The 55,403-nt window shown below is 70.9% G+C and carries 53 protein-coding genes (2 of these 53 only partly in view); 21 read left to right on the top strand and 32 right to left on the bottom strand.

The features are described 5' to 3' along the window. Window positions 1-331 carry the start of a homogentisate 1,2-dioxygenase domain-containing protein gene (locus ABGA98_RS39855; RefSeq protein WP_347623652.1) on the bottom strand. 839 nt of this gene lie to the left of the window's left edge, so 331 of the gene's 1,170 nt are visible here — the first part of the coding sequence; it begins with the start codon at window positions 329-331; its stop codon lies off the left edge, out of view. Between the two features lie 78 nt (window positions 332-409). After that, window positions 410-1,039, bottom strand: coding sequence for a helix-turn-helix domain-containing protein (locus ABGA98_RS39850; protein WP_347623651.1), 630 nt, complete (start codon window positions 1,037-1,039; stop codon window positions 410-412). A gap of 204 nt (window positions 1,040-1,243) precedes the next feature. Between ABGA98_RS39850 and ABGA98_RS39845 the strand changes: the two genes are divergently transcribed. Together ABGA98_RS39845 and ABGA98_RS39840 are read left to right on the top strand one after the other, a co-directional pair. Further along, window positions 1,244-2,422, top strand: a complete 1,179-nt coding sequence (locus ABGA98_RS39845; protein ID WP_347623650.1) for an FAD-dependent oxidoreductase — start codon at window positions 1,244-1,246, stop codon at window positions 2,420-2,422. Window positions 2,423-2,543: 121 nt separating this feature from the next. Next, window positions 2,544-3,029 (top strand): hypothetical protein, encoded by a 486-nt coding sequence (locus ABGA98_RS39840; RefSeq protein ID WP_347623649.1) that lies wholly within the window; start codon window positions 2,544-2,546, stop codon window positions 3,027-3,029. Here ABGA98_RS39840 and ABGA98_RS39835 read toward each other — a convergent pair. After that, the gene (locus ABGA98_RS39835) at window positions 3,021-4,265 is read right to left on the bottom strand and encodes an MFS transporter (protein ID WP_347623648.1); all 1,245 of its coding nucleotides are present in this window, start codon (window positions 4,263-4,265) and stop codon (window positions 3,021-3,023) included. The genes ABGA98_RS39840 and ABGA98_RS39835 overlap by 9 nt on opposite strands. 194 nt (window positions 4,266-4,459) lie before the next feature. Between ABGA98_RS39835 and ABGA98_RS39830 the strand changes: the two genes are divergently transcribed. The 4 genes from ABGA98_RS39830 to ABGA98_RS39815 all read left to right on the top strand — a co-directional run bounded on the left by ABGA98_RS39830 (window position 4,460) and on the right by ABGA98_RS39815 (window position 10,657). Next, a complete protein-coding gene (locus tag ABGA98_RS39830; RefSeq protein ID WP_347623647.1) occupies window positions 4,460-6,505 on the top strand; it encodes an MMPL family transporter in 2,046 nt (681 codons plus the stop codon). Window positions 6,506-6,639: 134 nt separating this feature from the next. After that, window positions 6,640-7,929, top strand: a complete 1,290-nt coding sequence (locus ABGA98_RS39825; protein WP_347623646.1) for a hypothetical protein — start codon at window positions 6,640-6,642, stop codon at window positions 7,927-7,929. Window positions 7,930-8,072: 143 nt separating this feature from the next. Further along, window positions 8,073-9,473, top strand: coding sequence for an AAA family ATPase (locus tag ABGA98_RS39820; protein WP_347623645.1), 1,401 nt, complete (start codon window positions 8,073-8,075; stop codon window positions 9,471-9,473). Further along, entirely contained in the window at window positions 9,470-10,657 is a 1,188-nt protein-coding gene (locus ABGA98_RS39815; RefSeq protein ID WP_347623644.1) for a tetratricopeptide repeat protein, read from the top strand. The genes ABGA98_RS39820 and ABGA98_RS39815 overlap by 4 nt, the downstream gene beginning before the upstream one ends. Before the next feature lie 163 nt (window positions 10,658-10,820). Here the strand turns inward: ABGA98_RS39815 and ABGA98_RS39810 are convergent, their stop codons facing one another. The 3 genes from ABGA98_RS39810 to ABGA98_RS39800 form a co-directional block, all read right to left on the bottom strand. Then, window positions 10,821-11,195: a hypothetical protein gene (locus ABGA98_RS39810; protein WP_347623643.1), complete on the bottom strand. Its 375-nt coding sequence runs from the start codon at window positions 11,193-11,195 to the stop codon at window positions 10,821-10,823. Window positions 11,196-11,290: 95 nt separating this feature from the next. Next, entirely contained in the window at window positions 11,291-11,641 is a 351-nt protein-coding gene (locus ABGA98_RS39805; protein WP_347623642.1) for a hypothetical protein, read from the bottom strand. Window positions 11,642-11,981: 340 nt separating this feature from the next. Continuing rightward, window positions 11,982-13,127 (bottom strand): hypothetical protein, encoded by a 1,146-nt coding sequence (locus tag ABGA98_RS39800; protein WP_347623641.1) that lies wholly within the window; start codon window positions 13,125-13,127, stop codon window positions 11,982-11,984. A 66-nt stretch (window positions 13,128-13,193) separates the two neighbouring features. On the opposite strand from ABGA98_RS39800, the gene ABGA98_RS39795 reads away from it, so the two are divergent. Beyond that, complete coding sequence (locus tag ABGA98_RS39795) at window positions 13,194-15,731, top strand: LuxR C-terminal-related transcriptional regulator (protein WP_347623640.1); 2,538 nt, start codon at window positions 13,194-13,196, stop codon at window positions 15,729-15,731. 89 nt (window positions 15,732-15,820) lie between these two features. On the opposite strand, the gene ABGA98_RS39790 is transcribed toward ABGA98_RS39795, so the two are convergent. Continuing rightward, a complete protein-coding gene (locus ABGA98_RS39790) occupies window positions 15,821-16,498 on the bottom strand; it encodes a CAP domain-containing protein (protein WP_347623639.1) in 678 nt (225 codons plus the stop codon). Window positions 16,499-16,874: 376 nt separating this feature from the next. Here ABGA98_RS39790 and ABGA98_RS39785 point away from each other — a divergent pair, with 376 nt between their 5' ends. The 4 genes from ABGA98_RS39785 to ABGA98_RS39770 all read left to right on the top strand — a co-directional run bounded on the left by ABGA98_RS39785 (window position 16,875) and on the right by ABGA98_RS39770 (window position 23,507). Then, the gene (locus ABGA98_RS39785) at window positions 16,875-19,589 is read left to right on the top strand and encodes a hypothetical protein (RefSeq protein ID WP_347623638.1); all 2,715 of its coding nucleotides are present in this window, start codon (window positions 16,875-16,877) and stop codon (window positions 19,587-19,589) included. A gap of 260 nt (window positions 19,590-19,849) precedes the next feature. Next, window positions 19,850-20,050, top strand: coding sequence for an EF-hand domain-containing protein (locus ABGA98_RS39780; RefSeq protein WP_347623637.1), 201 nt, complete (start codon window positions 19,850-19,852; stop codon window positions 20,048-20,050). 64 nt (window positions 20,051-20,114) lie between these two features. Next, window positions 20,115-21,290 (top strand): helix-turn-helix domain-containing protein, encoded by a 1,176-nt coding sequence (locus tag ABGA98_RS39775; protein WP_347623636.1) that lies wholly within the window; start codon window positions 20,115-20,117, stop codon window positions 21,288-21,290. A gap of 102 nt (window positions 21,291-21,392) precedes the next feature. Beyond that, window positions 21,393-23,507, top strand: coding sequence for an NACHT domain-containing protein (locus tag ABGA98_RS39770; protein WP_347623635.1), 2,115 nt, complete (start codon window positions 21,393-21,395; stop codon window positions 23,505-23,507). Here the strand turns inward: ABGA98_RS39770 and ABGA98_RS39765 are convergent. Then, window positions 23,465-24,094, bottom strand: coding sequence for a TetR/AcrR family transcriptional regulator (locus ABGA98_RS39765; RefSeq protein ID WP_347623634.1), 630 nt, complete (start codon window positions 24,092-24,094; stop codon window positions 23,465-23,467). The two genes, ABGA98_RS39770 and ABGA98_RS39765, sit on opposite strands and share 43 nt — an antisense overlap. A 69-nt stretch (window positions 24,095-24,163) precedes the next feature. Here ABGA98_RS39765 and ABGA98_RS39760 point away from each other — a divergent pair, with 69 nt between their 5' ends. Further along, window positions 24,164-24,931, top strand: coding sequence for an alpha/beta fold hydrolase (locus ABGA98_RS39760; RefSeq protein ID WP_347623633.1), 768 nt, complete (start codon window positions 24,164-24,166; stop codon window positions 24,929-24,931). On the opposite strand, the gene ABGA98_RS39755 is transcribed toward ABGA98_RS39760, so the two are convergent. From ABGA98_RS39755 to ABGA98_RS39740, 4 genes are all read right to left on the bottom strand, one after another. Then, the gene (locus ABGA98_RS39755) at window positions 24,922-25,662 is read right to left on the bottom strand and encodes a cytochrome d ubiquinol oxidase subunit II (RefSeq protein ID WP_347623632.1); all 741 of its coding nucleotides are present in this window, start codon (window positions 25,660-25,662) and stop codon (window positions 24,922-24,924) included. The genes ABGA98_RS39760 and ABGA98_RS39755 overlap by 10 nt on opposite strands. Window positions 25,663-25,671: 9 nt before the next feature. Beyond that, window positions 25,672-26,922: a cytochrome ubiquinol oxidase subunit I gene (locus tag ABGA98_RS39750; RefSeq protein ID WP_347623631.1), complete on the bottom strand. Its 1,251-nt coding sequence runs from the start codon at window positions 26,920-26,922 to the stop codon at window positions 25,672-25,674. 162 nt (window positions 26,923-27,084) lie between these two features. Then, window positions 27,085-27,753, bottom strand: coding sequence for a response regulator transcription factor (locus ABGA98_RS39745; protein WP_347623630.1), 669 nt, complete (start codon window positions 27,751-27,753; stop codon window positions 27,085-27,087). Beyond that, the gene (locus tag ABGA98_RS39740) at window positions 27,753-28,874 is read right to left on the bottom strand and encodes a sensor histidine kinase (RefSeq protein ID WP_347623629.1); all 1,122 of its coding nucleotides are present in this window, start codon (window positions 28,872-28,874) and stop codon (window positions 27,753-27,755) included. Before ABGA98_RS39740 ends, ABGA98_RS39745 begins: the two co-directional genes overlap by 1 nt. Window positions 28,875-28,942: 68 nt before the next feature. Between ABGA98_RS39740 and ABGA98_RS39735 the strand changes: the two genes are divergently transcribed. Next, window positions 28,943-29,161, top strand: a complete 219-nt coding sequence (locus ABGA98_RS39735) for a hypothetical protein (protein ID WP_347623628.1) — start codon at window positions 28,943-28,945, stop codon at window positions 29,159-29,161. A 28-nt stretch (window positions 29,162-29,189) separates the two neighbouring features. Here ABGA98_RS39735 and ABGA98_RS39730 read toward each other — a convergent pair whose 3' ends face one another. Beyond that, entirely contained in the window at window positions 29,190-30,092 is a 903-nt protein-coding gene (locus ABGA98_RS39730; protein ID WP_347623627.1) for an acyl-CoA desaturase, read from the bottom strand. Window positions 30,093-30,291: 199 nt separating this feature from the next. Here ABGA98_RS39730 and ABGA98_RS39725 point away from each other — a divergent pair, with 199 nt between their 5' ends. Continuing rightward, a complete protein-coding gene (locus ABGA98_RS39725; RefSeq protein ID WP_347623626.1) occupies window positions 30,292-31,176 on the top strand; it encodes a phosphotransferase in 885 nt (294 codons plus the stop codon). Window positions 31,177-31,187: 11 nt separating this feature from the next. Here the strand turns inward: ABGA98_RS39725 and ABGA98_RS39720 are convergent, their stop codons facing one another. Further along, window positions 31,188-31,361, bottom strand: coding sequence for a hypothetical protein (locus tag ABGA98_RS39720; protein ID WP_347623625.1), 174 nt, complete (start codon window positions 31,359-31,361; stop codon window positions 31,188-31,190). 6 nt (window positions 31,362-31,367) lie between these two features. Beyond that, window positions 31,368-32,750 (bottom strand): FAD-dependent monooxygenase, encoded by a 1,383-nt coding sequence (locus tag ABGA98_RS39715; protein WP_347623624.1) that lies wholly within the window; start codon window positions 32,748-32,750, stop codon window positions 31,368-31,370. 65 nt (window positions 32,751-32,815) lie between these two features. On the opposite strand from ABGA98_RS39715, the gene ABGA98_RS39710 reads away from it, so the two are divergent. Beyond that, window positions 32,816-33,418: a TetR family transcriptional regulator gene (locus ABGA98_RS39710; protein ID WP_347623623.1), complete on the top strand. Its 603-nt coding sequence runs from the start codon at window positions 32,816-32,818 to the stop codon at window positions 33,416-33,418. Window positions 33,419-33,592: 174 nt separating this feature from the next. Here the strand turns inward: ABGA98_RS39710 and ABGA98_RS39705 are convergent, their stop codons facing one another. The 10 genes from ABGA98_RS39705 to ABGA98_RS39660 all read right to left on the bottom strand — a co-directional run bounded on the left by ABGA98_RS39705 (window position 33,593) and on the right by ABGA98_RS39660 (window position 42,473). Beyond that, window positions 33,593-33,805: a hypothetical protein gene (locus ABGA98_RS39705; protein WP_347623622.1), complete on the bottom strand. Its 213-nt coding sequence runs from the start codon at window positions 33,803-33,805 to the stop codon at window positions 33,593-33,595. Between the two features lie 37 nt (window positions 33,806-33,842). Beyond that, window positions 33,843-34,193 (bottom strand): nuclear transport factor 2 family protein, encoded by a 351-nt coding sequence (locus tag ABGA98_RS39700; protein ID WP_347623621.1) that lies wholly within the window; start codon window positions 34,191-34,193, stop codon window positions 33,843-33,845. Window positions 34,194-34,196: 3 nt separating this feature from the next. Continuing rightward, window positions 34,197-34,514 (bottom strand): DUF3140 domain-containing protein, encoded by a 318-nt coding sequence (locus ABGA98_RS39695; RefSeq protein WP_347623620.1) that lies wholly within the window; start codon window positions 34,512-34,514, stop codon window positions 34,197-34,199. A 197-nt stretch (window positions 34,515-34,711) separates the two neighbouring features. After that, complete coding sequence (locus tag ABGA98_RS39690; RefSeq protein WP_347623619.1) at window positions 34,712-35,515, bottom strand: alpha/beta hydrolase; 804 nt, start codon at window positions 35,513-35,515, stop codon at window positions 34,712-34,714. A gap of 200 nt (window positions 35,516-35,715) precedes the next feature. Beyond that, entirely contained in the window at window positions 35,716-36,726 is a 1,011-nt protein-coding gene (locus ABGA98_RS39685) for a LacI family DNA-binding transcriptional regulator (protein ID WP_347623618.1), read from the bottom strand. A 104-nt stretch (window positions 36,727-36,830) separates the two neighbouring features. Then, on the bottom strand, window positions 36,831-37,655 hold the full coding sequence (locus ABGA98_RS39680; RefSeq protein ID WP_347623617.1) for a carbohydrate ABC transporter permease: 825 nt from the start codon (window positions 37,653-37,655) through the stop codon (window positions 36,831-36,833). Continuing rightward, window positions 37,645-38,580 carry a sugar ABC transporter permease gene (locus ABGA98_RS39675; RefSeq protein ID WP_347623659.1) on the bottom strand — a complete coding sequence of 312 codons (936 nt, stop codon included), beginning with the start codon at window positions 38,578-38,580 and terminating at the stop codon, window positions 37,645-37,647. The genes ABGA98_RS39680 and ABGA98_RS39675 overlap by 11 nt, the downstream gene beginning before the upstream one ends. Then, window positions 38,580-39,818 (bottom strand): sugar ABC transporter substrate-binding protein, encoded by a 1,239-nt coding sequence (locus ABGA98_RS39670; protein ID WP_347623616.1) that lies wholly within the window; start codon window positions 39,816-39,818, stop codon window positions 38,580-38,582. Before ABGA98_RS39670 ends, ABGA98_RS39675 begins: the two co-directional genes overlap by 1 nt. A gap of 22 nt (window positions 39,819-39,840) precedes the next feature. Continuing rightward, complete coding sequence (locus tag ABGA98_RS39665) at window positions 39,841-41,445, bottom strand: FAD-dependent oxidoreductase (protein WP_347623615.1); 1,605 nt, start codon at window positions 41,443-41,445, stop codon at window positions 39,841-39,843. 11 nt (window positions 41,446-41,456) lie between these two features. Next, window positions 41,457-42,473, bottom strand: a complete 1,017-nt coding sequence (locus ABGA98_RS39660) for a LacI family DNA-binding transcriptional regulator (protein ID WP_347623614.1) — start codon at window positions 42,471-42,473, stop codon at window positions 41,457-41,459. A gap of 230 nt (window positions 42,474-42,703) precedes the next feature. On the opposite strand from ABGA98_RS39660, the gene ABGA98_RS39655 reads away from it, so the two are divergent. Then, window positions 42,704-43,645, top strand: a complete 942-nt coding sequence (locus ABGA98_RS39655) for an AfsR/SARP family transcriptional regulator (RefSeq protein ID WP_347623613.1) — start codon at window positions 42,704-42,706, stop codon at window positions 43,643-43,645. A gap of 100 nt (window positions 43,646-43,745) precedes the next feature. Here the strand turns inward: ABGA98_RS39655 and ABGA98_RS39650 are convergent, their stop codons facing one another. Next, complete coding sequence (locus ABGA98_RS39650; protein ID WP_347623612.1) at window positions 43,746-44,669, bottom strand: glutaminase; 924 nt, start codon at window positions 44,667-44,669, stop codon at window positions 43,746-43,748. A gap of 30 nt (window positions 44,670-44,699) precedes the next feature. Between ABGA98_RS39650 and ABGA98_RS39645 the strand changes: the two genes are divergently transcribed. Next, window positions 44,700-45,011, top strand: a complete 312-nt coding sequence (locus tag ABGA98_RS39645) for a YbaB/EbfC family nucleoid-associated protein (protein WP_347623611.1) — start codon at window positions 44,700-44,702, stop codon at window positions 45,009-45,011. 22 nt (window positions 45,012-45,033) lie between these two features. On the opposite strand, the gene ABGA98_RS39640 is transcribed toward ABGA98_RS39645, so the two are convergent. The 5 genes from ABGA98_RS39640 to ABGA98_RS39620 all read right to left on the bottom strand — a co-directional run bounded on the left by ABGA98_RS39640 (window position 45,034) and on the right by ABGA98_RS39620 (window position 50,648). Next, window positions 45,034-45,990, bottom strand: coding sequence for a hypothetical protein (locus ABGA98_RS39640; protein ID WP_347623610.1), 957 nt, complete (start codon window positions 45,988-45,990; stop codon window positions 45,034-45,036). Between the two features lie 18 nt (window positions 45,991-46,008). After that, entirely contained in the window at window positions 46,009-46,431 is a 423-nt protein-coding gene (locus tag ABGA98_RS39635; RefSeq protein ID WP_347623609.1) for a hypothetical protein, read from the bottom strand. A gap of 124 nt (window positions 46,432-46,555) precedes the next feature. Further along, window positions 46,556-47,989, bottom strand: a complete 1,434-nt coding sequence (locus ABGA98_RS39630) for an alanine/glycine:cation symporter family protein (protein WP_347623608.1) — start codon at window positions 47,987-47,989, stop codon at window positions 46,556-46,558. Between the two features lie 221 nt (window positions 47,990-48,210). Then, window positions 48,211-49,821 carry a cellulase family glycosylhydrolase gene (locus ABGA98_RS39625; protein ID WP_347623607.1) on the bottom strand — a complete coding sequence of 537 codons (1,611 nt, stop codon included), beginning with the start codon at window positions 49,819-49,821 and terminating at the stop codon, window positions 48,211-48,213. 179 nt (window positions 49,822-50,000) lie between these two features. Next, complete coding sequence (locus tag ABGA98_RS39620; RefSeq protein ID WP_347623606.1) at window positions 50,001-50,648, bottom strand: TetR family transcriptional regulator; 648 nt, start codon at window positions 50,646-50,648, stop codon at window positions 50,001-50,003. A gap of 117 nt (window positions 50,649-50,765) precedes the next feature. On the opposite strand from ABGA98_RS39620, the gene ABGA98_RS39615 reads away from it, so the two are divergent. From ABGA98_RS39615 to ABGA98_RS39600, 4 genes are read left to right on the top strand one after another with little or no spacing between them, the layout of a single operon-like run. Next, window positions 50,766-51,254, top strand: a complete 489-nt coding sequence (locus ABGA98_RS39615) for a 2Fe-2S iron-sulfur cluster-binding protein (RefSeq protein ID WP_347623658.1) — start codon at window positions 50,766-50,768, stop codon at window positions 51,252-51,254. Next, complete coding sequence (locus ABGA98_RS39610) at window positions 51,251-52,258, top strand: xanthine dehydrogenase family protein subunit M (RefSeq protein WP_347623605.1); 1,008 nt, start codon at window positions 51,251-51,253, stop codon at window positions 52,256-52,258. Before ABGA98_RS39615 ends, ABGA98_RS39610 begins: the two co-directional genes overlap by 4 nt. Further along, window positions 52,255-54,525, top strand: a complete 2,271-nt coding sequence (locus ABGA98_RS39605) for a xanthine dehydrogenase family protein molybdopterin-binding subunit (protein WP_347623604.1) — start codon at window positions 52,255-52,257, stop codon at window positions 54,523-54,525. Before ABGA98_RS39610 ends, ABGA98_RS39605 begins: the two co-directional genes overlap by 4 nt. Window positions 54,526-54,562: 37 nt before the next feature. Continuing rightward, window positions 54,563-55,021, top strand: coding sequence for a nuclear transport factor 2 family protein (locus ABGA98_RS39600; protein WP_347623603.1), 459 nt, complete (start codon window positions 54,563-54,565; stop codon window positions 55,019-55,021). A gap of 80 nt (window positions 55,022-55,101) precedes the next feature. Here ABGA98_RS39600 and ABGA98_RS39595 read toward each other — a convergent pair whose 3' ends face one another. Next, window positions 55,102-55,403, bottom strand: the final stretch of a protein-coding gene (locus ABGA98_RS39595; RefSeq protein WP_347623602.1) for an AI-2E family transporter. 862 nt of this gene lie beyond the right edge of the window; the window shows 302 of its 1,164 coding nt (coding positions 863-1,164); its start codon lies beyond the right edge, outside the window; its stop codon occupies window positions 55,102-55,104.

Below are 55,403 nucleotides of genomic sequence, written 5' to 3'. Positions count from 1 at the left end.
GCCGGTCGCTGGTGGCGTACGACAACCGGACGTCGCCGTTGCCGGCCAGCAGCATGCGGCCCGTGACGAGGTCGCCCGCGCTGGACAGCTCCTGCGTGCGGAAGTGGCGAGGTGAGAGGGGCAGGTTGGGTTCGAGGCGGGCCTCGGCCGTGGGCGTGACCGCCTCCGCCTTGACGATGGCGGTGGGCAGGTGGCGGTGGTAGAGCAGCGAGGAGTCTGACGAGAAGCCCTCCTCGCCCATGAGCTCCTCCGCGTAGAGACCGCCGTCCGGCCGTCTGAACTGCACGTGCCGCTTGCGCGGCACCTCCCCCACGACCCGGTAGTACGGCATCTGCCCCTCCATTGTGTCCGCTAATCGGACGGCAGTGTCCTCTATATGCGACTACCGTCCGCTATCGGTCTGGAGATGTCAACCCAGGGCCGCGGCCAGTTCGGCCGCCGCCGCCACCACTCGCGGCCCCGCGGACACCTCCAGCGGCCCGAACGTCACCACCCCCACCGACGCCTCAAGCCAGGGCAGCCCGGTGACGGGCGCGGCGACACCCCGCGCACCCTCCTGCAACTGCCCTTCCGTGACGAAATAGTCGTCGCCGCCCTCGCGCAGCCCCAGGATCGCCCGCCCCGCCGCGCCTTTCGCCAGCGGATGGCGCGAGCCCTCGCGGTAGGCCACGTGCATGTCGGTCCAGGACGGCTCCACCACCGCCACGGCCAGCCCGTCGTCGCCCTCGGCCACGGTCAGGTGCGCGGTCGCGCCCACCTCCTCGGCCAGCCGCCGCAGCGCCGGCATCGCCGCCGCCCGCAGCAGCGGCTGCACGGCCTGCGCCAGCACCAGCACCCCGAACCCCAGATGCACCCGGCCGTCGGCGTCCCTGCGGACGAACCCCTCGTTCATCAGCGTCGTCAGCAGCCGGTAGACCACCGGACGGCTCAGCGACAGCTCGGCGCTCAACTCGGTCGGCGTGCGGCCGTTCCTGCCGTCGGCGAGCAGGCGCAGCAGGCGCAGCCCGCGCTCCAGGGTCTGGGCGGATTCAGCGGCCATGCGACCGATTATCCAGCCGGGCGAACGGAGCGGGGGAAGGCGGCGGCGTGGGGCGATCGAGCCTGCCTCACGGAGTGAGGCCATTCCGGGCGTCTTCGAGGTCCCGGTACGGATCCGCGTGGCGGGCAACTGCGCCGGCGTGGTGGCCCGGATCATCGTCGGCTGAGCCTTGCGGGCACGTGCCTTTTGCGGTCACCTGGTGTCATGAAATCGGTCATCGTGGTCGGAGCGGGCATATGGGGGTCATCACTGGCGTTGCGGCTGGCCGAAACCGGCTGGCAGGTGACGCTCGTCGAGCAGCACAGGCCGGGGCACGTCCGGCAGTCCAGCGCCGGTGAGACCCGGCTCCTGCGCTGCTCGCACGGCGACGACGCCTGGTACGCCCAGCTCGCCTGGCAGGCCAGGGACGGCTGGCGCAGGCTGGAGGAACGGGCCGGCGAGGAGCTGTACCACGAGGCCGGCATGGTCTGGTTCGCGAGGACGCCCGACGGGTGGGAGCACAAGAGCGCTCAGGTGCTGAAAAATCTGGACATCCCGTGTGAGGTGCTGGACCCGTCCGACGGCGGCCGCTTCTTCCCCGACCTGCGCGCCGACGACCTCCGCTTCCTGCTCTGGGAGCCGTACGCGGGCGTGCTCAGGGCCAGGCGGGCGACCCAGGTGACGGCCGCCCTGGCGGTGGCGTCCGGGGTCCGGCTGGTCAGGGCGCGGGCGGTGCCTGTGGCGGGCGACACAGCGGGCGACACAGCGGGCGGCACAGCGGGCGGCACAGCGGGCGACGCGGCGCCGTACCAGGCCGCGGTCGAGATCGACGGCGAGGTGCGGCACGCCGACCGGGTGGTGTGGGCGTGCGGCGCGTGGTTGCCCGCGCTCTTCGACGACGTTCCGGTTACCGTGACGAAGCAGGACACGCTGCACTTCGCGGTGCCGTCCGCGTGGTCCGTGCCCGAGACGCCCGCCTGGGTGGACCACGGCGCCTCCGCCTACGGTCACGGCGACGTGGACGGGGTGGGGATGAAGGCCACCTCCGACGCGGAGGGGGAGCCGTACGAGCCTGAGCACGGCTCGCGGGAGGTGGACGCGGCCGCCGTCGAGCGGGCACGCGCGTACCTCCGGCGCAGGTTCCCCTCGCTGGCGCAGGCGCCGGTGCTGTTCAGCCAGGTGTGCCAGTACGCGCTCACGCCGGACGCCGAGTGGATCGTCACCGAGGTGTCGCCAGGGGTGTGGCTGTTCGGCGGGGACTCGGGGCACGGGTTCAAGCACGGGCCCGCGCTGGCCGGCTACGTGGCGGGCGTGCTCGACGGCGACCACGCGCCCGAGCCGCGCTTCGGGCTGCACGAGCGGATCCCGTCGCGCGGGCTGAGGACCAGCGGCCACGTCCTGTAGGGCCGGCGGCCGGGTGGGGTAGGGCCTGCCCTACCGGGCGTTCGGGGGACGGCGGGCATGATTGCGGCGGTGTTCCCGGTGGAGACTTCAAAGGTCACCACGTCTTACCAGGAGGCCCGCGATGAGCACCGTCACCCGGCAGTCCACCACCCTGCCTGTCCAGCCGCCGCCCGTTCTGCGGACCGCCGCCACGCTCTGGCTGGCGGCGGTGGCGCTGGGCGTGTTCGAGGCCGTCCTGATCGTCTCCGGGATCCTCGGCGAGGGCTCGGCCACGCTCGCCGAGCTGCTGCCCGGCCTCGGGTTCCGGGTGGCCGTGTTCGCCGGGGCGACCTATCTGGCCCTGCGGCTGCGGGCAGGGGCCGACTGGGCGCGCTGGGCGCTGGCCGGGACGCTGGGCGTGTTCGGCACGATCTCGCTGCTGATCGAACCGGTCGAATGGCTGCTCGCGGGCGGCTCGATCAGCCAGGCCGTGGCCGGGATGGACCTGATGGGCGTGGTAGGGGCCGCCGCGAGGACCCTGCACCTGGCGGCCGTGATCGGCGCGCTGGCCCTGATGTTCCAGCCGCGGGCCAACGCCTATTTCCGGGCCTCTCGCAGGTCAGGTTGAGGCCGGCTCCAGCCGCGCCTTCGGCTCCGGGGCGCGCAGGTTGCGCACCCCGGGGAAGAGCAGCGCCGCCAGCGTCGACAGCACGACGATGACCGCGCACCCCAGCAACGCCGCCTCGATGCCGAACAGGCTCGCCGCCGGCCCCGCCAGCAACAGGCCGAGCGGGCCGAACATCAGGGACCCGAGCATGTCGTACGAGCTGACCCGCGACAGCGACTCGGCCGGGATCTCGCGCTGCATCGTGGTCATCCACAACACGCCGAACACGTCGAAACACACGCCGAGCACGAACGCCCCGGCCACGATGCCCCAGAGCGGGGCGTCGAGCCCGAGCAGCGCGGTCGGCAGCGCGGTCGGCAGGCAGAGCAGCACGGCCACCAGGATCGGCCGCTTCGGCCGCAGCCGCAGCGACACCAGCACCCCGGCGATCGTCCCCACGGCCTCGCCCGCCAGGAACGCCGACCACGCGGCCGGACCGCCCAGGCTCTCCTTGGCCAGCAGCGGTCCGAGCACCCCGTGCGAGGCCTGGATGGCCATGATCATCAGGGAGAACTGCGCGACCACCACCCAGATCCACTGCCGCGAGCTGAACTCCCGCCACCCGTCACGCAGGTCGGCCAGCACCGAGTGCCGCTCGCCCCTCGGACGCTCGCCCGGCTTCACGCGCAGCAGCGCGACCAGCACGCCGGCCACCGCGAACATCGCGCCGCTCACCGCCAGCGCCCAGCCGCCGCCGAACAACACCACGGCGCCGCCGCCCAGCACCGCGCCTGCCACGCGGGAGACGTTCATGCCGAGGCCGAGCAGCGCGTTGCCGGTCTGCAGCCGGTCCTCGGGCACGACCTCGGGGATGATGCCGGTCAGCGCGGGGAACGCGACGGCCGTGGCCACGCCGCTCAGCGCCGCCGCCGCGCTCAGCGCGGGCAGCGGGGTCCAGCCGGTGAGCATCATCACCGCCAGCGCGAAGAAACCCGCGGCCATCAGGAACTCGGCGGCCATCAGCACCCGATTCCGCGGCAGCCGGTCCGCGATGACGCCGCCGACCAGGGTGAACACGACCATCGGCAGCGCCTCGGCGGTGAGCACGACCGACAACGTCGAGGCGGTGGCGCCGGGCAGGTTGAGCACGCCGAACGCCAGGGCCACCGGCGCGAACGCGCTGCCCAGCACGGAGATCGTCCGCGCCGCGAGCAGCAGCGCGAACCTGCGGTCGCGGAGCAGCCCGAGATCGCTCATGAAACTGTGCACCCGCGGCCCCCTGTGAAGGTCAAACCCCACCATTCTCCAGGGGCGTCCCGCTGTTGTCGCGCGAATATTTCTTGTCACGCCGGTGACAAGAGCGCCCCCGGAATGTGCCGGCGGCGGGCAAGAATCGAGCCTGCCCGTCCCGTAATTTGCTAGGTCCCTGCAGTCGGCGAGGGGATCGGGCCATGCGGTACACGCGGATCGCCCGTGTGCTGCTCCTGCTGAGCCTGGTGGGGGCGGTCCTCGCCGCGCCGCCGGGGCTGGAGCTGTTCGGGCGGATGACGGACGGCGCCCAGGACCCGCGGTCCGGCTCGGCGACCGCCGCCCGCTGGAGCGAGGCGTGGTACGCCGCCCCCGACGTGGTGGTCCTCTACCGGCACCCGTCGGTCAAAGTGCGCGATCCCCGGTACAAGAAGGCGGTGCACGACTCGCTGCGGCGGCTGCCGGCGGCGCACGTGAGCGCGCTGGCCACGTACTGGACGACCGGGTCGAAGGCGATGGTGTCCGGCGACGGGCACGCGACGTACGCGCTGGTCACCCTCCGGGACGGCGCCGAGCTGGAACGCTATGCGGCGATCGCGGACCGGCTCAGGAGTGTCGAGAACCTGCACGTCGGGGTGGGCGGGCCGGTGCCGCTGCTGGCGGAGCGCAACGCGCAGGCCGCCGCCGACCTGGCCCGCACCGCGGCCGTCGCCGCGCCGGTGCTGCTCGCGCTGCTCGTCCTGGTGTCAGGGAGCCTGGTGGCCGCCGCGGTGCCGGTGCTCGCCGGGCTGCTCGCCGTCGGGGGCACGGTGATGCTGCTGCGGCTGCTCACCGAGGTGGTCGAGATCTCCATCACCTCGCTGTACGCCGCCGCCGTGCTCGGGTTCGCGCTGGCCGCCGGGTACGCCGTCTTCATGGTCAAGGCGTTCACGGACGCGCTCGGCGACGAGGCGTCCTGCGAACGGTCTCTTGTCGCGGCCGGACGTACCGTGGCCCTGTCCGGGACGGCGGTGGCCGTGTCCCTGCTCGGGCTGCTGCTGTTCCCGCGGGCGTCCCTGAACGCGTTCGGGCCCGTGGCTGCGGCCGTGGCGCTCCTCGCCACGGGCGTCGCGCTGGTCGTGCCCGCCGCCCTGCTCGGGGTGCTCGGCCGGGGCGTGGCCGCGCTGCGGATCGTCCCCGGACTCTGGTGGCGGCCACGCGCGGTCCTGCCGCAGCTGGTCGCGACGGGCGCCGTGCTGGCGGCGCTGGCGGTGCCGTACGCTCAGGCCCAGCTCGGCGGCGTGGACCGTCGTGCGCTGCCCGCCGGCGCGGAGAGCCGCAGGGTCGCCGAGATCGTCGAGCAGGGTTTCCCCGGGAACCCGCTCGGAGCGCTCGACGTGCACGTCCTCGTCGAGCGCTCCTTCGCCGGCAAGCCCCGCGAACCCGGGCCGCTCGGGCAGGGCCACACGCCGATCAGCGCCGTCACGCGGGTGACCGCCTCCGACGTACGGTCCCTCGCCGGCCGGCTCGAACGGCTGCCGCACGTCACGGGGGTCTCCGTATCCGGGCTCTCCCAGGAGCACGGTGCGGTCCGCCTGTCCGTCCACCACGCCCTCGACCCCATGTCCGCCGCCGCCGGGGAACTGGTCGCCTCGATCAGGTCGGTGGATCCGGCGCCGAAGGTGCGCGAGGTGGTGGCCGGCGGTCCTGCGGCGGCCCGTACGGACCTGCTGGCCGCTTACACGGGGTCGCTGCCGTGGGCGGCGCTGGTGGTCTGCGCGCTGTCGTACGCCCTCCTGGCTCTCACCCGTCTCCGCCGCCGCTCAGCGCCCCCGTCCCGCCTGTCTGGAGCGCCCGCGCCTCCAGCCCGCCCGTCCGGAGCGCCCGCCCGTCCCTCCGCGCCCCCGACCGGCCCTTCCACTGCCCCCGCCCGTCCCCCCGCGCCTCGGACGCGCCCCTACGGGGAGCCGGCCCGCTCTGCCGGGCCGCCGGCTGTCGCGCCTGGGCCGGCCGGCGCCGGGAGGGGCAGGCAGGAGGCGGCGGATCGGCCGGTCGTACGTTTCGGGAGCGACGCCGGGGTGCTGCCGGTGACCGTGAAGGGGCGGCCGGCGGTTTTCGGGGCGGACACCGATCCCGTGCCGCTGACCCAGGAGGATCGCGAGCTGTCCGAGCGGCCCGAGCGGCCCGCGTGGGTCAGGGTGACGGCCGGGCGTACGAGGGTGGTCCGGGCCACCCGAGGCGGATGGACGTGGGCAGAGGTGGAGGAGTGACCCCGGTGAACATGACGCGAACGCCTACTTCGCGTCGGGATAGCCGTGAAGTAAAGGCCTACATTTCATTGAACGTTGTTGATCGTCCGGATATTGTGCGAATGCCAACGATCACCCCCTGGAAGTAAGGTGCCATGCGACTGCGGCAGCTCTTCGTCATCGGACTGGCCCTCTCACTTTTGGGCATCGGCGTTCCCGCGTGGTCGGAGGACGACCCGAGGAGCTGCAACGACCTCCTCTCCGAGGACACTCCGGCGTACGTCGTCTGCCGCTGGATGGCCACCCCGGAAGAGGCCGCCGACATCGCGAAGTTCTGGCTCGACAACGACGGCGAGCACATGGTCGAGGCCGGCCCGATGGACCCGATCACGATCGACTGCACCCAGCCGGGCAACGAGTGCGCGACGGACTCGGAGGGGGACGGCGAGGCGCACGACGCCGGCTCGCCGGACGTCCCGGGCGCCGAGGACGGCGGCACGCCCGAGTGCCAGAACGGCGAGCAGTGCTACGTCGACGGCAGCGGCATCACCCCCGAGCAGAAGGCCGCCGCCAAGCAGACCCCGGCGGGCCAGGCCGCGCAGACCGTCTCCCAGACGAACATGCGGATCTGGATCGACACCGAGCTCGCCGACGACTACAAGGCGGGCAAGCTCGCCGAGGCCGCCAAGAAGGTCGCCGCGCTGGCCGCCGCCCAGCCGGGGGTCGTGGGTGTCAGGTTCACCTCGAAGCTCGGCGCCGACAACCAGGCGTTCGGCAGTGCCGACGAGCTGGACGCGTTCGTCAGCGAGGCCACGACCACGCTGCGCGGGCTGCTCCCGGGCAAGAAGCTCGCCGCGCACACGGTGGTGCCGCTGTTCGGCTGCGGCTCGAACGACGCCTGCAAGGCCGAGATGACCACGAAGTATCCGCTGCTCGACCCGGAGCGCATCGGCGGCTGGCTCGCCAAGGGCCTCATCGACCAGCTCGCCCTGGACAGCGGCCACCTGGCCACGGAGTACGCGACCTGGAAGATCGACGCCGCCGAGGCCCAGCGTAACCAGTGGATCCAGGTCAGGGCCCGCGCCTGGGACGCCTACGGCCAGATCGCCGCCGAGGACGCCTCCTTCGCCGCCGCCGGCAGCGCCCAGCTGAACGAGGAGCAGGCCGTCCAGGCCATCACCGACCGCATCGCCGCCCCGCTGCAGGACGACGCCGCCGAGACGGTCACCCTGTGGACCCGCTGGCAGAACGACCAGGGCCAGGTCAACCGCGTGTACGGCGAGAAGTGGGCCGCCAACACCACCTGGGATCAGCTCAAGAAGCTGGGCACGGTCCGCGCCCGCCTGGCCACCGTCTACGACCCGGCCAACCCCGAGGTGGACATGGCCACGGACCTGAAGAACCTGTCCGAGGTCTTCGGCCAGATCTACCTGCACGCCGCCTGATCGTCCGACCGGTAAGCCGGGCATCGCCTCCCAGGGGCGATGCCCGGTTTTCTGTCATGGGCGGGCATTCCGGATGTCCAGGGGCTGGTTTCGGTATGTTACGAACCTCGAACCACCCAAACCCCGACAGAAGGGAACGGCACGTGTCGGACGACGCCGGCCTTCAGGCGCTCCGCGAGGCGGCGCGTCTCTCTCCGGACAACCTTCCGCTGCGCCGGCACCTCGCCGGTCAGCTTCTCGCCGGCGGCTACCTCGCCGACGCCGAGGCCGAGTTCCGCGGGGCGCTCGCGCTCGCCCCGAAGGACGCCGAGCTCACGGCCGGGCTGGCGGAGGCGTTCATCAGGCAGAGCGCCCACGGGGCCGCTCTGGCGGCGCTGGAGCCGCTGCTCGACACGCCCGGCCACCCGCCCGTACTCGGGGTGCTGGCGGCCAGGGCGCTGCTCGGAGAGGGCGACCCCGCGCAGGCGGCCCGCCGCTACCAGGAGGCGGTCTCCCGCGACCCGTCCGTGGGCGACGCCGACCTCGCCGCCCGCCTGGCGCCCCCGCCCCCACCCCCGCCGCAGGCGGCGCCCCCGGCCTCGTCGTACGCCGGACCCCACGCCGGACCCCACGCCCCGCCTGCCCCCGCCTACCACGCGCCCTCCCCGGGGCCCGCGGACCGGGCCACCGCCGAGGTCGAGCACTCTCAGGTGAGTTTCGCCGACGTGGCGGGCATGGAGGCGGTCAAGGAGGCGCTGCGCGTCAAGCTGCTGCTCCCGCTCCAGCAGCCGGAGATGTTCGCCGCGTTCGGCAAGCGCGCGGGCGGCGGCGTGCTGCTCTACGGCCCTCCCGGCGCGGGCAAGACCCACCTCGCCAGGGCCGCCGCGGGGGAGCTCGGCGCGAAGTTCGTCAACGTCGGCCTGGCCGACATCCTGGACATGTACATCGGTTCCAGCGAGCGCAACCTGCGGGCCACGTTCGACCTGGCCCGGCGCAACCGGCCGTGCGTGCTCTTCTTCGACGAGGTCGACGCGCTGGCCGCCCGCCGCTCCGACATGCGCCAGGCGCACACGCGGCAGCTGGTCAACCAGTTCCTGGCCGAGCTCGACGGCGTGGACGAGCACGCCAACGAGGGAGTCCTCGTGCTGGCGGCCACCAACGCCCCCTGGTACGTGGACCCGGCCTTCCGCCGGCCCGGCCGCTTCGACCAGCCCGTGCTCGTCCCGCCGCCGGACGCCGCGGCCCGCGCGGCCATCCTGCGCATCCTGTGCCGTGACAAGCCCCTGGCCGAGATGGACTACGACGCGGTCGCCCGGGTCACCGACCACTTCGTCGGCGCCGACCTCAAGGGCCTGGTGGACCGGGCGGTGGAGGCCAAGCTCCAGCAGTCGATCAGCGCCGGCCGTCCCATCCCGCTGACGACGCCCGACCTGCTGGCGGCCGCGCAGACCATCCGCCCCACGGCGGTGCACGAGTGGATGGCCACGGCGCGCAACTACGTGATGCACGCGAACGACTCGGGCGCGTGGGACGAGCTGCTGCCCTGGGTCAAAGGCAAACGGTGACGACCACGGGCGACCCCCTGGAGCGGGCGCGGACGCTGCTGCAGCTGCGCAGGCCCGCCGACGCCGAGCGCGAGCTGCGCGGCGTGCTCGCCCAGGAACCGCAGTACGCCACCGCGCACGCCTTCCTGGCCCTCGCCCTGGTCCAGCAGGGCAACGCGGCCGAGGCCGTCGAGGAGTCGGACGAGGCGGTACGGCTGGCGCCCGACCACTGGTCCACCCACTACGTGGCCGCGCAGGTGCACCACCGGGCCCGCCGCCCTGCCGCCGCGCTGGCCGCCGCCACGACCGCGCTGCGGCTCAATCCCGAGCACCCGCCGATCTGGGAGCAGCTGGCCCGTGCCCACATGCTGGCCGGACAGTGGCGCCAGATGGCCGACGCGGCGCAGCGTGGGCTGGCCATCGACCCGGAGGACCCCGACCTGGTGAGCCTGCTGTCGCTGGCCTGCACCCAGCTCGGGGATGCGCAGCCGGCCAGGGCCGCCGCCGCGCACGCCGTACGGCTGGATCCGGAGAGCGCCGCCGCACACCTCGCCTACGGCCGCGCGGAGCTGGCCTTCGGCGACCCCCGGCGGGCCGCGGAGGCCTTCCGCGAGGTGCTTCGCCTCGATCCCGGCTTCGGCCACGCCCGGGATCTGCTCGTGGCGGCGCTCAAGCAGCGAAACCCCCTGTACCGATGGCTCGCGGCGGTGCGCGGCAGGTTCCGCGGCGGGTGGCGGCTGCTGTTCCTGCTGCCCGCGATCCCGCCGGTCATCCTGGTCTTCATCGTCGTCGCGCTGCTGCACTGGGCGGCGTGGGTCGCCGAGGCGGTCACCACGCTCCGGCTGGCCCGCGGCAAGGCCACCCAGCTGCTCTTCGAGGTCGTCGAGTCCCGTGTGGCCGTGCTCTGCTGCGGCCTGGTGGCCGTGGGCGCGGTGGCCCTGGGCCTCGGGATCGTGCTCGGCAGCGAGCCGCTCGGCACCGCGGGCGTCGGGGCCATGGCCCTGGTCACGCCCGCCCAGGAGGCCGCGCACACCGGTTCGGAGCCCCGCCGCAGGATCCTGTACGGCTGGGCGGTCCTGCTCGCCCTGGCCCTCGTCGTGTCGGTGGTCATCGCCTCGGTGGGCGTGGCGATGCTCAGCCTGTACGCCTGCCTGGCGACGGTCTGGGTGGCGGCCGGCGTGCGCGGCAGGCCGGAACTCCTTTAGCGCAGCGTGCCGCCGGATCGCCCTCCGGGACGGCCAGGCCGAACTTGGTCGCGAGCACCATGGCGCCGAAACCGATGGCGGGAACCTGGAGACTTCACGCGGGCGCCACCGGAACGAGTTCACCGGGCTCCATGACGGCGTGAAGGTCGTCGCCGCCCATGGTTCACGTCCTCTTCTGTCCCCTCGCCCTCCCCTTTGCGGGGCTGGACGCCGACGCCAGGTCACCGGCCTGGCTGTCGGAAACCTGATGCTCCAACGCCTTCATGATTTCGGGTGCCAGGGCGTCTGCGAGTGCGGGCGCGAGCGCATCGGCCAAGGCGGATGCATAGATCTGCGCGAGCAGAAGCTTTTCCACCGACGATGTCTGGGACTCCGCCCGCGATGCCGACGCGCGGGTCAGGGCTTCCATGAGGTCGCCGCCGCGCGCGCGGGTTTTGGCGGACGAGCCGGCCTCGCTGAGGATTTTGCGAATGGCCTCATCGATGACGGATTCCCAGGGGTCGTGCTCGGGCGTGTTTCCAGAATGCTCCGCCGCCATGAGTTGCTCCTTTACAGCTGGTCAAGTCGTCTCCCGGTTCCGCGGCTCCGGCACCGGGAGACGGACACCTAGTTTGTGATTCGGCCGGGCACTTGCTATCGGCACGCGAGCGCTGCCAGCAGCAGCGGGTGCTCGATGAGGTTGGTTCCGCTTTCCCGGCGGCGGCGCATGAGTGCGGCCAGCAGGAGCGGGTGTTCGATGCCGCTTTCTTCGGCTTCTCCGCGGCGGCGCATGAGCATGGCGAGCAGCAGCGGGTGCTCGATGAGGTTGGTTCCGCTTTCCCGGCGGCGGCGCATGAGCGCGGCCAGCAGGAGCGGGTGTTCGATGCCGCTCTCCTCGGCCTCCTCACGACGGGCCGTGAGTGCGGCGAGCAGCAACGATTCGAAGGCCTCCCGATCCTCGCCCTCGCGCTCTGGCGCCTCTGCACGTTCTGCGGTCGTGGTCATCTGATTCCCTTTCAGGCACGGTGAAATGCACACCGGGGTGTTGGAACAGGTACAAGCGCACTGTACCCACGAGCCATATACCTAACTCGAACAAATAGGACACTGTGCGACGTGAGATCCGTCTTTTGTCGGCCTCAGTCCACTCCTTTAGGTAAATACGCCTGATGGCGAGTTGATTCATGGGGCAGCCCATAGTTCCGGCCAAAGATTCACATATTTGGGTTTCGGTGCATGAAAACCAGTTCCGGCTCCTCGCTTGGCTCTTCCCTTGCCTGGCACGCGTACATGTGCGCACGCACCGAGTGGGCCCCGCTTGACTCTCCCCTCCCCGGCATGACTTTCAGTCACCCTTCGGGTGCTCGCAGCGACCCGAGTGGAGGGCCGACTCGGGCTGCGGGAGGGAGCGGCCCAGGTCGGCGAGGAAGCGGGCGAGCCCTGCCCGCTTGCGGAAGAGCTCGTCCAGCTGGGGCGTGGGCTCTCGGTCCAGCAGCTCGATGGGGATCGCCGTCCAGGCGCTGCGCAGCACCAGCGAGGCCACGTAGCCGAAGGAGACCTCGGCCGGATCGGCGATGCCGGCGACCGCGGCGGCGTAGGCGCTCTCGATCGTCTCGTGGACGGCGGGCAGATCCGCCGGGTCGAGTTCGCCCGTGTGGGCGCGGCCGACCAGCAGCTGACCGAGGTCGAAGCCGACAGCCGCCGGATACGGCCAGCTCCAGTCGATGGCCACGAACTCCGCCGACCCGTCGGCCGGGATGAGCATGTTCCCGGGGCTGGCATCCCCGTGGACGAGGGTGTGCGGGAGCCGGTCCAGCGTTTCGAGCATCGGGTCGATCCGCTCCGCCAGGGCCAGCAGGTCGGCGCGCAGCAGCGGGTCGGCGTGCGCGGCGACCAGCGGGTGCCGCCACGTCGCCGGGTCTCTGAGGGCGGGCAGGAACAAGCTGTCCACGGGGCCCGCCCGGTAGTGGCGGAAGGCCAGGTTGAGCGGCTCCCGCCGCCCGGCTGACCGGTCCGCGACGAGACACGCCGCCGAAAGCTCGCCGAGCAGCCGGGCGGCCCGCCGGTAGGTGTCCAGGTCCCACACGGCGGGCGCGAGCGGTACGTCCTCCAGCCACATGACGAGCCGGTCGTCCCCGAGGTCGTCCAGCCGGTAGAGCCGCGGCAGCCGCAGCCCGCCGGGCAGCGGCGGCGAGGCCAGATAGACGTCGGCGTCGGCCCGCCACGGGAACTGCGCGTCCAGGCCCGCCCGCACTTGCTCCGGAACCGCCGCGTACCCGGCCCAGTGCCGCGCCGAGTGGATCGACTTGACGAAGAACGACCACGTCGCGCCGCCGGTCGTGGTGCCGCGCACGCGATGGAGCGAGCCCGTTGACAGCGTCCCCGGGCTGAGGTCCAGCGGCTCGACGTGCCGGTCGGCGATCTCGGCCCGCGGGTCGCCCAGGCTCTCCCGGACGAGGTCCGTCACATCGGTGGTCACCGGCATGCTCATGAGCAGAGCATGCCGGTCGCGACGGCCTCTCGCATGAGCACGGCCTACTCAAATACGCTGTTCGCCGTGACACCACGCAGCTGGCCGTTCACCGGACGTACGGCGCAACTCGCGGAGATCAGGTCGGCGGCCGGTGGCATCGTGGTGGCCGGTCCTCCGGGGGCCGGCAAGAGCCGCCTGGTGGCGCAGGCCGTACGCGACGTGAACGCGGTCGCCTGGGCGCGGGCCACTGCGGCCGCCGCCGAGGTTCCGCTGGGCGCGTTCGCCGCGCTGCTTCCCGCCACGCCGCCCGCCGGCAACCTGCTGGGCTGGGCGGCCGCCGCCCTGCGGGCGCCGGTGCTGGCGGTGGACGACGCCCACCTGTTGGACCCGGCCTCGGCCGCGCTCGTCCATCACCTGGTGACGCGGGGCGGCACCCGCGTGATCGCGACACTCCGCAGCCAGGAGCCCGTACCGGACGCGGTGCTCGCGCTGTGGAAGGACGATCTGCTGCCGCGGCTCGAACTCGGGCCGTTCTCGCTGGAGGAGACCACGGCCGTCCTGGAGGCCGCGCTGGGCGGGCAGGTGGAGTCGGCGACCGTGGCCCGGCTGTGGCGCGCCAGTCAGGGCAACGCGCTCTACCTACGTGAGCTCGTACTATCCGGAGGGCTTTCTGACGACGGCGGCCTGTGGCGGTGGCGTGGGCCGCTGACGATCACGCCGTCGCTGCGCGACACGATCGCGGGCCGCATCGGCGAGCTGACCGCGCGGGAACGAGACGTGCTGGAGCTCCTGGCGTACGGCGAGCCCCTGGGTGCGGACCTGCTGGCCGCGCTCGGTTCGCTGGACGCCGTCCAGAGCCTGGAGGACCGGCAGCTCGTCGTGGTGCAGCCCGACGGGCGACGGTTGCCGGTCCGGCTCGCGCATCCCCTGCACGGCGAGGTCATCAGGGATGGCTGCGGGGTGCTGCGGGCCCGCGCGATGATGCGCCGGCTGGCCGAGACGGTCACCGGGGCGGGGCTGCGCCGGCGCGAGGACGTGCTGCGCGTGGCCGTGTGGCGGCTGGACGCCGGCATGACCGGCGATCCCGGGCTGCTGCTGGCCGGGTGCGAGCGCGCCAGAGTGGTCCGCGACCTGGAGCTGGCCGAACGGCTCGGGCGGGCGGCCGTGGCCGCCGGTGGCGGGGCGCCCGCGCTCTCGGCCCTGGGCACGGTGCTGTACTACGGCGACCGCTACGACGAGGCCGAGGAGGTTTTCGCCGCCGCCTGGGAGTGGGAGATGCACGAGCGCGCCCGGATGGATCTCGGCGCGCAGCGGGCACTGAACCTGGCCATGGGGCTCGGGGACGTCGCGAAGGCGGGAGCGGTCATAGAGGAGACCATCCGGCCCATCCACGACGTCGTGGAGCGGGAGGGCCTGAAGTCCATCCGGGCCGTGCTGGCGGTGCTCACCGGCGACCTCGACGCGGCCCAGGACGTGGTGACACGGGCGCGGCGCGTGGGAGCTCTCACCCCTCAGGGCGTGCGCGCCATGGGTGTGGTCGAGACCGGTGTCCTGGCGGCGCGGGGCCGCGCCGCGGAATGCCTGGCCCGTGCGGCGGAGCTGCGCGCCGAGATCGCCAGGGAACCGGACGCCATGGGCAGCCTCACCGCCTTCTTGATCGGGAGCGCGACGCAGTCCGCGCTGCTGCTCGGCGATCTGGATACCGCCGAGCGGCTCGCCGGCGAGGGCCACGGCCTGAACGGCGAGTTCGGCACCTGGGCCCGGGTGATGGTGGAGTTCAGCACGTTCCAGGCGCGGGTGCTGCGGCTGCGCGGGCGGCTCGCCGACGCCCTCGCGCGGGCCCGCGACGCGGCTGCGTGGCTGCCCAACCGCAGTATGCTCGCGGGGCCGTGCCTGGCCGAGCTCGCGCACGCGTACGCGCTGCTCGGCGACGTCGCGTCGGCCGAGCAGGTGCTGGCTCGGGCGGAGGCCACGGTCTTACCGGTCGGCCCGTCCATCGTCGTGCCGCTCCGCCTGGCCCGGGCGTGGACCCTGGCCGAGCGCGGCGACGTCGCCGGAGCCGTCGAGCTGTGCTTGGAGACCGCGGAGCGCGCGCTGCCCTGTGACGTGCCGTTCGCGCTGCACGACGTGGTCCGGCTCGGCCGTCCCGAGCTGGTCGCCGACCGGCTGGCCGCGGTCGAGATCAAGGGCCCGCTAGTGACGCTTTTCGCACAGCACGCCGCCGCCCGTGACGGGGCGGGGTTCGACGCGGTGTCGGCCGGATTCGAGCGATCGGGCCTGCTCGTGCACGCGGCCGAAGCGGCGGCCCACGCGGCAGCGCGCTACCGGGAGGCGGGGCTGCCGCGTGGCGCGCGGGCGGCCGAGACGCGAGCCTGGCGGCTCACCCAGCGCTGCCAGGGCGCCCGCACCCTGGCGCTGCTCGACCTCGACGTGCCCGGCCTGACCCCACGCCAACGCGAGATCGCCCTGCTGGCCGCCCAGGGCATGACCAATCGCGAGATCGCCGAGCGCCTCGTCGTCTCCGTCCGCACGGTCGCCAACACGCTGTACGCCATCTACGGCAAAACCGGCGTCAACGACCGCGCGGCCCTCGCGAGCCTCCTGGACCGGCCACCCCGCTGAGCGATCGGTGTGGTCAAGCAGCCGACGGTCCTCGGCCTGCGGCGAGGTCCCGGTGCGGGATCGATCCAGATACCGCCGATCGCGACCGGTCACCTACAGCGGCCGAACACCTGCGCGGTGACCATGGCGATGTCGGAGTTGAGCGCCTGCCTGTTGGTGGAGTCGGCCGTACCGTGCTGCGCCGAGACCGCCGCCTCCTTCATGCCCGGGTCGAGGATGGTCGCCCGGTGGCTCGGGCTCCGCATCCACCACCGCACGGCCTCCCTGGCCGTGGCGGCACGCCCCCAGCCCTGGTAGACGTTCTCCTTGACGTACCAGGAGCTGCCTCCCTTGCAGTAGCCCGCGGCGCGGGCCCTGTCGGTCTGGTTGGCCCCGTCTCTGCGCCCCCGGAAGAGGTGGTAGGTAGCCGAATCGGCGTCCTCATGCCACCACCTGTAGCGTTTGGCGTCTTCGACGTGTTTCTTCGCGGCCTTGAACAGAGGGCTGTTGTACGTGAGCCGGGCGATCCCGGCCTTCTTGCGCTCCTCGTTGACCAGACACTCGATCGCGGACCCCGCGATGCCCTCCGTCAACAGGACGTAGCTGTTGATCCGTTTTTCACTCCAGGTGGGGTTCTTCTTCTTCCACCACGCCTTGGTCCGCACCGGAGTGTCGGCGCCGAAGCAGGCGGTCGTGCCGCTCTGCGCGGTGGCGGGAGCTGCGACGGCCGTCATTCCGGCGGCGAGGACAGACGAGGCGAGCAGGGCGGTGGCAAGCCTTGGCCACATGATCGGCTTCCTTCTGTTGGATCATCCGTGCACCCAACTGTGCGGGGGATGGTCGGGGACGGCATGAGTAACCCCCTACTCAACTCCACTGCGGCCGAGCAGATCACGCACGCCAGCGACCTGCTCACCCCCCGGCTGCTCGCGTCAGCCGCTCCACGATCTATGAGTACGTCCCCGAGAATGATCTTGCGCGAGGTGCGACGTCCCTGGAGGTTTCTGGTCCGTGGATGACGCGGTGGATGGACGATGGCGTCCTCGCGGCCGGGAATGCGGCCGCGCCACAGCGTCCAGGACGCCGGCTGCGCCAACCCGAGGCCGGCAAATTGAGTAGGCCATACTCAGGCGAACCGCACGGCCCGTGATTGACACTCGGGTCGTGCGGACACTTATAGCCTCGCTGCTCATCGTCATGGCTGCGTTAGCCGGCGCCCCCGCCGCGCGGGCCGTTGCCGGCCCGATCGTCGCGAACTGCGAGTTCGAGACGCCCTCGTATACCAGGGTCATGGAGGGGGAGGGACCGCTTATCCGGATCGGATTCCAGAACAACAGCGGCCGGAGCGCCCGGGTCACGGCGAAGGTGCAGGCGAGCTTCCACTACTGGCACGAGACGGAGTTCTACAGCCAGCTCGTCTCGCCGGACTCGGGCCTGCTCTTCGTGGAGCGCAACCTGCCCCCGGCGTACGGCCGGGCGATGGACGAGGAACGAGGGCTTCGGGTGCAGCTCTTCTCCTCGCTGACCGGCGACACACCGATCGGGACGTGCTCGACGAAGCTGAAGGTGACGCAGGCGCCCGACCGCGACAAGGACGGGCTGCTGGACAAGTGGGAGAGCCACGGCATCGACTACGACGATGACGGCACTGTCGACCTGGCGCTGAACGCGGCGCCATACAACGCCGACCCTGATCGCAAAGACCTCTTCGTGGAGCTGGACTGGATGCGGTGCGCCATGCCGGGGTACTGCATGCGATCACGGGAGCTTTCGAATGCGGCGATCAGCCAGGTGGAGGCGGCGTTCGCCCGGCGCGGGATCACCTTGCACGTCCGCAGGAGCGAGGCGATCACCGAGGCACAGGACATCACGTTCGACACCAAACAGCCAGGGGCATGGGACGACTTCGACGACCTCAGGAACGGCAACGCGACCAACAAGTGCGACGGCGCCTTCGGCGACGTGCTCGACCGGATCGACCGCAACTGTGAGGCCATCCTGGGCGCCAAACGGCTGGTCTTCCGCTACGCGGTGTCCGCGCACGGGCTCAGCGGCAGGGGGACACAGTCGGGCAAGGCCGAGGCGGGCGACAGCACCCAGGAGATCGTGGACGTCCACACCCTGGCCGGCATGGCGCTGCCCGGCGGCAACGACTTCGTGATCACCCTCGGCCGCTGGGACAGCACGATGATCACCGATGACGGGGGCCAGGTCGAGGTGGAGGCCGGGACGTTCATGCACGAGCTCGGCCACACGCTCGGCCTGCAGCACGGGGGCGTCGACAGCATCAACTGCAAGCCGAACTACCTCAGCGTGATGAACTACACCCACCAGTTCGCCGGTGCGTACAATCCGGGAAGGCTGCTGGACTACCAGGCACAGGATTTGCGGTCTCTCGAGGAGAACGAGGGACTCGACGAGATCGGCGCCGCCGTTCCCGGCGTGGGCACCCGGAGGGTCGTCTACGGGCTGGCGGGCGTGCCGCGGACCACCGACGCGTCCCTCGCGGTCGACTGGAACGGCGACGGCGCGAACCAGGCGGGCGCGACGGGCGACGTCAACCACATCCACTTCGGGACGGACACGAGGTCCTGCCCCGCCTCACCCGGCCAGCGGCTGCGCGCGTGGAACGACTGGGAGCACGTGAACCTCGACTTCCGCAACAGCCTGATGTTCGAGGACGGCGCGCACAAGGGCGTGCTCGGCGCCGGCAGCGCGGAGATCACCGAGGAAGCGGCCGAGGCCCTCAACCCGCACATCGACCTGACGGCGGCCAAGAGCGTGGACAAGGCGCTGGCGACGCCCGGCGACAGCCTCACCTACGCGGTCACCGTGGGCAACAAGGGACCGGCGACGGCCGGCCGGGTGTGGATCGACGACACGATGCCGGACGGCACGCGCACCGGCCGCTCGGTCGCCGACCTGCCCGCCGGCGGCTCAGCGCGGCACACCTTCACCTACACCGTGCCCTGCACGACGGCCGACGGCACCGTACTGACCAATACGGCGACCGTCTCGGGCGTGAACGCCGCGGGATATGCCGAGAGTGGCACGCTGGCCGACAACACGGCCACCGCGGCCAGCACGGTCCGCCGCCCGGCGCTGACGCTGGAGGCCGCCGCGGCGGGCAGCGACCCTGCGACCTTCACACTCACCTACCGCAACACCGGCACCGGACCGGCGTCGGGAGCGGCGCTGACCGCCACGGTGCCCGCCGGCCTCTACTACAGCCCGGGCCAGGGCACGCCGCCCGAGACCGTCACCCGCAACCCGGACGGCACCACCACGCTGCGCTGGGACGTTGGCGCGGTCGCGGCGGTCGCGTCCCGCACGATCGCCTTCACCACCCGGCCGAGCCTGCTGCTGGCGGAGGGCACGACGGTGACCGTACCGGTGTCGCTGTCCTTCGGCGACGGCGGCGACTGCCCCTATGCCGCGGCGCAGGCCACGGCGCAAACGCGCATCACGCTCCCACCCGCAACCCGCGACCCCAGGCCGCTGGCCGTCTGGACGCTCTTCCCGGCGCTGCGGACCCAGGAGGCGCTGGACCGCGTGCAGGCCACCGACCAGCGCTACGACACCTCGCCCACCGACGGAACGCTGACGCGGGCGGAATTCGCCGAGGCGGTCGGGCTGCCAGTGCTGCAGCCCCGCGCCCTGCGCGCGGAACTGCTGGCGACCTATCTGAACATGGCCACCCGGCGGATCCACGCGAGCACCGCCATCCGCACGCCGCAGTCCGTAGCGCTCGGGCTGGAGACCGTGGGCGATGCCGTACGGCACGCCAGAGCCACGTTGACCCAGCCGGTTGGCGTCCGCCACATCACGGCCACAGTGCTGCTCACGGAGATCAACGCGGGACTGGCCGAGCGCTGGTGATCCTGCCCATCCTGCTGTACGGCAGGCTCATCCTCCGCAGCCACAGCGGTCTCAACCTCGTCTGGGATGCCTCTCAGGTCCCGCTCGTCCACGCGGTGGCGAACGCACTCCACCAATCCATCTCCGCCCGCCCACCTGTGATCCACTCCTGAGGTGGCCTACTCCATCACCGCCCATTGGGCAGTTTTATCCTGAAATAAGCTTGTCACTTCAAGAGTGATACTCCCGACGCGACAGCGGATCCCGCAGAATGGCGACCCATGAGCGACTACGCGACCACCTTCGACCTGATCGACGCCGACAAGGACGGGAGGATCTCCGCGGTCGAGCTCGTACGGCTGATGGAGGTGCTCGGCCGGCCGGTCACGCTGGAGACCGCGCAGGCAGGCGTGCGACAGCTCGACAAGGACGGCGACGGCCTGATCGACGTGGAGGAGTTCGCCGCCTTCCTCCAGAAGTGATAACAAACAAGCTCTTGCTACACAACTCTTGTCGCCTGGGTCACAATGGGTGTCAGGAGGGACGATGGTCATCAAGAGTGACAGCAGCGAAAGCCGTACCACCGCGGATATCGCGAAAGCGCTCAGGCCGGGGATCGGGCGGGTCTCCGACGAGGTGATCGAGGAGATCCAGACCCGGATCCCCGAATACGCGAGGCCGTCGGACGAGCTCTACATCAAGGTCATCAGGATCGCGGTCGAGCAGGCCGTCGAGGGTTTCCTCGACCGCGTCGAGGACCCGGACGCCCCGTGGGATCCCGAGCCGTTCCGCATGATCGGCAGGGGCGAGGCGGCCGAGGGCCGCAACCTGGAGCCGCTGCAGGCGGCGATGCGGCTCGGCGCCAGAGTGGGCTGGCGGCGGCTGACCGAGCTCGCCGGCCCGTGCGGGCTGTCCCCGCAGAACCTGTACGACCTGGGCGAGGCCATCTTCGTCCACCTCGACCAGCTCGCCGACGCGGCGGCCGAGGGCTTCGCCGAGGCCAGGGCGCACGCCGCCGGCGAGACCGAGCGCCGCCGCGCCCGGCTGCTCGACCTCCTGCTCAGCCGGCCGCCCGCCAGCGCCGAGGCCATCGCCGACCTGGCCAGGGCCGCCGGGTGGCGGCTGCCGAGAACGGTGGCCTGCGTGGCGCTCGACGACGGGCTCGGCCCCTGCCCCGCGCTCGTGTTCCCCTCCGACGTGCTCACCGCCATGGACCGGCCGGAGCCGTGCCTGCTGGCGCCCGACCCCAACGGCCCCGGCCAGGCCAGGATGCTCGACCAGGCCCTGCGCGGCCGCCGGGCCGCCATCGGCCCCGCCGTGCCCCTGACCGCCGCCGCGACGTCGTTGCGGTGGGCCAGGCAGGCGCTCGGCCTGTCGCGCCGCGGCGTCCTGCCCGGCGGGCTGGTGCGGTGCGCCGACCACATGGCCACGCTGGTGGTCTTCAAGGACGAGGAGCTCGTCAGCGCGCTGGCCGAGGTGCGGCTGGCGCCCCTGGCCCACCTGCGGCCCACCCAGCAGGACCGGCTGGCGGAGACGCTGCTCGCCTGGCTGCGGCATGGCAGGGGCGCCGGTGAGGTGGCCGCCCGGCTGCACGTGCACCCGCAGACCGTGCGCTACCGGCTGCGGCAGCTCGAAGAGCTCTACGGCGACCAGCTCACCGACCCCGACATCCGCTTCGAGCTGGAGATCGCCCTCAGGGCCCGGCAGGCGGTCAGGGCCTGACCAGCGGACGGCCCGTAGACGCGCACGCCCGACACAGGAGATTCGGCCCTCTTCAACGCGAAGCAAGGTCATCGGCCGCGGGCCACGACTACCATGGCCGCCATGGTGGGCGAGCGGAGGTGGCGGGCCCGGCTGTTATGGCTGTCCATGGTGCTCGCGCCGGTCGTGGTGTCGGTGGCCGCCAACCAGGTGCTCAACGACGGTGTGTGGAGCGCCCCTTGGGCCGCCGGCACCATCGTGGCGGCGGTGGCGGCCGGCGTCATCGTCGAACGGGCCGGGCGCGTGCTCGCCCCCGCCCCCGGGACCGTCACCGAGACGATGCGGGAGCTCGCCCAGCTGGTCCACGACCGGTGGAGCGACGAGGTGGTGACGCGTTCCCTGGGCGATCCGCCCATCCCGGTCTCCTGGCACATGACCCGCCGGACCAAACTCATGGATCACCCGCATCTGATCGCCGACCGCGAGCCGGCCGTGTCGGGCCGATCGGACGACGTCGAGGCGCTCGCCGTCGCCTTCCGCGCGCTGCGCCGGCGCCGCCTGGTCATCACCGGAGGCCCGGGCACGGGCAAGACGACCCTGGCCATCCAGTTGATGCTGGAACTGATCCGCACGCGTGCCGACGACGACCCGGTCCCGGTGCTCCTGCCCGTCGCCGACTGGGACATCGAGGCCCACCCTCGCTTCCAGGACTGGGTGGCCGAGCGCGTGCGCACCGACTACGCCGCCCTGCGCACGCCGGGCAAGCGGCAGGACGGCGCCGACGTCCTGGCGGCCCGTGGCGCGATCCTGGCGGTTCTCGACGGCCTCGACGAGCTGCCCGAGCCCGCCCGCGCCAAGGTGATCGAGAAACTGTCCGAAACGCTCATGGAACGCGATCAGGTGATCATCACATCGCGTACCACCGAATACGGGAACGCGGTCACCGCCGCGCGGCGCCCGCTCAAGGCCACCGCCGTCATCGCGCCCAAGGCGCTGCACCCCGACGTCGTGGCGGACTTCCTGAGCGCCCATCTGCCCGCGCTGTCCTCGTCCCCGGAGTGGACCAAGGTCCTGCGCGCCCTCAGGGAGGGCGCCGCGCCGGCGCTGGCCGAGGTCACCTCGACCGCCCTGGGACTGTGGCTGGTCCGGGCCGTCTACGTCGACCAGCCGGACGCCGACCCGGCTCCGTTGGTCACCGAGTACGCCGACGACGTGCAGGCCCTGCGCGCTCACCTGCTCGACAATCTGCTCAGCGCGCTGCTGAACGCACGCGCCACGATCAGGCCCACGACCTGGGACCCGGCCGGCCTCGCCGGATGGACGAAACGGCTGGCCCGCCTGCAGGCCGAATCCGGCGGGCATGACCTGGCCTGGTGGCGGCTGACCGACCAGGCGCTGCCCGCCTCCCGGGTACGGCGCGCGCTCGCCCGTACCTGGATCGGCTGGTTGAGCGGTCTGGCGTTCGCGCTCCCCGCCGCGTTGACCGCCACGCTGACCTATGGGCCGGTCTTCGGCTCCGCCTTCGGCATCTGCTTCGGCCTGTCCGCGGTGCAGGCCGCTCGTACCCCCGACTTCGCTCCGCTGCGCGTACGGCAACGGCTGCGGGACTTCACCCGCGGCCTGTTGTCCGACGCACGCATGATGATGTTCATCATGCCGGCCGGCGTCGGCCTGCCGTTCGTGGCCTATTCCCTCGTGGCGTACGGCTGGAAGATGGGCCTGGCCGCCCTGTTCTCGGCGCTCGGCCTCGGCTGGGTGAGCGTGCGGGTCCTGCAGCAGCGGGACACGAAGCCCGCCCGGGCGGACGAGAACCGGCTCCCGCCGTTCACCGCCGCCCTCACCCCGCAGTCCACCTGGCGGGTCAACCGGAGCCTCGTGGGCGTGCACCTGATGAACGCGCTGCTCCTCGGAGCGATCGTCGGCTTCGGCGTGGATTTCATGAACGAGGCGTCCATCGTGCCGCCCTCCTCGTCCGCGTCCGTGCACGCGGGGATGGGCATCGTCTTCGGCATCGCGTTCGGCCTGGTGAACAAACGCCAGCACATGTGGCTGATGTCCACCATCGCCCTGACCCACCTCGGGCCCTCGGGCCGGCTGCCGTTCCGCTTGATGCGCTTCCTGCATGATCTGCACCAGCTGGGCGTCCTGCGGACTGTCGGGCCCTTCTACCAGTTCCGCCACTCCGAACTGCAGGCTCATCTGGCCGCCGACCAGTCCGCTGACCCGGCACGGGGGTGACCGCTCGCCGGGTAGGCGGACATGGCGAGGGTGGCGATGGCGAGCAGGTCGGCGTGTGAGGCGCCGTCGCGCGACTGCGTGGACATGCCCTGGATCACCGAGGCGTAGAACGTCGCCAGCCCCGCCGTGTCCGTTTCCGCGGGCAGCCGCCCCGCCGCCACGTCGTCGTCGATGCGCCGCCGCAGCGCCGCCTTGGCCTGCTCCCTGAGCTCCCGCAGTGACTCCTCCACCTCCGCCGACTCGGGGCCGCAGTTCACCGCCGCCGTGATGACCAGGCATCCCGAGGGATGCTCGGCACTGGCGTACTCGGCGGCGGCCTCCCGCAGCACCCGCTCGATCGCGCGCCGCCCCGTGGGCTCCTCGGCCAGCGCGCGGGTGGTGAAGGCGCCGTACGTCTCCTGGTAGCGCTGTACCGCCTCCTCGAACAGCCGCCGCTTGTCGCCGAAGGCGGCGTACAGGCTCGGGGGCTTGATGCCCATCGCGGCGGTCAGCTCCGCGATGGAGGTCGCCTCGTAGCCGTGCCTCCAGAACGCCAGCAGCGCGCTCTCCAGCGCCGCCTCCCTGTCGAACGCCCGTTGCCTGGCCATGCCGCCATTCTATAGCGATCGCTATGTTACGGTATCTGTATCGATCGCTAAAGAGAGGATCGCAACGACATGCCCACGGCCACGTACGACGGCGGATCCGTCCACTACCTGACGGCGGGCAGCGGCCCCGGCCTGGTCATGGTGCACGGCACCGGCGGCGACGCCGTCTCCAACTACGCCCACCTCGTCCCCGGCCTCGCCGACGTGCGCACGGTCATCACGCCCGACTACGCCGGCAGCGGCCGCACCTTCGACCCGGGCGGCGACCTCACGCTCGACCTGCTCGCCGGGCAGGTGGCCGCCGCGTTCGAGGAGCCGTCCGACCTGGTCGGGTTCTCGCTGGGCGCCGCCGTGGCCGCCAAGGTCGCCGCCGAGCGGCCCGAGCTGGTCAGGCGGCTGGTGCTGATCGCAGGCTGGACGCACCTGGCGGACTCCCGGCTGGAGCTGGGCCTGCGCACGTGGGCGCGGCTGGCCGCCACCGACCCCGAAAGCTTCGCCGCCTACGGGCCGCTCGTGGCGTTCAGCCCGGGGTTCGTCCGGGAGATCGGCGCGCGCACGCTGCTGGAGGGCGAGGCGCCCCGGGGCACGCTGCGCCAGATCGAGCTGGACCTGCGCGTGGACCTCAGGGACCTGCTCCCGAAGATCACCGCTCCCACCCTGGTCATCGGGGCGGCCCAGGACTATCTGATCCCGGTCGAGCACGCCCGCGCGCTGCACGCCGCCATCCCCGGCAGCCGGTACGCCGAGCTCGACAGCGGCCACGTGGTCCTGCATGAGCGCCCGGCCGAGGTCACCGCCATGATCAGGGATTTCATCACCTGTTCCGATCACAGGTAGGAGGGCCCGGTGACCCGGTGCCGGAACGTCCACCACACCCATGCCTGCGCCGCCACGAGCAGCGGCATCATGGTGAGCACGACCGGCACCAGCACCACGCCCCCGCCGCCCGGGTCCAGCGGGAGCCGCAGCCCGGCCAGCACCCCGACCGTGACCAGCGCCGCCGAGGTCAGCGCGTACGTGCGCGCCTCCCCGGCCCCGCCGGACAGCACGGCCGCCCGCGCCCGCAGCTCGCCGTGGAGCCGCAGCGACGCGAACGTCATGCCGTGCGTGCCGAACAGCGCGGCCACCACGAGCGCCGGCAGCAGCGCGAACGGCCCGGTGCTGCCGAGCAGCACGTGCCCGAGCAGCAGGCCCCAGCTCAGCGCCAGCCCCCAGCTGCCGGCCACGATCGCGCCGTCCCAGAACGCCTGCCAGCGCACTCCCGGCACGCGCCCCCGCAGCCACAGGCCCGTGTCGCGGATCACCCACGCCAGCAGCAGCACCACGACCACCGTGTGGTTCCCGCTCAGCAGCTCGCCCTCCAGTTCGGGGAAGAGCCCCGCGAGCACACCTGCCGTGGCCACCAGCCACACCTCGTTGCCGAGGAAGAACGGCGCGATCGCGGCGATCACCTCGCGCCGTTCCGCGGCGGACCTGCCGAGGTACGGCAGCGCCATGCCGACCCCGATGTCGGCGCCGGCCAGCACCAGGTAGCCGAGCGCGAAGAAGGCCAGGATGAAGATCTCCATGACGGCTCCTCAGAAGGTAGGGGCGGGAACGGGCGCCTCGATCGGGCGGTCGCCGAGCAGCACGGCGTCGGGCCCGCGCCGGGCGTGCCGCGCCAGCAGCCAGTAGTTGACGGCGATCAGCACGGCGAACACCGTGAGGAAGGCGACCACGGAGAACCGCATCTGCCCCGCCGACACCGGGGACATCGCCTCCGACGTCCTCAGCAGCCCGTACACCGTCCATGGCTGGCGGCCGAACTCGCGGAAGGCCCAGCCGGCGAGCATGGCCAGGAACGGGACGGGGATCATCAGCGTCATCAGCCAGTGCCAGAGCGTGAACCCGCGTACGACCGGACGGAAGAGCATCAGCAGGCAGCTCAGCCCCGCGAAGAACATCATCAGCGCGAACAGCAACATCATCGTCGTGCCGCTCATCTGCACCCACTCCACCGGAGGCAGATAGTCGCCGGGCCCGTGCGCGGCCACCATCTCCGCCTGGGCCTCGGCGAGGCGTTCGGCGTCGCCCGACCAGGCCGCCAGCTTGGCCGGCTGCATCGTCTCGAATCCGAGCCCGCCGAACGTCGCGGTGACGAAGACGGCCGGCAGCGCCACACCCATCCCGATTCGCAGCGACTTGCGGAAGACGTCCTGCTCGGCGGTGCGCCTGCGCAGGTGGTACGCGCTCACCCCGGCCATGAAGAACCCGCCGACGACCATCCCGGCGCTGACGACGTGCCAGAACGCCACCTGCGCCGCCGGGTTTGCCACCATCGCCCCGAAGTCCGCCAGCCGCATCCTGCCGCCCTCCAGCACGTGGCCCACCGGGTTCTGCAGGAAACCGTTCGCCACCATGATCCAGAAGGCCGACGCGTACGCCGTCAGCGTCACGACCCAGATCAGCGCCAGGTGCGCCCACCGGTTCAGCTTGTTCCAGCCGAAGATCCACAACCCCAGGAACGTGGACTCGATGAAGAACGCCACCAGCGTCTCGATCGCCAGTGCCGAGCCGAACACGTCGCCCGCGTACTCCGTCAGCCCGCTCCACGACAGCCCGAGCTGGAACTCCATCACCAGGCCGGTGACGATGCCCATCGCGTAGTTGATGATGTAGAGCTGGCCCCAGAACCGCGTCATCCGCAGGTGCACAGGGCTGTTGCCGAAGGTGGCCCGCGTCTGGACGACCGCCAGCAGGGTCGCCAGGCCGAGCGTCAGCGCCACGAAGAGGAAGTGCGCGCCCGCGGTGATCGCGAACTGCAGGCGGGCGAGGTCAACGGTGTCCATGCCGGGAGCTTGCGCGTACGGCCTGGGCGGCGGCGTCATGCTCCGGCGGGCACCTGGTCTACACCCCGGGTCGCATGGGCCCGCCGGACGTACCCCTCGGGACGTACGTGCTTCCGTTGTTCCGGGGTGTGCGGGGTGTCCCCGCAGGTGTGTCCCCGCAGGTCAGGAGGTAAGCCAGCCCGGGGTGATCATGCCGGCTTCGTACGCGATGATGACGAGCTGAGCCCTGTCGCGTACGGACAGCTTGGTCATGATGCGGCTGACGTGCGTCTTCGCCGTGGCGGGGCTGAGCACGAGCCGGGCGGCGATCTCGTCGTTGGACAGCCCGGCCGCCACCAGCGCCATGACCTCGCGCTCGCGATCGGTGAGCGCGTTGAGCTCGGGGCCGGGTTCGGGGCGCTTGACCCGGCCGGCGAACTCGGCGATCAGCCGCCGCGTGATGGACGGCGCGATCAGCGCGTCGCCCCTGGCCACGACCCGGACGGCGTGGATCAGCTCGGCCGGCTCGGTGTCCTTGACGAGGAAGCCGCTCGCGCCGGCCCGCAGCGCGCCGTAGACGTAGTCGTCCAGGTCGAACGTGGTCAGGATGATCACCTTGACGCCTTCGAGCCGGGGGTCGCCGGCGATCCGGCGGGTGGCCTCCAGGCCGTCGAGCTCGGGCATGCGGATGTCCATGAGGACCACGTCGGGTTGGAGCTCGCGGGCGCCCTGGACGGCCGCCGTGCCGTTGGGCGCCTCGCCCACGACCTCGATGTCGTCCTCGTCGCTGAGTATCGACCGGAACCCGGCGCGCACCAGGGTCTGGTCGTCGGCGAGCAGCACGCGGACCATCACAGCCCCTTCGCCGGCAGCCGGGCGAGGACGCGGAAGCCGCCTTCGGCTCGTGGCCCCGCCTCCAGGGTGCCGCCCAGCATGGCCGCGCGCTCGCGCATGCCCGTCAGGCCGAAGCCGCTGCCCCCGTCGTAGGAGGCGCCCGGCCCGTCATCCTCCACGCAGATCTCGATATTTCCGGACCTGTTGCTGATCTTCAAATTTGCCTCGTTCGTGCCTGAATGGCGGGATACGTTCGTCAGAGCTTCCCTGACGATGCGGGCGGCGGCCAGGTCGACCTCGGTCGGGAGCGCGTCGAGCGGCCCGGACAGCTCGGTGCGTACCTTCAGCCCGGACGCCTCGACCAGCGCGTCCACCCGCGCCAGGCTGTCGGCCGGCGCGGTCGGCGCGTCCTCGTCGACCTGGCGCAGCACGCCCAGGGTGGTGCGCAGCTCGCGCAGCGTCTCCTTGCTGGTGTCCTTGATCGTCCGCAGCGCCGTCTCGGCGTCCTCGGGCCGCTTCCTCAGCCCGTGCAGCGCCGCCGCGGCCTGCACGTTGATCATGGAGATGTTGTGGCCGAGAACGTCGTGCAGCTCTCTGGCGATGCGCAGGCGTTCCTCTCCCGCCCGCCGCCTGGCCTCCTCGTCCTTGCTGCGCAGGGCGTCGAGCGCGTGCCGGCGCGCCTCCATGAGGTAGGCGCGCCGGTTGCGGGTGACGCCGCCGAACGCGATGGCCGCCACCACCCATCCGGTGATCATCAGGAACGCGCTGTCGTCCACGTGCCTGACCCCGCCGGTCTCGCCGAGCCCCATGCCGAGCAGCGCCGCCGCCCCGGCGACGATGGCCGCGGTGAGATGCCCCTTGTCCGCGGCGGTGTAGAGGGTGAACAGCGGCAGCGCGATGAGCGGCCCGTCGACCGTCGCCCACGGGTAGTAGGCGCCCGTCGCCGCGATCACGATGACCAGCGCCGCGACGGGACAACGCTCCCGCAGCAGCAGGCCGGCCGAGGCGATGACCGGCAGCACGACGTCAAAAGCGTTGGGCCCGACGGCGCCGTTCAGCGCCAGGGTGAGGACCACTCCTGCCAGCACCGCGGCGATCACGGCGAGCGACACGAGTGTGCTCTTCGACGGCCTCCGCATGGCTCCCATTCTGTACGTCCCCGTCAAAGCCGGGTAATCGCCGCCGTTCCTGTGGGTAGAGCCGGTGAATGAGCACTAAGGACGAGCTCCGGCAGGTCGAAGAGGATCTGGCCCGGTTGCGCGCCGAGAACCAGGACATCCGCGACCAGATCCGCGACATGGGCGCGACCGACCAGGTGGAGATCTCCGCCATGATCAGCCAGGCGGACGAGCAGGTCGAGCTGATCGCCGAGCTCGAACGCCGCCGCGACAACCTGCGCGGGCGGCTGGAGGAGGGCGAGGACTGACCGGGCGCCCTCTCCGGCGCCCGGCCGGTCATCGCAGCGCGGCCCCGACCTCGTGCAGATGGCGAAGCGCCTGCCCGTACGACGTGACGAGCCCGGTCTGCAGGTAGTCGACGCCGATCTCCGCGCAGTACGCCTGGACGATCGGCTGCGCCCTGCGCAGGTTGGGCGCCGGCATGTTCGGGAACAGATGGTGCTCGATCTGGTAGTTGAGCTGGCCGAGCGCCACGTCGGTGAACCAGCCGCCCTTGACGTTGCGCGAGGTCAGCACCTGCTTGCGCAGGAAGTCAAGTTTGTCCTCTTTGGTCAGCACGGGCATGCCCTTGTGGTTGGGCGCGAAAGAGAGGCCCAGATAGATGCCGAACAGCCCCTGGTGCACGATCAGGAACACCAGCGCCTTGCCGAGCGGCAGGACGGTGAAGACCAGGCCGAAATAGAGCACGAAGTGCACGACGATCAGGCTGAGCTCGGTCGTACGCCGTTTGGCGCCCGGCTTGAGCAGCGCCTTGACGCTGGCGACGTGCAGGTGCCAGGCCTCCAGCGTGAGCAGCGGGAAGAACCAGAAAGCCTGATATTTCGCGACGAAGCGGGGGATGCCGCGACTTTTGGCGACCTGGTCCTCCGACCAGACGATCACGGCGGGCGACACGTCCGGATCGTGGTCCTCGTGGTTGGGGTTGGCGTGGTGCCGGTTGTGCTTGCTGGTCCACCACCCCCAGCCGAGCCCGACGCCGAGGTTGCCGATCACCAGCCCGGCGACGTCGCTCGGCCGCCGCTTCCTGAAGACCTGCCGGTGCCCGAGGTCGTGGGCGAGGAAGCCGAGTTGCGCGAAGACCACGGCCATCGCGGCCGCGACGAGAAGCTGCAACCAGGAGTCGCCCACCCAGGCGAACAGTGCCCAGCAGCCGAGATAGATCACGGCTGCGATGCTCATCCTGACGGCGTAATAAAGGGGACGCCGGTCAAGGAGACCGGCGTCCATGATCCGATGGGCGAGTCGGGCGAAATCGCTGCCCCGAGTGTCGAGCGTGCCAGGACTGACCACAGGTCTCCTTACCTCGCGGTGCACGTTGCCTAAACCATCGCGCATCCGCCGCCAAACCGGAAGCGTGAAGTTGCCGTAGGCTGGCGAGGTGATCTACGCCACTGCTCCACTGACCCCCGCGATACGCGAAGCAGTGGCCCTGACCTGGGGCTTGACCGGTGAGGGTGAGCGGCTGCACGGTGGCGAGGAGTCCGCCGCCTACCGCCTCGACGGCCATGTGATCCGGGTCGGCCCCGCCGGACGCGACCCCGCCGAATCCGAGTGGTGCCACGCGATCGCCAGGCACGCCGCCGCCACGCTGCCGGAGGCGCTCGCCCCCGTTCCCACCCCTGACGGGACGACGGTCATCACGGTCGAGGGCCGCCCGATCTCCTGCTGGCCTCACGTCGACGGGGCCTGGCCCGACTCCGGGGTGCCCGCGCAGCGCGTGGCCGGCGCCCGCCTGCTGGCCCGGCTGCACCGGTCGCTGGCCGACTGCCGGCCCGGCCCGCGCCCGGTGCCCGCCTTGCAGGAGTCCGGCCTGTACGGCGACCCGCCCCCCGACGCCGCCGAGCTGGACGACCCGCTGCTCGACCGCTGGCTGGCCGGCTTCCACGCCCGGCATCCGCTGCGCCACCCCCTGCACGGCGACTTCTACGCCGGCAACACGCTCGCCAGAGACGGCACGATAGTGGCGGTGCTCGACTGGGACGAATGCTTCGTCGGGGCACCCGAGATCGACCTGGCGGCGGCCGCGCTCGAATGGGGCGACGACCTGGCGGGGCCGAGCAAGGAGTTCGTCGACGCCTACCACGAGGCGGGCGGCACGGCCTCCCGGCTCGACGAGGAGTCACTGGCCCAGCTCGTCCGCCACAAACTGCGCAGGGAATACGCCTACTTCCACAAGGCCGCCCGCTCCGGGGTCGAGCACGACCGGGACGACCTCGACTACCACCACGCCAGGGTCGAGCTGTTCCACCGCCTGCGCCCCTGACAGCGGCCGGCTCATGGGCCGAGCCGCTCACGCAGCAGCTCGACGGAGAGGTGCGGCACCGTGGCCTCGCCGAACTCCGGCAACCCCACGACCAGCTCGCCCTCGGCGAACGGCCTCCAGCCGGCCGTCCAGCGTGTCGATGCCCGGCGGCCTCCACATTCCGCGCACCGGCCCGGTCCGCGCACAGGCGGTCAGGAGAACACCTTGGCCTTGAGCGAGGGGAATCGCTGGACCAGGCGAAGGAAACCCTTGAACCCCATGCGCGCCACCCGGTTGTCGCCGATGAACTGCTCGGCCGAGCGCAACGAGTCGCGTACGGCGGCGAAGCCGTACTCGCGCATGCGCGTCTCGTAGCGGGCGATGGCCGCGACAGGGTCGCCACCGCCCGAGGGCCCGCTCGTGTGCCCGCCAGAGGTCACGCCCGTGCGCGCGCCCGAAAGTGAGCCCGAAAGTGAGCCCGAAAGTGGGCCCGTGAGTGCGCCCGTGCGCGCGCCCGTGAGTGCGCCCGTGAGCGCGCCCGCCAGTTCGCCGCAGAGCAGGCGGGCGTCGCGGAGGGCGGTGTTCGCGCCGATGCCGCGCATCGGGGTCATGCTGTGGATGGCGTCGCCGATGAGGGTGATGGTGGAGGCCGGCCACGGGTCGATCGGGATCGAGGTGCGGATCGGCAGCAGGGTGATGGTGCCGGGGTCGGTCATGTCGACGAGCCTGCGCAGGTCGGGGTGCCAGGAGCTGATCATGCCGGCTACGGTGCCCTGGAGTTGTGAGCCCGACATTTCCGTAATGTCCTTCGGGAAGCGGCCGGCGGACGCGCCGAACGCCCACAGGACGTAGCTGCTGGTGTTGTCCATCAGGGCGCTCTCCTGCTCGGTCACCCCGATCCCGCCGTACGTCACGGCCTCGCCCAGGTCGTGCGGAGCCGTGAACAGGCCCATGCCTCTGGGCGGGATGATGGTGTTCGGCCCGTCGGCCAGTCGCGGGGCCAGGAGTTTCCTGGTCGCGTCGGTGAGCGGGAACTTGCCCGCGACCGTGGTGATCCCGGTGTCCACCCGCTTGGCGTGCGGCAGGTACTGCTCACGGACCCGCGAGTTGCCGCCGTCCGCGGCGACCACGATGTCGGCGTCCTCGCTGGTGCCGTCGGCGAAGAAGAGCCGGATCCGCCCGTCGGGCAGCCTCTCGTACCGCTCGTACGTCTTACCGAACCGTACGACGTCGTCCAGGCCGGACAGCAGCACCTGCCTGAGCGTGATGCGGCTGACCGAGTGGTGGTCATCGGCGGGGTCGCCGGCCTTGGGCGTTTCGAGCAGTGCGAGCAGGTCCAGCCGTTCGGTGAGGAAGCCGAAGTCCTGGCCGCCCCGTCCGGTCGTGGCCAGGAAGGCCTCCCACAGGTGGGAGGGCAGGCAGTCGTGCAGCGCGCGAGCGCCGTGCGGGTCGATGTGCACGCGGTAGCCCTGCAGGCGGTCGGCGGGGGTGCGGTCCCGCTCGTGAACGGTCACGTCGAGACCGGCTTTGCGCAGCCCCTGGGCCAGGCAGAGCCCGCCGATCCCGCCACCGATGATCGCGATGTGAGGTGTCATGCGAGCAATAGTCATCCGTTTGGCTGATTCTGTCAACCAAACGGATGGATGATAATCTGGCGGCCATGAGACGAGCACCGGAGGAGAAACAGCGCGACCCCGAGCGCACGAAGGCCCGCATCCTGCAGGCGGCGCTGGAGGAGTTCGCCGCGAAGGGGTTCGCGGGCGCGCGGGTCAGCGAGATCGCCGCCAGGGCCGGCGTCAACAAGCAGCTGATCTCGTACTATTTCGGCGGCAAAGAGGGTCTCTACCAGGCGCTGAACGCACGATGGCACGTGGAGGAGAGCACCTTCGCGGACCCCTCGTCCGAGCTCGCCGAACTGGTCGCCGGCTACGTGCGGGCCAACTCCTCCCGCCGCGACTACGGCAGGCTGATGCTCTGGCAGGGGCTCACGGACGACGGCCCGCCCGATCCGGCGTTCGTGGCCGACGTCCGCCGCGACCTCGAGCACCTGCGCCGGCGCCAGCAGGACGGCGAGTTCCCCGCCGACCTCGACCCCGGCGCCGTCCTGGTGGCGCTGTTCTCCATGGCCGCGGCCGGCATCTCCTTCCCCCAGCTCATCCGCGCCGTCTGGGACGACGACCCGGCCTCGCCGGAGTTCGCCGAGCGTTACGCGCGCGAGATCCAGAAACTGGTCGGCCACCTGCGCACCGTTCCCGCTCCATGAGATCCCTGCGGCGTGCGCGGGCGGTCGATCGATGATCCCCTCACCGGCTCGGAGGGCACATCGCTCAGGCGCAGGGCGGGCTGGGCTGCCGGGGCCCGGCTCCGGACGGGGGCAGCGCACATCGCGGGCCGGTGTCCCTGCCGACGGCCGGCCTCGGTGGTTGAACCTGCCGAACTAGTCCGCCGACAACCGGTCGAAGATCGCGAGCGCCGCCGTGCGCACCTCTGCCGGGGTGAGCCCGTCCAGCGTCTTCCTGGCGTCGGTGATGTCGCGGGTCGTGGCGAGCGTGATGGCCACGGACGAGGCGGCGGCGCGGTCGATCGATCCCGTCGGGGCGGCGTCGGCCAGCTGCTGGGCGCTCGCGGCGAGGTCGAGGTTGTCTTTCAACGGATCTCCTCGGGTGAAGGCGGCTCGGGCCATTGCATCATTTGACATCGTGCAGCATCCACCATTCGGTGAATTCCCGGCACCGCCCGTCCGGTGCGAAGCGGATGATCCAGAGGTTGCTATACGTCTTATCGGGATATGTCGTGACTCCTTGGATGACGCTCATGTCGTCCGTCACGCACACCGGATGCCACTCGAACGTGGCATCGCCCGGCTTGTCCTGCTGCGCCAGCCATCCCGAGACGATCGCGTCGCGCCCCTGCCAGGGTGAGCTGTACGGCTCGGTGTAGTAGACGGCGTCCTCGGTGAACAGCGCGGAGATGTCGCCGGGATCGTTGGAGTTCCAGGCTCGTACGTACCCTTCGATCCACGCGCGCGGCGCGACCATGTGCTATCCCCTCAACGGATCGTGACCCACGGACATGAGCTCGCGCCGCGACTCGTCGTCCGTCCGGTCGCCCATCGTCTCGACGAGGTCGACGACCTGCCGCATCACGTCGAGATCGGCACTGGTCAGGTCGCCCTTGCGCTTGCCCAGGACGTGCAGCACACCCCGGCCCAGCTCATTGATGCCCAGGTCAGGGTCGGGCGGGAAGCCCTCCTCGTCGGAGGCGTCGGCGAGCAGATGCGCGCGCAGTTCCTCGGAGTTCATGTTGACCGTCCGGTGGAACTCTTCCCACAACATCTCGGTGTCGAAACCCTCGGTCATGGAGCCCCGCCTACCCGCGAGCCCGCGCGTTACGCCCCTGCTCAAGGCCCCTGTCGGGCGGTCGTCATGCGGCCCGGGGGAGTGCGGTCACGCCACCCCGTCGGCGAGCTCGGCGACGCGCCTCCGCCGGGTTTCCGGTCGCCGGCGGACAGTCCGGCGCCCCGCCGGTTCTCGGCGCTCAGGGGCGGGGGAGCAGGTCAGCGGAAGAACTCCGTCAGTACGGGCGCCAGCGCCGCCGGCTTGACGATGTGGGTCTGGCCGTCGAGCGTGCGGTGCTCGGCGCCGGGCAGCAGGTCGGCCAGCGATCTGGCGGCGTTGCGGATCCACGGCTTGCTCTTGCCGCCGTCCATGACGAGCGTGGGCGTCTTGACCGCGGCCCAGCTCGACTCGGGGTAGGGCTCGCCCTTCTCGTACGGCGCCACGAACGCCGCGTCGTACGGCAGCGTGTGCGCCACCGACGTGAGCGTGGACCAGGCCGGCATGAACCGCATCATCGCCACGACCACGCCCGGCAGCCCGACGCCCGCGCGCATGAAGAAGCGCACCGCCTCGGCGCGGCGGCCGGCGGCCACCAGCTCGTTCAGCGTGCGCTCGTAGTCGGCGGGGACGGCGGGGCGGGTGTCGTCGACGATGAACGGCGGCTCGTACAGCGCCAGCTTCTCGACCGGCACTCCCGCGTCGGTGGCGGCCAGCGCGAGGGCGGCCCCCGAGGAGGTGCCGTAGAGCCGCACCGGGCCGCCGGTCTCGGCGGCGAGCGCGGCGAGGGCGGCGAGGTCCTCGATCTCGCGCTCCGTCGTGTACGGCGGGGTGTCGCCGCTCTCGCCGCGCCCGCGCCTGTCATAGGTGTAGACCGTGAAGTCCCCGGCCAGGGCGGTGGCCAGGCCGGTGTTGATGCTCTGCGCGCGGAAGCTGAGGGCGCCGTCCACGAGGATGACGGCGGGGCCCTGGCCGGCGCGGGTGTAGGCGATGGGGGTGCCGTCGGCCGAACGTACTGTGCTCATGCGTCGAACGTAGAGCCGACAAAAAAATTTGTCAACAAGGCGGGTGTACTCAGGAGCGCCACCCCGCGCTCCGTACGGATGGGATGTGCCGCGAAGGAGGGGACGGCGCGTGCCGCGGTGGGAACGCGCGGTCTGCCAGCCACGCACCTGGCGCCCGCGGCACGCGCCGCGGACCTGCGCGCACGGGGCCCGCGCAGGGGTCAGGAGCGGGCGGGCCCCGTGCTGCCGCGCGGCGTCAGCACGGCCGCCTGGTCCTGGTAGGGGGGCACGCTCTCGCCGGAGATGAGGGCGAGCAGGCGCTGGGCGGCGTGCGCGCCGTAGGCGGGGATGTCGCGGGTGAGCGCGGTCAGCGGTGGCCGGACGACCTGCGCCAGCGGCGAGTCGTCCCAGGCCACGATGGACAGGTCGCGCGGCACCTCCACCCGCATCTCCTGCGCCACCGACAGGCCGGCCACGGCCATGATGTCGTTGTCGTAGACGATCGCCGTCGGCCGGTCGGGCGAGCTGAGCAGCCGCCTGGTGGCCCTGGCGCCCTCCTCGCCGGTGTAGTCGGTGTGCACGATGACGTGCTCGGCCACGCCCTCGCAGGCCTGCGCGAACGCCTGGTCGCGCACGGTCGTGTGGACGAGCTCGGGCAGCCCGGCGACCCGCGCGAGGCGGTGGTGGCCGAGCGCCCGCAGATAGCCGACGGTCTCGCGGACGGCCTCGCCGTCGTCGGACCAGACGGCCGACAGCGAGCCGGACTCCGAGGGATGGCCGATCACCACGACCGGCATGCCGAGCCGCTCGAGCTCGGTCACGCGGGTGTCGGCATAGTGCAGGTCGACGAGGAACGCGCCGTCGATGCGGCTCTCGCCCCACCAGTGCCGGTAGACCTCGCTCTCCTGCTGGTGGCTGGTGACGACCTGGAGCAGCAGCGCGTAGGAGCGGTCGGCGAGCACGGCCTCGATGCCGGAGATCAGCTCCATGAAGAACGGCTCGACGCCCAGGATGCGGGCGGGCCTGCAGAGCGCGAGGCCGACGCAGTTGGCCCTGGCGCCGTTGAGCGCCCGGGCCGCGCTGTTGGGCCGCCAGCCGATCTCGTCGGCGATGGCGACGATCCTGGCCCGCGTCGCCTCCGACACCCCGGGCTGCCCGTTGAGCGCGTAGGAGACCGCCACCTTGGACACTCCCGCCCGGCTGGCGATGTCGGCGATCGTCGGTCGCTTCACGGACGTCCTTTCCTGAACCGGGTAACCCTCTCTACTGTAGGCCACCGGCCAGGCGACACCGTGTCCTTCGAAACGGACGGCGTTAACCGCTTAAGCCAGGAGGGTCATCCTTTCAGCCCCGTGTGCGCCAGTCCTTCCACGAACTGCTTCTGCGCCACGACGAAGACCACGAGCACCGGCAGCGCCGTCATCGACGCCGCGGCGAGCTGCACGTTCCACATGGGCCCACCGTAGGCGTCCACGAACTGGGTGAGCGCCTGCGGCAGGGTGAACCGCTCCGGCGTGGTCAGGAACACGATCGGTTCGAGGTACAGGTTCCAGCTGTGCAGGAAGGTGAAGATGGCCACCGCGCCGACGGCGGGCCTGGCCAGCGGAAGCCCGATCCGCCAGAACGTGGCCAGCCGGCCCAGCCCGTCGACCGCCGCGGCCTCGTCGAGCTCTCTGGGCAGCGCGAGGAAGAACTGCCGCATGATGAACGTGGCCAGCACGCTCGGCGCGCCCAGGACCGGGATGAGGACGAGCGGCCAGTGCGTGTCGGTCAGCCCGGCCGAGTGGAAGAGCCGGAAGAGCGGCACGATCGTGACCTCGCTGGGGATCAGCAGGCCGACGAGGATCACCAGGAACAACCCGTTCGACCCGCGGAAGCGGATGCGCGCGAACGCCCACCCGGCCAGCGCCGAGACCGCCAGCGTGCCGGCGGTGACGAGGGCCGCGATGTAGAGGCTGTTCCAGTACTGCTGGGCGAAGGGCTGCAGCTCGAACACCTGGCGGTAGGCGTCCAGCATGGGCCGGCCAGGAAGGAGCGACGGCGGGAAGGCGAAGATCTCGTTCACCGGCTTGAGCGAGGAGGTGACCATCCACCAGGTCGGGAAGACGAACGGCACGCACAACACGCAGAGCACGCCGTACAGGACGGTTTTACTTCTCAAGGAACACCCACCTCCTGCGCATCCGCCACTGCAGCACGGTGAGGGCGAGCACGATCACGAAGAGCAGCACCGACAGCGTGGCGCCGTAGCCGAAGTGATGGAACTGGAAGGCCTGCTGGTAGAGGTAGTAGACGAGCACGGTCGTCGAGGTTCCCGGGCCGCCCTGCGTCAGCACCGCGATCTGCGCGAAGACCTGCAGCGACCCGGCGACCGTGATGATCGACGTGAGCAGCACGGTCGGGCTGATCATCGGCAGCGTGATCCTGGCGAACCTGGTCCACGCGCCCGCGCCGTCGATCCTGGCCGCCTCGTGCAGCTCCTTCGGCACACCCTGGAGCGCCGCGAGGAAGAGCACCATGTTGAGCCCGACGTTCTTGAACACCTGCACGGCGATCGCGGACACCATCGCGCCCGAGCCCGTACGCAGCCAGTTGGGCCCCTCGGCGCCGACCGCCTGGAGCAGCGCGTTGACGCCGCCGTCGCGCTGGAGCAGGAACCCCCACACGATCGTCCACGCGACCAGCGAGACGACCACGGGCGAGAAGAACAGCGTCCGGAACACGACCATGCCGCGCAGCCGCTGGTTGAGCAGCACCGCGAGCACCATGGCCAGCGTCAGGTTGGCCACCACGAGCCCGACGGAGAACAGGGCGGTCGCGGTCAGCACCTTGGGGACGTTGGGGTCGGCGAGCAACTGCCGGTAGTTGTCCGCGCCGACGAAGGAGAAGGTGTCGGCGAGCACGTTCCACTCGTGCAGGCTGTAGTAGACGACCAGGCCGAGCGGCAGGAAGACGAAGAGCAGGCTGCCGACGAGTTGCGGGGTCACGAACAGGTAGCCGACCAGGTGGTCGCGCCTGCTCGCGGTCCACCAGCCCGTACGGCTCCGCCGGGCCGCACGGGCGAGGCCGGGCGCGTCGGCCGCCATCACTTGGCCAGCATCGGCTGGATCGAGGAGCACACCCCGGTCAGCGTCCTGGCGACGTCGGCGCCCGGCTGCCAGAGCTGGTCGAGCCCGGCGCGCACGGTCTGGGCCAGCTCGGCCTGGCCCGCGTGGCTGGGCTTGACCCGGCCCTTCTCGATGCCGTCGATCACGACCTGCTGGAGCTGCTCGGGCTTGAGCAGGGGGTTGCTCTTGGCCAGGCTGTCGGCGGTGAGCAGCGGGGTGCGCGGCGGAGGGAAATACTGGCCGAGCTTGGCGGAGTTCTCCGGGTTCGACAGGAAGGCCAGGAAGTCGGCGGCCTTGGCGGCGTTCGGGCTCTTCTTGATCACGCCGATGCCGGCCTGGCCGATCACGCTGTAGGCGCCTTCGGGGCCGGTGGGCAGCGGGATCAGGTCCCACGTGAAGTCGCCGTCCTTGAGCAGCGACGCGCGGGAGATCTGGGTGATCGTCATTCCCGCCTCGCCGGCGAAGAAGTCGGCCGTCGTGCCGGGTGCGGGCAGCGCCTTGTCCTCGAAGATCGCCTTGTGCAGGAACGTCATCGCCTCGACCATCTCGGGTTTGGCGAAGCCGCAGGTCCTGCCGTCCTCGCTCCACGCCTCGGCGCCCCAGCCGCCCCACACGGTGGCCAGGTTGTCCCAGCCCTTGTAGTCGAAGTCCCGCACCACCAGGCCGGCCTTGCCGGTCTCCTCGTTGACCGCGGCGGCCATCTTGACGGCCTGCTCCCACGTCCAGCCCGCCTTGGGCGGCTTCTGCCCGGCCTTCTTGAGCAGGTCGAGGTTGACGAAGACGCCGAAGGGCGAGGTGGAGAACGGGTAGGCGTACAGTTGGCCGTCCCGCTGCCAGAGCCGCGTGGTCGAGGGGGCGAACTCTTCGGGCTTGACCAGGTTGTCCAGCGGCGCGAGCGCGCCGGAGCCGACGAAGTCGGGCGCGGAGTTCTCCAGCACCCAGGCCAGGTCGGGGGCGTTGCCGCCGGCGATCTGCGTGGTCAGGGTCGTGGTGTAGTTCTCGATCGGCAGCGTGTCGAACTTGATCGCCGTCACGTCCTTGTGCGTCTTGCGATATTCGTCGGCGATCGAGTTGAGCAGGTCGAGGTGTTCCTCGTTGCCGGTCCAGATCGTCATCCGCAGTGCGGCGGGCCCGCTGGAGGCGGCGTCCTCACCTGAGCCGCAGGCCGTCAGGACGAGCAGGCCCGCGAGGCCGGCGGCGGCCATTCTGATGCGCATCGGCGCTCCTCAAAAGGGGGGATCAGTAGCCGGAGACGTCCGGCCAGTGGAGTTCGACGCCCTGCTCCTCAAGGCGTTCCTGGAACGCGGAGAGCAGGCCGGGGTCGTTCCGCACGGCGTGCGGCGAGGTGGACCGGTCGAGACAGAACGCGGCCAGCGCGCCCGCGGCCTCCCCGATGTTCCATTCGACCGGGTGCAGGCGGTAGCAGCCGTTGGTGATGTGGGTGGTGGCGATGTTCTTGCCCGCCGGCAGCAGGTTGCCGACGCGGCGGGGGACCAGCGCGCCGAGCGGGATCTCGAACGGGCTGCTCGGCACGTCGAGGTAGTTGTCGCCGCCGGTCGAGGGGTGCAGGTCGATCCGGTACATCCCGATGCCGACCGAGTCGGGGTAGCGCACCGCGCCCTTGTCGCCGCGTACGGCCACGGACAGGTCCTGCTCGACGACCGTGTACTCGCCGAGGATCCGGCGCGACTCGCGGATGTACGCGGCCTGCGCCAGCCCGTCGGCCGAGCCGGTCACGTCGCCGCGCAGCCGCAGCCCCGGCCAGCCGGTGCCGCCGTCGGGACGCGGCGCCTCTGTCTGCATCCAGTAGAGCACCGACCTGGACAACTCCCTGGCCCGTTCGAGATGCTCGGCGGCGTCGGGCACGTCGATGACGCCGCCCTCCAGGTAGTCGATCATCGGCCAGTTGACCAGCGTGATGTCGCTGGCGTACGCGCCCGGCGCGAACAGGTCGCGGGCGGCGATCCTGCGGAAGGTCCACAGGTTGCCGTCGCCGGGGTTGCGCCGCTGGTCGGCGCGGACCTGGAGCGGGTCGTCGCCGGGGTTGGGGGTGAAGGAGCGCTCGGAGATCTCCAGCGTGCGGGGGTTGGGGCTGCGCCAGCCGAGGATCGGCCCGCCCCAGAACTCCGGCTCGTACGCCCGCCAGAAGTCGTAGCGCTCGGGCCGGTCGATCGTGTGGTCGCCGTCCACGTGGTCGATGGCGAAGCACACGGAGACGGCCTGCATGTTGAGCGGCTGCGCGACGGCCGGCGCGCTGGGCTCGCCGGTGGCGGCCTGCGACTCGAAGCCGGTGACGTACTCGGTGCCGGTGAGCGGCAGCAACTCGCCCATCTCGGTGGCGTCCAGGATGTAGGGGGCGGCGAGCCAGATCGGGTCGCCGCCGTCGCGGTGCGCCAGTTTCACGGCCACCACGCGGTCGCCCTCGACCTCGGCTTCCACCGGCCGGTAGGGCTGGAGCACGGTGAGCCGCCCGCCGCCGCGGTAGGGGGCCAGCATGGCCTCGATCACCGCCACCGCCACCCTCGGCTCGTGGCAGAGCGGGCTCACCCAGCCCCCGCCAGGGTTCAGCTCGCGCCAGGCGCGAGCGCCCTCGGTCAGCGGGTGATGGCGGCGGTAGTAGGCGCGGATGCCGTCGCGCAGCGCCCGGTAGCTCGCGGTCACGCCGAACTGCTCCACCCAGGAGTGCTCGTCGGGCGGGACGGCCTGGCTGGTCAGCTGCCCGCCGAGCCAGTCGTGCTCCTCGGTCAGCACCACCTTCCTGCCCGCCCGCAGGGCCGCGAGCGCCGCGGCCACCCCTCCGAGGCCGCCGCCGACGATCAGTACCTCGGTGCTCGACTCGCGCAAAACGCTTCCTTTCATGGACGGGCGGGCGCCAGGGTAGCGCCCTCGGCGTACTCGCACGGCAGCAGGCGCTGCACGGGCGAGCCGCCCTCGATCAGCTCGGTGAGGTCCTCCACCGCCTGGCGGCCCATCTCTCGCCTCGGGATGCGGAAGCCGGTGAAGTCGATGTCGGTGGGGGCGGGCCGCGTCGGGTCGCCCAGCGTGACGACCGACAGGTCATCGGGCACCGAGACGCCGCGCCGGCCCAGGAGGCCGGTCAGCGCGACCGCGTCCGCGTACTCCTCGGCCAGCACCGCCGTCACGCCGGCGGCGAGCACCTGCTCGGCCATGGCGGCGGGCTCTCCCGGCCGCAGGCGCAGCTCGGCGGGCACCGACTCGGCGTAGCCCTGGTAGCGGTCGGTGTACGATTCGGGGCCCTCGCCGGTGCCGAGGTAGGCGACGCGCTCATGGCCCATGGCGTGGATGCGTGCCACCAGGTCGCGGACGGCGGCCGGATAGTCGGCCCCCACGTACGGCACCTTGCCGCCGGCGTTCTCGCGGCGGCCGACGGAGACGAACGGGTAGCCCTCGCCCACCAGCCGCGTGAGGTCCTCCCTGTCGAGCTCGCGACCGAGCAGCACGCAGCCGTCGGCCAGCCGGAGCCGGTGGTCCTGGTGGTAGACGCGCTTGCGGCCGCCGACCGTGGGGGCGCTGGTGAACAGCAGCAGGTCGCAGCCGCGCAGCTCGGCGCACTCCTCGATGCCGACCAGGAAGGGGTGGAAGAAGTCGCCGGTCGCGCTGGGGAAGACGGGCTCGTAGGTGAAGACCCCGAGGATGCGGTTGCGCCCCGCGGCGAGCCTGCGGGCGGCGGGGTCGGCGACGTAGCCGGTCTCCCTGATCACGCGCAGCACGCGGTCGCGGGTCTCGGCCGGGATGCGGGACGCCGCGTCGGCGCGGTTGTTGAGCACCAGCGACACGGTCGTCTGGCTGACACCGGCCAGGCGGGCGATGTCGCGCTGGGTCAGACGGCGTGAAGGGTCGGGGGGAGACATCTGCGGATCCTAAGCTAATGCGCATTAGCGCGGGGCGATGCCTGGCATTGTTCGCCCCGCGCCGCGCGGGTGTCAAGGGTTACCGCAGTGCTAATCCGGATTACCGGCGGAGCGTCAGGAGATGCCTGTCACGGTGACCTCGCCCTACGCGAAGACCGGCGACGGTGACCGGGAGTTGACCAACTGACTCGCTAACACAGAGGAAACAAAAGGTTACGTAATTTCGCCTTATGTCAGATGACGGATTGCGTTTTGGCATCCTAGGGCCGCTGACCGTGCGGGCGAGGGAGCGGGTCGTCCTGCTGGCCGCGGAAAAGCCACGGCAGTTCCTCGCCACGCTTCTGCTCAATCCCAACCGGGTGGTGCCGCTGTACGCCCTGATTGAGATCCTCTGGCGGGGCCGCCCACCACGCTCTGCGATCGCCAACATCCGTACCTACGCCAGCTCTCTTCGCACAACGCTGGGCGACCCCGCAAGGATCGTCGGTGACTCGGTTGGCTACCAACTCCAGGTCAGCCCACACGAGCTGGATATGCTGACCTTCGTCGAGCTGACACGGCAGGCGGAGTCGTTTCTTGAGCGGCACCGCCCGAAGATCGCCCTGGAGCTACTCCGCCGGGCTGACGACCTGTGGCGCGGCAGTCCGCTGGAAGACCTGTCGCCGCACCCGCAGTGGGCCGCCCAGTTGGAGCATCTCGGCGAGCAGCGCCTGGCACTGAACGAGAACCTGGCCGAGCTCGAGCTCGCCGCCCAGATGTACGCTTCGGTGATCGCCCGGACCCGGAAGTGCCTGAGGGACCATCCGTTCCGCGAGCGAGCGTGGATGTTGCTCATTCTCGCGCTGTACGGCAGAGGCCGCCGCGAGGAAGCGTTGGCCGCGTACGTGGAGTGCCGTCAAGCGTTGCGCGAGGAACTCGGCGTCGAGCCATATGCTGAACTGCAGATGGTGCAGTCCGGCATCCTGAACGGCGTCCGAGTCCACGCCCTGGTGCTGGAGGTACTGCCGGAGGCCGGTGGCCCATCGTGCTCTGATCTGACACCGAGTTCCGAAGCGCTCCCGCCCGCCCATTCGCTGACGGCGCACGACCTGGCGAATGCGATGGCCGCAGCCGGGCTGGTGGAACGTGTCGAGGAGGACTGTGGCACTCAGCACATGCTGCGGCCGGGGTAACCCATCTTCCGGATCAGCGGCACCTCATCGATGCGGGTCAGTGCGGAGGCTGACGTCTCGGGCACTCCATCAGGTGACCGCTTCGTGCTGGGCCGTCGGGTCAGAAGATCGAACAGCCGGTCAGCGCGACAAAGGCCTCAAGCGCTGATGCCGCTGCTACTGAGCTGCCTTTCTGGTCCAGCCCTGGCCCCCATGCGGCCAGGGCGTAGCGGCCGGGCACGATGGCCATGATGCCGCCGCCGACCCCGCTCTTGCACGGCAGCCCGATCCGGTAGGCGAAGTCCCCGGCGGCGTCGTAGGTGCCGCAGGTCAGCATGATCGCGTTGATCCGCTTGGCGTCCCGCGCGGACAGGAGTCGCGAGCCGTCCTGCCGCATCCCGTCACGAGCCAGGAACAATGCGGCGCGGGCCAGTTCATCGCAGTTCAGCATGAGCGCGCATTGTCGGAAGTAGTGGTCCAGCACCTGGTCCACCGGGTTAGCCAGGTTGCCAAAGTCTGCGATCAGGTGGGCCATCGCGGCGTTGCGGAACCCGTAGGTGGCCTCGGAGGTCGCGGTGACGGTGTCCGCCTGTACCTCGGGGTTGCCCGTCTCGGCGCGCAGCAGGGTGCGTACCGCGTCGAAAGCGTCGCCCCGGTCCGTCAGCAACTGGTCCGTGATGACCAGCGCCCCGGCGTTGATGAACGGGTTGCGCGGAATTCCCCGCTCCATCTCCAGTTGAATCAGCGAATTGAACGGCATGCCCGCCGGTTCGCGATGGACTCGCTTCCAGATGTCGTCACTGTCCCGGCTCAGCACCAGTGCCAGGCCGAACACCTTGATGATGCTCTGCAACGAAAAGCGAATGGTCGCATCACCGGCCGAATGCACCTCGCCGTCCACCGTCGCCAATGCGAAGCCGAACTGGTTGGAATCTACCCTGGCAAGATCGGGGATATAATCCGCGACCTTGCCTCGGCCAATGAACGGCTTGACTGCGGTCCACACGTTCTGTACGACTTCCTTGTCGTTCGCAGCTACTTCCATATCATCAACAATCTCTAGTAGATTCGGAGCATGAACGAGGATAAGGGCTTTGATCCCGAGCTGGACCGGCTTGTGGCGGAATTTCGAAAAGATGCTCAGCCGCTGTCCGACGTCATCGGACAAATCAATGAAATACAAGGGGAAGCGGCGAGTGCGGGCGGAAAGGTCCTGGTCCGGGTCGCACCGTCCGGAGAAGTGCTGGGACTGCGGATCGACCCGCGGGCAATGCGGATGGGCTCCGAAGAACTGGCTGAGGCCATCATGGATGCCGCCCGGCAGGCGATGATGGATGCCGGGCGCAAGGCCATCCGTGTGGCCGGGCCATACCTCGATCTGGAGTAGCCGCGGCCGGGTGGGTCAGCAGTCATCTCCTAGGGATGAACGAGCGCGAACCGTGGACCAGGAGCTTTTGGTACATCGCCTCCGCGGTCAGGCCGGTTTCGGTACCGGGTAGCGGGTTGTCGTGGTTCAGCAGATCCCCGACCATTGAGTAGGCAGTCGATCCGGCCATCCTGGGGACGAAGCTTCCGGTGTTCAGCCGCCAACCGTTCGGCAGCGGGACGTCCTTTCCGAGGAGCCGTAGTCCCGGCACCTTCTGCATGCCCCAGGCGCTGGCGTCCGCGACGTGGTCGAAGGCCATATTGTTCAGGAAGTGGCGGCCGTACTCACGCACGTTGTAGTCCAGTGTCGTCACCTCGTTGCCGCCCAAGTCCCTCTCCAGCCCGGCGGCCTTGTTGATGACGAAGGGAATTGCCACTGTGCCTGCTGCGTAGGCGATGCTGTCCGCGATCGGGTAGACGAGGTAGGGCAGGATGTACTTGATGGAAAAGGTCTCGCCATATTTCTTGACCAACAGCGCCTTTCGGCGCATGATCGCCCTGAAGATCTTCCAGGTGACGAGCTGGTAGCCGACGGTGAACATCATGTCCGCGATCAGGATCCAGCAGAGCACCTTCAGTGCGTAGTTGGTCTGCTCGATGACCTCGGCGTAGGAGCGGCACGCCTGGGCGGCTCTTCGGTACTTCAGCGCCGTCGCGAACACCGCCAAGCCAAACTTGCCCTCCCAGAACTTGCGGAATTCGGTGTACCCCGGCCCGGAGTTCTCCTCCCATATCTCGGAGGCCCAGGTGTGAGCCTGCTGCTGATGAAAGTCGATCATGTCGGCGATCAAGTCGAGCAGGTCCGCAGCCTTGCGGATCTGCACCGGATCGCCCTCCAGTTCCCGCACTCCGAGTATCGTCTCGGGATTCAAAGCTGCCGCCAGACCGACGCCGCCCATCAGGCCGAGCGTCACCTTGGCTGCCGGCCCCATCGCCGCCATACGTCGTCTCCCTGTGGGTCAGTCGCGGCGAGCCATGGTGGTCGGCACGGCGATGGGGTTGTCTCTTGAGCTGAACTCGATGAGTTCCTGGACGGCTCCGACGTTGAGCATGTTAACCCAGTCCGCATCCTTGATATTGGTGCTCATTTGTACCACCATCACGGAAATCGCGGCGTAGGACTCCCGGATGGCCTCCACCGCGTCATCCAGGTCGCGATAAACCTCTTCGAAACCGAGATAGCCGTCCCTGCCCTTGCGGAAGGCGTCTGCGACTTCGTCTGTGGACGGGTTTCCAAAGTGCGCCTGGAGAGCATAAACCTCGTCCCTGTAGTGCGTTGTCACCCGGTCGAGATAGACGCCCGCCTGACAGATGTGACCGCTGTTTTCTTCGAGTAGCGAATGATTCGTTTCGAGGGCATGTGATGGATTTGGATCCGACAAGGTTTACTCCTCGACTGCCGCTTGAGCTACCGCTTCCCTGGCTCCATCCCCATACTGCGTGGATGCGGGAAAGGCCTTGCTGGCTATTCGGAGGGTCGCTCGGCCTTTCTCGCTGAGGTCGGGGTCAGTTCTTCACCGGCACGTCGGCGCTGTCCCAGACCTGCACGTTGCGCAGCTCGGGCATCCGGTCCTTGGTGAAGACCGGATCTTCCACGCCCGCCTTGCGCTGTGCCACATAGTCGGCCAGCAGCTTGAACGCGGTCTTGGAGAGAGGTGCCAGCGCGGCCAGGTTGATCAGCGCCAGCAGTGCCATCATCAGGTCGGCGACGGCCCACACCGTGGCGAAGGAGCCCACAGCGCCGACGAACACCGCGATGAGCACCAGCACGCGGAGCACCGGCAGGCCCTTGCGGCCGACCAGGAACTCCACGTTGGACTCGCCGTAGTAGTAGTTGCCCAGCACCGAGCTGAACGCCAGCATGAAGATCACCACGGCCAGGGCGACGCCCGCCCACGAGCCCAGGTTCGTCACCAGCGCGGACTGGGTGAGGTTGGCCCCTGTCTCGTCGTTGCCGGCCAGTGTGGGGTTGGCGAACAGGATGGTGAACGCGGTGATCGAGCAGACCAGGATGGTGTCGAAGAACACCCCGAGTGCCTGCACCAGCCCCTGGTTGACCGGGTGCCGCACGCTGGCCGCGGCGCCCGCGTTCGGTGCCGAGCCCAGCCCGGCCTCGTTGGAGAACAATCCCCGGCGCACGCCCTGCATGATGGCCGCGCCCAGACCGCCGGCCGCCATCTCCTCGAATCCGAAGGCGCTGCTCACGATCTGGCTGATCACCGTGGGGAGGTTGTGAATGTTGGTGATCACAACGACTGTGCCGAGCAGCAGGTACACGATGGCCATCACGGGGACCACCATGGTCGTCACCGACACCAGCCGGGTCACTCCACCGAAGACCACCAGCGCGGTGAGTGCGACCAGGGCGAGCCCGATGATGACGGACGGCGTGGCCGAGTCGGCGGGCATGCCGAACGCCGACACCATGGTGGCGGTGATCGTGTTGGCCTGCACCGAGTTGAAGGCCAGTGCGAAGGTCAGCGTGATGACCGCCGCGAAGATCATGCCCATCCACTTGGCGTTGAGGCCGAACTTCATGTAGTAAGCCGGACCGCCGCGGAAGGACTCCTTGTCGCGCACCTTGTACAGCTGCGCGAGGGTCGATTCAGCGAACGCCGACGCGGCGCCGATGACCGCCATCACCCACATCCAGAAGACCGCCCCCGGCCCGCCCAAGGTGATGGCGGTGGCCACTCCCGCCACATTGCCGGTGCCGACCCGGGCCGCCGCGGAGATGGTGAAGGCGCCGAAGGACGACACCGGTTTCCCGCCCTCCCGGTCCGGCGCCGACTTCCGCACCACCGCCCGAAACATCTCCGGGAACATGCGGAACTGCACACCCTTGGACTGGATGGTGAAGAAAAGTCCCAGGAGAACGACCACGGGAATGAGCAAATATGTCCACAAGCCGTCAGTGATATCGGCGAGCGCAGCATCCATGAAGATGTCTCTCGTGTGTGAGGGGTTGCCAGCAGCATTGAACTCGAAACCCGATTGAGGGGTGGATTCGGCATGCTAGCGACCGCCGATACAATAGTGATACATCGCGAAGTTTCAATTATTCTTGCATTGTTGAATGGCTCATCGATGGCCGTGTCCCCGCCGGGCGGAAAACGCGGCGGGGACACGGTCGGCGACGTGTAGAGGGGCGCGGTCGGCGGTCAGGAGGCGGTGCAGGTGTAGGAGCCCGCCGTGGCCGTGTCGCCGCCGGGGCGGCCGGCCTGGAAGCCGAAGCTGGTGGAGCCGCCGGCGGCCAGGCTGCCGTTGTAGCCGGCGTTCCGCGCCGTGACGGTCTGCCCGCTGACGCTCAGCGTGGCGTTCCACGAGCCGGTGACGGTGTGCCCGCCGGGCAGCGTGAAGGTGACGGTCCAACCGCTGATGGCGGAGGAGCCGCCGTTGGTGACGGCGACCTGCGTGACGTAGCCGCCGCCCCACTGGCTCTGCACCGTGCCGGTGGCCGTGCAGCCGCCGCCGGGGCCGCCGCCGGACGACGTGGTGAACGTGGTCGTGGGGGAGTTGCCGGACAGGTTGCCCGCGCCGTCGCGGGCGCGCACGTACACCTGGTATTCCGTCGCGGCGCTGAGCCCGGTCAGCGTGATCGAGTTGGTGGCGCTCCGGCCGAGCAGCGTGTCGGTGGCGCCCTGCTCGCGGTAGACGTCGTAGCCGGCCAGGCCGGAGCCGCCGGAGTCGGTGGCGGCCGTCCAGCGGAGGGTGGCGCCGCTCGCGGTCACGTTCGTGGCCGACGGGGTGCCGGGGGTGGTCGGCGCGGTGGTGTCGTCGCCGGTGCCGCCGCCGAAGAACGTCGCCTCGCGCGAGGTCTGCCCGATGCCGTCAGCGCCGTTGAAGATGCGCTCGCCCCAGGAGGTGAGGCTGGAGGCGTTGAAGTTGTTCACCATGTCGAGGTATTCGACGCCGCCGCCGTTGCCGCTCCACGACCAGCCGATGTAGCCGATGCCGCGCGACTGGGCCTCGGACATGATCGTGTCCTCGTCCGGGTTGCCGTCGGAGTGGTTGTGCCCGAACTCGCCGATCACCAGCGGCAGGCCGGCCGACTGGAAGGCGCCGAGGTAGGCGGTGATCTCGGCGGCGGTGTCGAAGACGCCGTACATGTGGATGGAGAAGACCGTGTTGTCCTGGGGGTCGGCGGCGGCCACGGCGGTGGCGTTGTCACGCATGGTGAACTGCCAGTCCTGGCCCCAGTTGGGCGCGTCCACCATGAGCAGGTGGTCGAAGCCGAGTCCGCGCATGCGGGAGATCGCGTCGGTGGTCGCGCTGGTCCAGGCGGAGACGTTGTTGTTGCCGTAGGGCTCGTTGCCGATGTTGATGATGATGAAGTCTTCGGTGCCGGTGAGCGCGCTCCTGACGCTGCTCCAGTAGTCGACGGCCTGGCTGAGCGTGTACGCGCCGCTCTGCTCGCCGTAGCCGGTCGTGTCGTGGTTTTCAAGCACGCATATTAACCGGTTCTGCCTGCAGAGGGAGACGACGTCGGCTACGTCGGCGGCGTCGTTGGGGGTCCATCTGCCGCCGCTCAGCACCACGCGGACCGTGTTGGCCCGCAGCGCCTTGATGCCGGCGAAGGAGCCGGTCTGGCTGGTGTACCAGGTGTGCGCGTGGCTGACGCCGCGCATGACGAACGGGTTCCCGTTGGCCTCCACGATCCTGGTGCCGCTGACCCGGAGCCCGGCCGCGGCGTGCGCGGGAGCGGGGGCGACGATCATCGAGACGAGGAGCGACAGGAACGCCGCGACCACGAGCCCGAGCCGGTTGGTCATGAGGGGTGCCTTTCCGCTGGGGTTAACCGGTTATGTAACCGGCATGGTCGGCGGATTCGGCCCGCGTGTACAGCGGCGGCCGGGAGGCGGCACGCAGTCCCGGCCGCGGGGGAAGGGCCCCTACATGGGAAGACGCCGCGCCCGGCCTGGCGCGCGCCGGCGGTCCTGAGCTGAAAGTTTCATCTGAGCGTGGGCAGCCCGGCGGCCAGCGCCATGAGGGCGCGGACGAGGCTGGGCCGCAGCTGGGGGCAGTGCGCGGCGAGCTCGGGATCCTGGGCGTAGAGCTCGGCCATCGTGGGGGGCGGGTTGGCGGCGGGATAGAGCATGCCGGCCAGCCCCGCGGCGGCGGAGACGAGCTCCGTGCCCTCGCGGTCCGTCAGCCCCGTGGCGCGGCCGACCTGCGCGCCCAGGCCGGCGGTCGTGCGCAGCGCCGTGACCTTGAACTCGCGGGCCGCGGCGACCGACACGTTGTGCTCCAGGCTGGTGCTCGCATTGCTGAGCAGGTCGCAGAAGAGCGGCTGATCGATGATCGTGTCGGCCAGCGCCGCCGCCACGTCGGCCGTGTCGCGGGCCGTGCGCAGCCGGTCGGTGACCGCGTCCGCCCACCGCTGCCACTCCTCGCAGGCGAGGACGAGGTAGATCTCCTCCCGGGTGCCGAAATAACGTACGACGTTGGACTTGGCCAGCCCGACCGCCTCCGCGACCGCCCCCAGGCTGACGTTGCGCACGCCGGACGCGGCGGCGAGCTCGCGCGCGGCGGCGAGGATCGCCTGGCGCCGCTGCTGCTTGTGCTCGGGCCGCCTGGCCCGCATGAAGGTCCGCGTCATCGTCGCCCAGCATACGCCTGATTAAAAGAACGCCGTTCTATTGTTAAGGAAACGTTGTTCTGTTAGCGTCGCCGGGACAACGGTTCCGACGGAAGGAAGCGCGTGACCGAGATACGGATGCGGGTGAACGGCGCCGCCGAGTCCCTCGACGTCGAGCCGTGGGTCAGCCTGCTCGACGCCCTGCGGGACCGGCTCGGCGTCACCGGCCCCAAGAAGGGCTGCGACCAGGGCGCCTGCGGCGCCTGCACGGTGCTCGCCGACGGCGTGCGCATCAACGCCTGCCTGGCCCTGGCCGTCCAGTACGACGGCAAGGAGATCACCACGATCGAGGGCCTGGCGACCGGCGGTGACCTGCACCCGATGCAGGCGGCGTTCATCCGGCACGACGGGCTCCAGTGCGGCTACTGCACACCCGGCCAGATCTGCTCGGCGGTCGCCATGCTGGCCGAGCACCGCGCGGGCATGCCCAGCGCCGTGACCGAGCGGCCGGGAGAGCTCAGCGAGGCCGAGATCAGGGAGCGCATGAGCGGCAACCTGTGCCGCTGCGGCGCCTACAACGGCATCGTCGACGCCATCAAGGACGTCGCGGGTCAGGAGGCACGGTGAAGCCGTTCGCGTACGTCAAGCCCGCCGACGTCACCGGCGCCGTCCGCGCGATCTCCGGCGAGCCCGGCGCGAAGTTCCTCGGCGGCGGCACCAACCTGGTCGACCTCATGCGCGAGGGCGTCGAGCAGCCGGACACCGTCGTCGACGTCACCGGCCTGCCCCTCGACACGGTCGGCGAGCTGCCCGGCGGCGGGCTGCGGATCGGCGCGCTGGTGCGCAACAGCACGCTCGCGGCCGACGAACGGGTGCGCGCCCGCTTCCCGGTGTTGTCGCAGGCGCTCCTCGCCGGGGCCTCGGCCCAGCTCCGCAACATGGCGACCGTCGGCGGCAACCTGCTCCAGCGCACCCGCTGCCCCTACTTCTACGACCACGCCGCCGCCTGCAACAAGCGCGAGCCGGGCGCCGGCTGCGACGCGCTCGGCGGGTTCAACCGGTCGCACGCCGTCCTCGGCGTCAGCGGCAGCTGCATCGCCGCGCACCCCTCCGACATGTGCGTGGCGCTGGCCGCGCTCGACGCCGTGATCGAGGTGGAGAGCGTACGCGGGACGCGGCGCATCCCCATGACGGACTTCCACCGGTTGCCCGGTGACACACCGGAGATCGAGACGGAGCTGGCCCCCGACGAGCTGGTCACGGCGGTGGAGCTGCCGCCCGCCCCGGTCGCGGCCCGCTCCCGTTACCGCAAGGTGCGCGACCGGGCGTCGTACGCGTTCGCGCTGGTCTCCGTGGCGGCGGCGCTGGAGGTGCGGGACGGCACGGTGACGTCGGCGCGGCTGGCGCTGGGCGGGCTCGCGGCCAAGCCGTGGCGGGCGCACGAGGCGGAGCGGATCCTGCTCGGCGGGCCGGCGAACGAGGAGTCCTTCACCCGCGCGGCCGAGGCGGAGCTCGCCGGGGCCGACGTCCGGCCGGGCAACGCGTTCAAGGTCCACCTCGCGCGCGCCACGATCGTGGCCACGCTGCGCGAGCTGAACACCGGAGAGGGCCCCGGAAAGGACAGGGCATGACCACCAAATTCGCCGAGACCGAGCAGCGGCAGGACACCGTCAAGCACGTCGGACGCCCGGTCGACCGGGTCGACGGCCGGGCCAAGACCACCGGCGAGGCCCGCTACGCGGCCGAGCACCGCTATCCGGGGATGGCCCATGCCGCGCTCGTCCACGCCACGATCGCCAGGGGCCGCATCGAGGCCGTCGACACCGAGGCCGCGCGGGCCGTGCCCGGCGTCATCGAGGTGCTCACCCACGAGAACGCCCCGCCCATGAAGCCGCCGCCGAAGACCAGCCTGATGAACCCCAGCTCGCTGACCTCCGGCACGTCGGTCGCCTACCTGGGCACGGACGAGGTGCACTGGAACGGCCAGCCGGTGGCGGTCGTGGTGGCCGAGACGCCCGAGACCGCCAGGCACGCGGCGTCCCTGGTGCGGGTGGCCTACCGCGAGCTGCCCGCCGTGGTGGACTTCGCGGCCGAGGAGCCGAACGCGCAGCCGCAGAAGGGCAACGTGCTCCAGCCGGCCGGCGGCGACAAGGGCGACGCGGTGGCCTCGCTCGCCGCCGCCCCGGTCTCGGTGGACCTGCGCTTCACCACGCCGCCGGAGCACCACAACGCGATGGAGCCGCACGCCACGATCGCCGTGTGGGACGGCGACCACCTGACCGTGCACGAGAGCACGCAGAACATCGCCTGGCTGCGCACCCACCTGGCGCAGAGATTCGGCATTCCCGAGCGGGCGATCAGGGTGCTTTCCCCCTACGTGGGCGGCGGGTTCGGCGGCAAGGGCTTCGTGTGGGCGGGCACGCTGCTCGCCGTGCTGGCCGCCCGCGCGACCGCCCGCCCCGTACGGCTGGCCCTCACCAGGGAGGGCGTCTACCGCACGGTGGGCGGCCGCACCCCCACCGTGCAGCGGGTCGCGCTGGGCGCCGACGCCGATGGTGACCTGACCGCGCTGATCCACACCAGCGTCGCCATGACCGGCCGGATCGGCGGCATGCCGGAAGGGGTGATCTCGTCCTCGCAGCACCTCTACGACGCCGCCACCATCCACCTGCGGCAGCACATCGTCCAGCTCGACCTGCTCGCCAACACGGCCATGCGCGCCCCCGGCGACTCCGTCGGCTCCTTCGCCCTGGAGTCGGCCATGGACGAGCTGGCCTGCGAGCTGGGCATCGACCCGATCGAGCTGCGCAGGCGCAACGAGCCCGCGCGCAACCCGATGGACGGCAAGCGGTTCACGCACCGGATGTTGCGCGAGGCGTACGAGCTGGGGGCGGAGCGGTTCGGGTGGCGCGAGCGCGATCCCCGGCCGGGCTCCATGCGGGACGGGCGCTGGCTGGTCGGCATGGGGGTCGCGACGGCGTACCACTCGTCGTTGACGATGCCGGCCAGCGTCACGGTGCGGCTCGCCGCGGACGGCACGGTCGTGGTGCGGTGCGCCCTCCAGGAGATCGGCGTCGGCGCGGCCACCGTGCAGGCCCAGATCGCCGCGGACGAGCTGGGCGTTCCGCTGGAGGCGGTACGCGTGGAGATCGGCGACTCCGAGCTGCCCCCAGGGCCGGGGGCGGGCGGGTCGGCGCAGACCGCCAGCGCCGCCGCCGGAGTGCTGGACGCCTGCCGCAAGCTCAAGGAGTCGGTGCTCGCCCTGGCGCGGCGGGCGCCCGACTCGCCGTTGCGCGGGCGCAGGCTGGCCGAGCTGGAGGCCCGCGACGGCGGTCTCCACCACGGCGGGCGCGGCGAGACGTACACGGCGATCCTGGCCCGCGCGGGGCGCGACCACCTGGAGGCGGGTGGGGGGACGGGCATGCTGAAGTTCCTGGCGAAGACCCTGAACGAGCGCAGGCGCTGGGTGAAGGGCGCGAGCGGCGCCCACTTCTGCGAGGTGCGCGTCGACCGGGACACCGGAGAGGTACGCGTGTCGCGCTGGCTGGGAGTGTTCGACGTCGGCCGGGTGATCAACGCGAAGACGGCGGCGGCGCAGCTGCGCGGCGGCATCGTGATGGGCATCGGCATGGCGCTGTCGGAGGCGACCCAGGTCGACCCGCGCACCGGCCGCATCATGAACCCGAGCCTGTCGGAGTACCTCGTGCCCGTGCACGCCGACATCCCCCGCGTCGACGTGCAGTGGCTGGACGTGCCCGACCCGACGACGCCCCTGGGGCTGCTCGGGATCGGGGAGGTGGGCATCACCGGGGTCGCCGCCGCGGTCGCGAACGCCGTCAGGCACGCCACCGGCAGGCGGGTCGTCGACCTGCCCATCACCCTCGACAAGCTGCTGTAGGCCGCTCCGTTAGGCTGCCGTGGGAAAGGAGGCGCCCATGTCCCGCCCACCCGTCCCGCCGTTCACCGAGGAGAGCGCCCGCCTCAAGGTGCAGGCCGCCGAGGACGCCTGGAACACCCGCGACCCCGAGAAGGTCGCGGGTGCCTACACCGAGGACTCGGTGTGGCGCAACCGCGACGAGTTCGTGACCGGCCGCGACCAGATCATCGAGTTCCTGCGCCGCAAGTGGGCGAGGGAGCTCGACTACGCCCTGCGCAAGGAGTTGTGGGCGGTGCTGGGCGACCGCATCGCGGTGCGCTTCCAGTACGAGTCGCGCGACGCCTCCGGGCAGTGGTGGCGCAGCTACGGCAACGAGCAGTGGGAGTTCGACGCGTCGGGCCTGATGCGGCGCAGGGAGGCGAGCATCAACGACGTGCGCATCACGGAGGCCGAGCGGCGCATCTTCGGCCCGCGCGGCGAGGCCGAGCGCGGCGTGGACGTCCTGCCGCTCCAGTGAGGCCGCGCCTGAGCGGGCGAGGGCCCGCTCAGGCGAGGTGACGCAGCCACAGGTAGGGCGTCGGCGATCACTTCGTCACCCTAAACCCGGTCGGCGGGCGGTACGCCGTCTCCCGGCACAGCCGGCCTGAGATGCGACGGCTCCTTCCCCTCTGGTTTGGGAGGCGGCGGCTCGGGCGGCGGGTCACGGAAGAGCTCGGGTATCGACCGGTAGAGGATCGCGGCGATCGGCACGGCGACGACCGCACCCGCGATGCCCGCCAGGATGCCGCCGACGGCCAGCACGATGATGATGGCCAGCGGGTGGAAGCGCAGCACCCTGCCGACGATCAGCGGCTGCAGCACGTGGTTCTCGAGCTGCTGCTCCACCACCAGGATGCCGA

This window comes from Nonomuraea sp. B1E8, assembly GCF_039871515.1.
In the GTDB taxonomy this organism is placed as follows: Bacteria; Actinomycetota; Actinomycetes; order Streptosporangiales; family Streptosporangiaceae; genus Nonomuraea.
Note: the sequence above shows the minus strand (reverse complement) of the source record. Positions and strands in the feature narration are given on the sequence as shown.

What these genes read in the sequence shown, in the direction of transcription:
- ABGA98_RS39850 (WP_347623651.1), bottom strand. Translation starts at nt 1,039, where the DNA reads ATGGCCGCTGAATCCGCCCAGACCCTGGAGCGCGGGCTGCGCCTGCTG.
- ABGA98_RS39845 (WP_347623650.1), top strand. Translation starts at nt 1,244, where the DNA reads ATGAAATCGGTCATCGTGGTCGGAGCGGGCATATGGGGGTCATCACTG.
- ABGA98_RS39840 (WP_347623649.1), top strand. Translation starts at nt 2,544, where the DNA reads ATGAGCACCGTCACCCGGCAGTCCACCACCCTGCCTGTCCAGCCGCCG.
- ABGA98_RS39835 (WP_347623648.1), bottom strand. Translation starts at nt 4,265, where the DNA reads ATGAGCGATCTCGGGCTGCTCCGCGACCGCAGGTTCGCGCTGCTGCTC.
- ABGA98_RS39830 (WP_347623647.1), top strand. Translation starts at nt 4,460, where the DNA reads ATGCGGTACACGCGGATCGCCCGTGTGCTGCTCCTGCTGAGCCTGGTG.
- ABGA98_RS39825 (WP_347623646.1), top strand. Translation starts at nt 6,640, where the DNA reads ATGCGACTGCGGCAGCTCTTCGTCATCGGACTGGCCCTCTCACTTTTG.
- ABGA98_RS39810 (WP_347623643.1), bottom strand. Translation starts at nt 11,195, where the DNA reads ATGGCGGCGGAGCATTCTGGAAACACGCCCGAGCACGACCCCTGGGAA.
- ABGA98_RS39805 (WP_347623642.1), bottom strand. Translation starts at nt 11,641, where the DNA reads ATGACCACGACCGCAGAACGTGCAGAGGCGCCAGAGCGCGAGGGCGAG.
- ABGA98_RS39800 (WP_347623641.1), bottom strand. Translation starts at nt 13,127, where the DNA reads ATGAGCATGCCGGTGACCACCGATGTGACGGACCTCGTCCGGGAGAGC.
- ABGA98_RS39790 (WP_347623639.1), bottom strand. Translation starts at nt 16,498, where the DNA reads ATGTGGCCAAGGCTTGCCACCGCCCTGCTCGCCTCGTCTGTCCTCGCC.
- ABGA98_RS39780 (WP_347623637.1), top strand. Translation starts at nt 19,850, where the DNA reads ATGAGCGACTACGCGACCACCTTCGACCTGATCGACGCCGACAAGGAC.
- ABGA98_RS39775 (WP_347623636.1), top strand. Translation starts at nt 20,115, where the DNA reads ATGGTCATCAAGAGTGACAGCAGCGAAAGCCGTACCACCGCGGATATC.
- ABGA98_RS39770 (WP_347623635.1), top strand. Translation starts at nt 21,393, where the DNA reads ATGGTGGGCGAGCGGAGGTGGCGGGCCCGGCTGTTATGGCTGTCCATG.
- ABGA98_RS39765 (WP_347623634.1), bottom strand. Translation starts at nt 24,094, where the DNA reads ATGGCCAGGCAACGGGCGTTCGACAGGGAGGCGGCGCTGGAGAGCGCG.
- ABGA98_RS39760 (WP_347623633.1), top strand. Translation starts at nt 24,164, where the DNA reads ATGCCCACGGCCACGTACGACGGCGGATCCGTCCACTACCTGACGGCG.
- ABGA98_RS39755 (WP_347623632.1), bottom strand. Translation starts at nt 25,662, where the DNA reads ATGGAGATCTTCATCCTGGCCTTCTTCGCGCTCGGCTACCTGGTGCTG.
- ABGA98_RS39750 (WP_347623631.1), bottom strand. Translation starts at nt 26,922, where the DNA reads ATGGACACCGTTGACCTCGCCCGCCTGCAGTTCGCGATCACCGCGGGC.
- ABGA98_RS39745 (WP_347623630.1), bottom strand. Translation starts at nt 27,753, where the DNA reads ATGGTCCGCGTGCTGCTCGCCGACGACCAGACCCTGGTGCGCGCCGGG.
- ABGA98_RS39740 (WP_347623629.1), bottom strand. Translation starts at nt 28,874, where the DNA reads ATGCGGAGGCCGTCGAAGAGCACACTCGTGTCGCTCGCCGTGATCGCC.
- ABGA98_RS39735 (WP_347623628.1), top strand. Translation starts at nt 28,943, where the DNA reads ATGAGCACTAAGGACGAGCTCCGGCAGGTCGAAGAGGATCTGGCCCGG.
- ABGA98_RS39730 (WP_347623627.1), bottom strand. Translation starts at nt 30,092, where the DNA reads ATGAGCATCGCAGCCGTGATCTATCTCGGCTGCTGGGCACTGTTCGCC.
- ABGA98_RS39715 (WP_347623624.1), bottom strand. Translation starts at nt 32,750, where the DNA reads ATGACACCTCACATCGCGATCATCGGTGGCGGGATCGGCGGGCTCTGC.
- ABGA98_RS39710 (WP_347623623.1), top strand. Translation starts at nt 32,816, where the DNA reads ATGAGACGAGCACCGGAGGAGAAACAGCGCGACCCCGAGCGCACGAAG.
- ABGA98_RS39700 (WP_347623621.1), bottom strand. Translation starts at nt 34,193, where the DNA reads ATGGTCGCGCCGCGCGCGTGGATCGAAGGGTACGTACGAGCCTGGAAC.
- ABGA98_RS39695 (WP_347623620.1), bottom strand. Translation starts at nt 34,514, where the DNA reads ATGACCGAGGGTTTCGACACCGAGATGTTGTGGGAAGAGTTCCACCGG.
- ABGA98_RS39690 (WP_347623619.1), bottom strand. Translation starts at nt 35,515, where the DNA reads ATGAGCACAGTACGTTCGGCCGACGGCACCCCCATCGCCTACACCCGC.
- ABGA98_RS39675 (WP_347623659.1), bottom strand. Translation starts at nt 38,580, where the DNA reads ATGGCGGCCGACGCGCCCGGCCTCGCCCGTGCGGCCCGGCGGAGCCGT.
- ABGA98_RS39670 (WP_347623616.1), bottom strand. Translation starts at nt 39,818, where the DNA reads ATGCGCATCAGAATGGCCGCCGCCGGCCTCGCGGGCCTGCTCGTCCTG.
- ABGA98_RS39660 (WP_347623614.1), bottom strand. Translation starts at nt 42,473, where the DNA reads ATGTCTCCCCCCGACCCTTCACGCCGTCTGACCCAGCGCGACATCGCC.
- ABGA98_RS39655 (WP_347623613.1), top strand. Translation starts at nt 42,704, where the DNA reads ATGTCAGATGACGGATTGCGTTTTGGCATCCTAGGGCCGCTGACCGTG.
- ABGA98_RS39650 (WP_347623612.1), bottom strand. Translation starts at nt 44,669, where the DNA reads ATGGAAGTAGCTGCGAACGACAAGGAAGTCGTACAGAACGTGTGGACC.
- ABGA98_RS39645 (WP_347623611.1), top strand. Translation starts at nt 44,700, where the DNA reads ATGAACGAGGATAAGGGCTTTGATCCCGAGCTGGACCGGCTTGTGGCG.
- ABGA98_RS39640 (WP_347623610.1), bottom strand. Translation starts at nt 45,990, where the DNA reads ATGGCGGCGATGGGGCCGGCAGCCAAGGTGACGCTCGGCCTGATGGGC.
- ABGA98_RS39630 (WP_347623608.1), bottom strand. Translation starts at nt 47,989, where the DNA reads ATGGATGCTGCGCTCGCCGATATCACTGACGGCTTGTGGACATATTTG.
- ABGA98_RS39625 (WP_347623607.1), bottom strand. Translation starts at nt 49,821, where the DNA reads ATGACCAACCGGCTCGGGCTCGTGGTCGCGGCGTTCCTGTCGCTCCTC.
- ABGA98_RS39620 (WP_347623606.1), bottom strand. Translation starts at nt 50,648, where the DNA reads ATGACGCGGACCTTCATGCGGGCCAGGCGGCCCGAGCACAAGCAGCAG.
- ABGA98_RS39615 (WP_347623658.1), top strand. Translation starts at nt 50,766, where the DNA reads ATGCGGGTGAACGGCGCCGCCGAGTCCCTCGACGTCGAGCCGTGGGTC.
- ABGA98_RS39605 (WP_347623604.1), top strand. Translation starts at nt 52,255, where the DNA reads ATGACCACCAAATTCGCCGAGACCGAGCAGCGGCAGGACACCGTCAAG.
- ABGA98_RS39600 (WP_347623603.1), top strand. Translation starts at nt 54,563, where the DNA reads ATGTCCCGCCCACCCGTCCCGCCGTTCACCGAGGAGAGCGCCCGCCTC.